Here is a 55,262-nt window from a genome sequence, read left to right as displayed (position 1 = left end):
TGCGCGCGGTGCAGTCCGAGCCGCAACGCGAGGCCCTGGACCAGCTGCTCGTGCTCGGCACCCTGCTGGAGGGCCACGCCGATCACGTGATGGATGCCGTCGGGCCGGTCGTGGTGCCGTCGGTGGCCACCATCCGCCGCCGATTCGACGAGCGCCGCCACCGCAAACAGCCACCGCTGCAGCGGGTGCTGCGTGCGCTCCTCGGCCTCGACGCCAAGCTCAGCCAGTACACCCGCGGCAAGGCGTTCGTCGACCACGTCGTGGGCAAGGTCGGGATGCAGCGGTTCAACACCGTCTGGTCGGGCCCCGAAACGCTGCCGCTGCCCGCCGAAATCGAAGACCCCCAGCGATGGATCGACAGGGTGCTGTAGGGCAGCTGCGCACGGCTGTCGAGGCTTTCGCCAATACCTATCTCGCCACCGGAAAGCGGTGGCGCGTGGCGCTATCCGGCGGCCCCGACTCCCTGGCGCTCACCGCGGTCGCCGCCCCGCTTCGCCCCACCACCGCCGTGATCGTCGACCACGGCCTGCAGCCCGGCTCGGCCGCCGTCGCCGAGACCGCCCGCAAGCAGGCGCTCGCACTGGGATGTGTTGATGCGCAAGTGCTTTGCGTGGAGGTGGGCAAGGACGGCGGCCCGGAGGCGGCGGCCCGCGCGGCCCGCTATGCGGCGCTGAGCGCCTGCGGCGACGACCCGGTGCTGTTGGCGCACACGCTCGACGATCAGGCGGAGACGGTGCTGCTGGGGCTGGGCCGCGGCTCCGGGGGGCGCTCGATCGCCGGGATGCGGCCGCACGATCCCCCGTGGTGCCGCCCGCTGTTGGGGGTGCGGCGGTCCGCGACGCACGCCGCGTGCGCGGAACTGGGGCTGACCGCCTGGCAGGACCCGCACAACACCGACCGCCGCTTCACCCGCACCCGGCTGCGCCTCGAGGTGCTGCCCCTGCTGGAGGACGTGCTGGGCGGCGGCGTAGCCGAGGCGTTGGCGCGCACCGCGACCGCGTTGCGCGAGGACACCGACATGATCGACGCGCTCGCCGCGCAGGCGCTGCCCGGGGTGCGGACGGGCGCGGGACTCGAGCCCCGGGCACTGGCTGCGCTGCCGGACCCGGTTCGACGACGGGTGATCCGCGCCTGGTTGCTGGCCGGCGGCGCGACGGGGTTGACCGACAAGCAGATTCGCGGTGTCGACACGCTTGTCACGGCGTGGCGCGGGCAGGGTGGGGTCGCGGTGGGCTCCGCGCTGCGCGGCGAGCGGTTGATCGCCGGGCGGCGCGACGGCGCGCTGACGATGTGGCGGGAGCCTGTGTAAACGGGGGCGGTCATTGGTTATTCGGCCGCCGGCGTGGCACTCTGTGGGCGTGGCCCAGATCTCCCCGGCTGTCACCCCCGCGCAGCCCGTGGAGCTGTATCCGGGGGATATCAAGTCGGTGCTGCTCACGGCCGAGCAGATTCAGGCCCGCATCGCCGAACTCGGCGAGGAAATCGGCAACCAGTACCGCGACATTGCCGCCCAGTCCGGCGAGGACCTGTTGCTGATCACCGTGCTCAAGGGCGCGGTGATCTTCGTCACCGACCTGGCCCGCGCGATCCCGGTGCCCACCCAGTTCGAATTCATGGCCGTGAGTTCCTACGGCTCCTCGACATCCTCGTCGGGCGTGGTGCGGATCATGAAGGACCTGGACCGCGACATCCACGACCGCGACGTGCTGATCGTCGAGGACGTCGTCGACTCCGGGCTGACCCTGTCGTGGTTGCTGCGCAACCTCAAGAGCCGGCACCCGCGTTCGTTGCGGGTGTGCACGCTGCTACGCAAGCCCGACGCGATGCGCGCCAAAGTCGAGATCGCCTACGTGGGCTTCGACATTCCGAACGATTTCGTGGTGGGCTACGGCCTGGATTACGACGAGCGCTACCGCGACCTGTCGTACATCGGCACCCTGGATCCCAGGGTCTACGAGCAGTAGCTAGCGGCGCAGCCGGGGCGCGGCGGGTCGCCGCCATTGGGTTAGTCCAGTTCCCACACCGCGGTCACCGAGAAACCCACGGTCTGCTGGCCGGGTTCCAGCGGGACCGCGGCCGTGCTGCGCGGCGGCGCCGGCGGGCCGCCGGGCGCGGGCGCGCCGCCGGACACCTCCGAGATGGACAGCACCCGGCCCAGCCGCAGGCCGGACAGCTGGGCGTACTGGTCGGCGCGGGCCTTGGCGTCGTCGAATGCCCGCGCGCGGGCGTCCTTGACCAGCTGCGAGTCGTCGGCGATGGAGTAGCTGACCGAGCTGATCCGGGTGGCGTCGCCGCCGGTGGTGACGATCAGGGCCAGCATCCGTGACGCGGCGTCGGTCGGGTGGATCTTGACCCGGATCGCGTTGGTCGCGCGATAGCCGCTGATCGTCGCGGTGCCGCTGCCGTACTGCGGCTCCAGGGTGACGGTGGTGGTGCCGATGTCCTTGCGGTCCAGCCCCGCGCCGACGAGCGCGTTGATCACCGCCTGCTGCCGATCGTTGGTCTGGTTCATCGCGGCGGTGACGTCGGGTGCGGTGAATTCGATGCCGGCATCGGCGGTCAAGGTGTCTGGGACACCCTGGACCTGCCCCGAGCCGACGACGGTCACTTGGCGCGGATTCGCCCCCGGCGCCGGCGCGGCGTTGTGCTTGTCGCAGGCCGACAGCGCGGCGACGGTCAATCCGGCGGCGGCCAATGCGATCGATTTGCGGACCATGCGTGGACCATAACGCGTCCGGGCGGGTTTTTACCGTCGGCAAAGCCTAGTGCGTGTCGGGGCAATCGTTCCGAAATTCATGTCGAACTCTAATCATATTGGTTTGCAACATCTTTCATGCCATTCGCAAAAGGCGCAGCACATTGGGGCAGCTACATGAACAGTTTTCGGCCCGCCAATGAACACGGCGGATGAAGGGTTGCGATGCCCGCAGGTGGCAGGCCTAACCTCTGAGCTGCTTCGGTGACGTCGTGGTGCCGAAATCCATTGATTGCGCAAACTTTTGGGAGGACACATGTCGATCGTGATCACACAACCCGAGATCCTGGCCGGGGCCGCCGCGGAAATGCAGGCCCTGAATGCGTTGGTGGCGGCCGGAAATGCCGCCGCGGCCGCCCCGACGACCGGGGTGGTCCCCGCGGCCGCGGACCTGGTGTCGATGTTGACCGCGGCGCACTTCGCTTCGCACGCAAGGCTTTACCAAGAGGTCAGCGCCCAGGCAGCGGCTCTGCGCGATCTGCTGGCGACGACGCTCGGCGTCAGCGCCGGCTCGTATGAGGCCACCGAAGCCGCCAACACCAACGCGGTCGGTTAGGCGAGAGGGAGCCATGTTGGATTTCGCGCAGTTGCCGCCGGAGATCAACTCCGCGCTGATGTATTCCGGTCCCGGATCGGCACCCATGCTGAATGCCGCGGCCGCCTGGGAAGCGCTGGCCACCGAGCTGCAGGACACGGCGTCGTCCTACCGGTCGCTGATCGCAGGCCTGACCGACGGGCCATGGCAGGGTCCGGCCGCGGCGGCGATGGCGGCCGCGGCCGGATCCCAGGTCGGGTGGCTGAGCGCCACCGCCGGGCAAGCCGGGGAGGCCGCGACCCAGGCCGCGGCGGCGGCGGGTGCCTACGAGGCGGCGTTTGCCGCTACGGTGCCACCGCCGGTGATCGCGGCCAACCGGGCGCTATTGATGGCCCTGTTGGCGACCAATTTTCTGGGCCAGAACACCGCGGTGATCGCGGCCACCGAGGCGCAATACGGCGAAATGTGGGCGCAGGACGCGGCCGCGATGTACGGCTATGCGGGTTCGTCGGCTGCCGCCTCGGCGCTGACGCCGTTCGGCCCGGCGGCGCCGGCCACCGATCCGGCCGGCCTGGGTGCACAGGCCGCGGCGGTGGCACAGGCGGCCGGGGCGGCTACCGGTGCGCAGGGCCTCTACGGGATTCCCAATGTGCTGTTCGGTCTGGCCGGTCTGACGAATTCGCCCCCCTGGCTCGTCAACCCCGCCGCCGCGCTCGGCCTGACCGGGCACGCCTGGAACAGCAACGGCGACGGCATCATCGTGGCCGGAGCGCTCGGGGACCTGGTGGAGGGCCTGACCGGTTCGGCGACGGTCGACGCCAGCTCGGGTTTCGACGCCTTCATCCGACTGATCTCTCCCACAAGGCTTTTCACGACGGCGTTCAAGGACATCCAGGGCCTGGCGCAGGCGGTGATGCCGCAGGCCGCCAAGGCCGCCGAGGGGGCGGCCAAGGCCGTCGAGTCGGTGCCCCACGCCATCTCGGGCGCCGCCGGGACCATCGGCCGGGCGACATCGGTTGGGGGACTGTCTGTTCCGGCGTCCTGGGCGGGTGTCGTCCCGCCGGCCAGCCCCGCCGTTGTGACGCTCAATGGCCTCGGGGCCGGCGCGGCCGCCGCCGAACCCGCCACCAATGCCGTCGGCGGCGTGCCTCTGATGGGGAGTGGGGGCGGCCGCGGCGTCGCGCATTTCGCCGCTCCCCGATACGGATTCAAGCCCACGGTGGTGCCTCAGCCGTCCGTCGGGGGATGACGGCTAAGCGCGGGAGCCGACCGGAATATCAGCCGTCGAGGTGCGTCGGTGGGTCGGCGAAGCCGAAGCCCCCGGGATATTGGCCAGGACCCATCAAATCGCAGCGCCTTTCGGGCACCAGGAAGGAACTGGCGCCGCTGGGGATCAGGTGGGTGAACGTGACACAACGTTGCCAGGTGCCGTCCGGCTGGATGGGGTCGTCGCACTTGCTGAGGAAAGGCCCTCCGTACAAACAGCCGGCGCTGGCCGGCGGCGCCGACGCGATCAGCCCTGCGGCCATCAGCACTACGGTCAGCGCGGCGACGATGCAGTGTTTCATGGTTTCTCCCGTCACATCGCGGCGCGTCGAGGGGCCCGGCCAGTAAGAGTGACGCTACCGCTTAGGCGGCGTCTTGCCGGTGCCCGAGTGCGACCTAGTCGCGTGGCTGCTCCGGCGGCGGATTCGGGATCTGCAGCACTCGCTGGCGGGTGGTGACCTTGAAGGGGTCGAGGGCCGGCGGGCCGTCCAAGGCCTCGCGCACGTCATCGAGCGTGATGAGGCCGAGTTCGACCTGCAGCCACGTGGCGCTGAGCCCGAAGGCGTGAGCCGCGCGCCGGGCTTCCTCTGCATCCGGAAAGTCGTCTGCGTTTGCCCGCCCGACACCGCCGTACCACCGGCCCTTGGTGACGCCGCAGGCGTCACGCAGCTGCTCAATGGTGATATCGCGGTTCAGCGTCGCCTCGAGCAGGCGCTTCAGCCCCCAGCCGGCTGCGTTGGTTCGTGGCATGCCTCCCAGAGTAACCGGATGCCAAAACACGGTCAAAGCGTCCCGAACTGCGATCTATGCCCACACTTCAAGAATTCCTAACAAATAACTAGACAGCGATTCATAATTTATGACATAGTCTCCTCACAACGTCAGGCAGTGCCGGACTTCGGCACCGCGTTTCGCATCAGGAGGAACACCACATGTCGTTTGTCGTCACCGTGCCGGAGCTGCTGGAAGCGGCCGCCGGCCGGCTGCACGTTATCGGCGCCGCCGTCAGCGCGGCCAGCGTGACCGCCGCGTTTCCGATCACCGGAGTCATCCCGGCCGCGGCCGACGGGGTCTCGGCGGCGACGGCGGCAGCGTTCTCCGGCTACGGCCAGGTCTACCAGGCGATCAGCGCCGAGGCGGCCCTGATCCACGACGAGTTCGTCAGGGCCCTCGGGCTCGGCGCCAACTCGTATGCCGCCACCGAGGCGGCGAACGCGGCGCAGGCCGGGGGTGTCCGCGTGGCGCATGTCGCGCCGGCCCGCATGGCCCCGACCGCGCCCGCCCGCATGACGCACGTCGCGCCCCCTCGGCCCGCCCCCACGCCGCCGGTCTCCCCCGTCTATGGCGCTGCGCCCGGAGGGCGGGCGTCGTACGGCGGCGGCTATGGCGGCGCCCGGCCGGCGACGCATGGCGGGGGTTACGCCGGCGGCAACTATGGCGGCGGTCGCGTGGATCCCTACGCGCGATTCAGCTACGGCGGTCACACGGCGCCGTACGCGGGCGGCTACGGCGCCCACGCTGCGCCCGCCGCACCCGCCCACCCGGCGCCCGCCCACCCCGCGCCAGCCGCGCCGGCCCACCCGGCGCCCACCCAGCACGCTCCGGCCGCGCCCGTCACGCCCGTCGGCCCGGCGACCGCGCCGGCGATGCCCGCTCAGCCGGTGACTGTTCAGCCCGCACCCAATTACCCGGGGACCATTCAGACCGAGCACTACGTTCCCGCCTACCCGTCACCCGCCGGCCCCACGCAGGCCTTGCCGGCGCGCGCCTAGCGACAACCACTCAAAGAAGGGATCTACCAATGGACTTCGCCGCGTTGCCTCCGGAGATCAACTCCGCGCTGATGTATGCGGGCCCCGGCTCGGCGCCCATGCTTGCCGCGTCGGCGGCCTGGGACGGCTTGGCCGCCGAGTTGCGTTCGGCCGCAACCAGTTACGGGTCGGTGATCTTGGAGCTCGCCGACGCCGGTTGGCAGGGCCCGTCATCGGTAGCAATGGCAAGCGCCGCCGCGCCGTACGTCGCGTGGATGCACAGTACCGCCGCGCAGGCCGAGCAGGCCGGTCTGCAGGCGGCCGCCGCGGCCGCCGCGCACGAAGCCGCGTTTGCCGCCACGGTGCCACCGCCGCTCGTCGCCGCCAACCGCGCCCTGCTGATGACTTTGGTCGCGACCAACTTCCTGGGCATCAACACCCCGGCGATCGCGGCTACCGAGGTGCAGTACGCCGAGATGTGGGCCCAAGACGCCGCCGCGATGTACGCCTACGCCGCATCCTCGACGACGGCGTCCGCGCTGACCCCGCTGGCGACGGCACCGGTCACCACGAACCTGGTGGGCTTGGCCGGCGCCGCCATCGGAACCGCCGTCACCAATCTGGAGGGCGCGGCGCAGGGCCTGGGCACTCAGGCGGTGATGGGGCTGTCGGCGATTCCGGCGGAGATCAACGCGGCCGGGTCCTCGTTGATCAGTGGCTTCCAGTCCGGCATTGGCGAATTCGCGCAACTGATCGGCGCGCCCCTCGGGCAGGGCACGGGCGCGACGACGACGGCGAACCCGGGCGTGATCGCGCCGATGGTCGCACCCGACCCGGCCGTGCGGCCGGCGTTCATGCCCGCGACGCCCACCGTGCCGCCGATGCGCGTGACGCCGGAGATGGGCATGCCCGCCCGGCTGGCGCCGTCGGCGGCGTTCGGTCAGGCCGCGTCGGTCGGGGGTGTGTCGGTGCCCTCGGGTTGGATGCCGGCATCGGTCCCGGCCGCTGAGGCAACCGCCGTCGCACCGATATCGGGCGCCCCCGCGGCGTCGCCGATGATGGCCCGGAGCATCCCCGCGACCACGGTCGCGGGCATGGAGATGCGCGCGTCCGCCGCCGAGTTGCCGCGAGTGAGCGTGCTGCCGCGCGTGGTCGGATGACGGGGGGAGGTAGCAGCTTCCGCGATCCATCGATGACCAATCGGCAACTACCACAACTTCTTTCGAAGGAGAAACGAAATGACCGCACGATTCATGACCGACCCGCACGCGATGCGGGACATGGCGGGCCGCTTCGAGGTCCACGCCCAGACCGTCGAGGACGAGGCCCGCAAGATGTGGGCGTCCTCGCAGAGCATCGCCGGCGCGGGCTGGAGCGGCCAGGCGCAGGCGACCTCGCTGGACACGATGGGCCAGATGAATCAGGCTTTCCGCAACATCGTCACCATGCTGCACGGGGTGCGCGACGGCCTGGTCCGCGACGCCAACAACTACGAGCAGCAAGAGCAGGCCTCGCAGCAGGTCCTGAGCAGCTAGCCCACCGAGAAGAACAGGAGAGCATTCGCATGACCATCAACTACCAATTCGGCGATGTCGACGCCCACGGCGCCACCATCCGCGCGCAGGCCGCCTCGCTGGAAGCCGAACACCAGGCCATCGTTCGCGATGTGCTTGCCGCCGGGGACTTTTGGGGCGGCGCCGGCTCGACGGCCTGTCAGCAGTTCGTCGCCGAGCTGGGCCGCAACTTCCAGGTGATCTACCAACAGGCCGATGCCCACGGCCAGAAGGTTCAGACCGCCGGCAGCAACATGGCCAGCACCGACAGCACGGTCGGGTCCAGCTGGGCGTAGGTGTTAGAGGCCGCCGCCCCCACCGCCCGCGCCGCCATCGGCCTCGGCACTGCCGCCGGCATTAGCCCCGCCGCCGCCGCCCCCGCCTCCAATGCTGGCCTGGCCGCCGGTGCCCGGGTTGGCGGTGGCGGCGGCGGAGGCGCCGTCACCGGACACGCCGTCATTCCCGGCGCCGCCGATCGTCTGGCCGGTGCCGCCGGCCCCGCCCGGGCCACCGGCCGCGCTACCGAAGTTGACGACGGCGCTGCCGCCTTGGCCGCCGCCGGCGCCGGGGCTACCGGGGATGGCGGCACCGCCCCCGCCCCCACCACCGGCACTGGCGATCCCGGAGGCGGAGTTGTTGTTGACGAAGCCGCCGGTACCCCCATCCCCGGCGGTAAAGAAGTTGCCTGCGGCGATGGCTCCGTCGGAGCCGGATTGGCCGGGGGCCAGTGCGATGCCGATGCCGGCCGCGCCGCCTCCGCCGCCTCCACCGCCGGGGCCTCCCGAAATGGCTTGGGCGCCGCCGCCGCCGAAACCGCCGTTGCCGGTGGCGTGTTGCACGCCTACGACGGCCGTGCCGAAACCGCCGTTGCCGCCGTTGCCGCCCCGGCCCGCGCTGCCGCCGGCGGTGCTGAGGCCGCCGGCCCCACCGCCGCCGCCGCCCCCGCCAGCTGCGGAGGCGGCGACCGTCGCGACGACGGTGGCGTCGCCGCCATTGCCGCCGTTCCCGCCGTTGCCACCCGTGACGCCGGTGCCGCCGGTGCCGCCGTTGCCGCCGAGTCCACCGCCGAACACCGAACTGCCGCTGCCGTTGAAGTTGCTGTCGCCGCCGTCGCCGCCGAGGCCCCCTTGACCGCCGGCGCCGCCGGCGCTGTTCCCGCCGTGGCCGCCGGCGCCCCCACCGCCCGGGTCACCGAAAGGCACGGCACCCGCGCCGCCGCCCTTGCCGCCGGTGCCGCCGGTGCCGCCGGTACCCGCCGCGCCCGCGGTCGCGCCGGTGCCGCCCGCGCCGGCGTCCCCACCGTTGCCGCCCACGCCGCCGTGGCCGCCGCCGGAGCCGGTGTCGGCGTGGCCGGCGCCGCCCTGGCCGCCCTGGCCGCCGTCGCCGCCCTGGCCGCCGTTGCCGGCGTGGCCGAAGAACGAGCCATTGCCGCCGGCACCGCCCTGGCCGCCGTGGCCGCCGGTGCCACCGCCGGTGCCGTTGGCGGAGCTGGTGGGGGTGACACCGGCGCCTCCCATCCCGCCGGCCCCGCCGTTGCCGCCGCCACCGCCGCTGCCGTAAAACAGGCCGCCGTTGCCCCCCGCTCCGCCGGCCCCGCCGGCACCGCCCGACCCGCCGTTGGTGCCGCCGCCGGACGTCGAGCCCGCGGGACCGGTAATGCCGGTCCCACCGGCCCCGCCCTGCCCGCCGTTGCCGAAGAACCAGGCGTTGCCGCCTTTCCCGCCGGGCTGCCCGGGCGCGCCTGACCCGCCGTCGCCGCCGGGGCCGAACAAGAGCCCGCCCGGACCGCCGGGCTGACCCGTCCCGGGCGCCCCATTGGTGCCCTTGCCGATCAACGGCGTCCCCAACAACAGCTCGGTGGGCAAATTGATCACCCCTCGCACGTCTTGCCAGAGGGGCCAGAGCGCCTGCAACGGCGAGGCGTTGGCGGCCTCGGTGGCCGCATAGGCGCCCCCGGCGGCGTGCAATGCCTGCACGAACTGGTCTTGAAACGCCGCCGCCCGAGCGCCGAAGTTCTGAAAGGCCTGCCCGTGCCCGGAGAACAGCGACGCGATCGCCGCCGAAATCTCATCCTCGGCGGCGGCCGCCACCGCGGTTGTCGGGCCGGCGGCCATCGCATGCGCGGCGCTCAACGCCGAGCCGATGCCCGCCAGATCCGACGCAGCGAAAGCCATAACCTCGGGGACCGCCACCACATATGACATCGCTTGCCCTTTCGATTGCTGACCCGAAGGTTGCAAAGCATATGCGAGCCGGACCCCGCCCGGGTGAATTCGGCGAACTTTTGAGCGCCCGCAGTCCCGTGCGCCGAAGGACGCTTTGTGGACGCGTACAAGGACTCTCGCGACGAGCGCGCGCCCCGGGAACCGCGCGCAGTTAATCGTCGAGGCCGAGTCGGCCTAAGGCGTCACGAGAATCTTGCAGTGCCGCTCGGGGTCGGCCAGGTCGTCGAAGGCCTGGCCGACTCCGTCCAGCCCGACCTCCCCGGTGATCACCGGGGAGACGTCGATGTCGCCCTCGGCCAGCGCGCGCAGCGAGTCGCCGAACTCCTCCGGGGTGTAGGCGAGGACGAACTGCACGCTGATCTCCTTGGCGATCGCGAAGAAGGGATGCACGGTGTCGGTCTGCATGCACACCCCCGCGACGATCAGGCGGGTGCCCGGCCGGGCGCGGCGCAGCACATCGTCGATGATGCCCGGCACCCCGATCGCCTCGAACACGACCGCGGGTTTGACGGAGTCGAAGGGTGATCCCTGGGCCGCGTCGAGCGTCTGGTGGGCGCCCATCGCGGTGGCCAGCTCGCGTCGCTTCGGCGAGAAATCCGCTGCCGCAATCGTTTCGACGCCGCGCGCCCGAAGGGCCGCGATGATGGCGATGCCGATCGGACCGCAACCGAGCACCAGGGCGGTGTCGCCCGGCGCGATGTTGGATTTGTTGACGGCGTGCAACCCCACCGCCATGGGTTCGGTCAACGCGGCATGCTTGAAGTCGAGGCCGTTGGGGATGGTCAACAGCAGTGGGGCCGAAAGCAGCATCCGTTCGGCGTAGCCGCCGATCGTGCTGTTGCTGTAGACGATCGGCTCGACCCCCTTGTTGGACAACAGGACCGGGAGCGAGGTGACCATGGTCCCCGGCGGATGGGTGTCCGTGTCGGGCCCGGCCTCGAGCACCTCGGCGCTGAATTCGTGACCCATGTAGACGTCGCTGTTCAGGTCGACGCCCATGCCCCCGGCGCCGGCGGCCACCTGCGCCGTCATCTCCATGACCTGGTCCCCGTGGGCGGCGAAATGCAAGTCGGAGCCGCAGATTCCGCACGCGCGCACGCCGACCAGCACCTGTCCCGGCCCGGGCACCGGCTCGGGCACGTCGTCGCGGTAAACCATCCGGCCTTCTCGTAACACCGAAGCGCGCATCAGCTTTCCACACCTTTCTGCTCGTCGACATGCTCGGTGATGGCCTTGACGATGGCATCGCCGGCGCGCCCGATCAGTTCGTCGCGTTTGGCCCGGGCCCAGTCGTGAGACGACCGCGACGCTTCGAGCTGCCCCTTGAAATGGGGAATCACCTTGCGGGCCATCAGGTCATAGCAGTGGTAAGTCGCTTCCGGTGAGGCCCAATCGTGGCCGAGCATCAGCAACGTCCCGAAACCGCCCGACCGTTCGAGCAGGTCTTCGATGTGCGCGATCGCGTCGTCCGGCGTTCCGATACAGCAATTGCCCTTGGCGGCATAGTCCGCGACGAACTCGTGCGGCGTCTGAGCCTCGCCGTCGACCGCGTTGGACAGCGGCACGAATCCCGCCGCACCGAAGTAGTTCGCGAAATCCTGTAGCCCGTAGGTGCAATCGTCGATGGCCTGCTCGCGGCTGTCGGCAATGTGCATGATGCTCAAGACGCGCCAGGAAGCGCGGTCCGGCTCGCCGCGCCCGACCTTGGCGGCCTGCTCGCGCACCACCTCCCAGGTGTTCTCCAGCGCCGCGTAACCGCCCGGCACCGACATCGACAGCGACAACAGCGACGTGCCCAGCGCACCCGCCAGCCGCGGGCCGGACGGCGAAATCATTGCCGCCGTGGAGATCTCCGGGTAGGGCCACGTGTAGGGGCGGATGTGCAATTGCGCGTCGCGCAGCGTGAACCAGTCGGTGTGACGGTCGACCCGTTCGGACGGGCCCGCGCGGAACAGCGCCAGGATCGCCTCGAGGGATTCCTGCATCATGTGTCGCTGGTCGACCGGGTCGATGCCCATCATGTACGCGTCCGACGGCAGCGCGCCGGGTCCGGTGCCGAACATCACCCGGCCGCGGGTCAGGTGGTCCAGCAGCACCCAGCGGTCGGCCACCATCAGCGGATGGTGGTAGGGCAGCGACACCACCCCGGTGCCCAGCCGGATGTGCTTGGTCCGTTCCGCCGCGGCCGCGATGAACACCTCCGGACAGGCGATCAGCTCGTAGCCACCCGAGTGGTGCTCGCCGAACCAGGCTTCGTCGAACCCGAGGCGGTCCAGCGCGACGACACGCTCCATGTCGTATTCCAGTGCGACCGTGGGGGATTGGCCGACGGGATGAAAAGGCGTGATGAAGACGCCGAACCGCAGCGGGACACTCATTACCATTCCACTCCTTTGAGGAACTCGAGCAGTGCCGCATTGACCTCGTCAGGCCGTTCCTGCTGCAGCCAATGTCCGGCCCCGTCGATCATCACCTCGCGGTAGGGGCCGGAGATCACCTCCGAAACGCGGTCGCGGCTGGTGAAGGACAGCACCGGATCGCCGGTTCCGGCGATAAAGATGCACGGCACGTCGATCTTCGCGCCGTCGAGTTCGGCGGTGGTCTCCCAGTTGCGGTCGAAATTGCGGTACCAGTTCAGGCCCCCGGTGAATCCGGTACGGGAGAACTCGGCGATGTAATGGTCGAGTTCGTCCTGGCTGATCCAGTCCGGCAGCCCGTCGGGCTCGGGAAGCCGATCGATGAAGCCCTCGGGCCCGGGCGCGGCCATCCGCATGAGCGCGTCCGCTCCGCCGGAACCGTTCAGGCCGCCCATCATCCGTCGCATGGTTCGGGCGGGGTCGCCGCCGAGTTCGGCGTCGGCGACTCCGGGCTCCTGGAAATAGAGGATGTAGAAGAAGTTCTCGCCGAACAGCTTGCGCCACGCCCGCGTCGGCGCCACGTGCGAGCGGGGCAGCGCCGGCACGCTGAGCGCGGCGACCGCCGCGACCCGGTCCGGGTGCAGCAGCGGCGCGTGCCACGCGACGGGCGCACCCCAGTCGTGTCCGATCCACACGGCGCGCTCGGCGCCGACGTCGTCGAGCAACCCGACCAGGTCGGCGGTCAACTCGTGAATGTTGTACGCCTCGATCGCATCCGGACGGGATGAGCCGCCGTAGCCGCGCTGGTCGGGCGCCAGTACGTGATAGCCGGCCTCGGCGAGGACCGGGATCTGGTGTCGCCATGAATAGGCCAGCTCGGGAAAGCCGTGGGCCAGGATCACCGCGGGCGCGCCGCGCTCTCCCGCCTCGGTCACCCGCAATTGCACGCCATTTGTGTCTACTAACCGCTGGGTTGACGAAACCACCGTCTCACCAAATCACAAGGATCCCGGGCTGAGAAGGGCTTCTTTATCGCCTGCGTCGCCCCGCCCCATAATTTGGGGCATGCGATTGGACCACGTGGTTCTCTGGACGATCGACGCACGGGCGGCGATGGATTTCTACACGAGAGTGGTCGGGCTGGCGCCGGTGCGCTTCGCGGAGTTCGAGGCCGGCGAGGCGCCCTTCCCGAGCGTGCGGGTGTGCGACGACTCCATCATCGATCTGATGCCGCTTGAGATGGCTTCGGCCGCGGCGTCGTCCGCGGTGGCCGAGGGAAGCGCCGGCCGACCCGTCAACCACGTCTGCCTCGCGCTGTCGAAGGCCGAGTACGACGCGCTGGATGCGCGCCTGCATGAAGAAGGCGTGGACACCAGCGCGCGGCTGACCCACAGCTTCGGGGCCCGAGGGTGGTCACCGCAGACGTACTACTTCGCCGACCCCGACGGCAATGTGGTCGAGGCCCGCTACTACGAGTGAGGGCCCCTCGCGCCGCGATTGTGTGGTTTGCCACGTCGGGAACCAGACCGGGAACCGCCGCTCGTTATCCCGTGAGGATGCTGCGCCCTGGCTCGCCGGGGCTGGCGATCGACACTAGCGGTAGCCTGGACTTTTGCAGCTTCGTGTATCGGGGAAGGACCTGGCCGACGAGGCCGATGATTGATGAACCGGAAAAACGTGATTCGCACCCTCACGGCGATCGCCGTTGTGGTGCTGCTGGGTTGGTCGTTTTTTTACTTCAGTGACGACACCCGCGGTTACAAACCCGTCGACACCTCGGTGGCGATGTCCCAGATCAGCGGCGACAACGTCAAGAGCGCGCAGATCGACGACCGCGAGCAGCAGCTGCGGTTGACCCTGAAGAAGGGCAACAAGGACACCGACAACTCCGAAAAGGTCATCACCAAGTACCCCAGCGGATACGCGGTCGACCTGTTCAACGCGCTCAACACGAAGAACGCGAAGGTCAGCACCGTCGTGAACGAGGGCAGCATCCTGGGCGAGCTGCTCGTCTACGTGCTGCCGCTGCTGTTGCTGGTGGGCCTGTTCGTGATGTTCTCCCGCATGCAGGGCGGCGCCCGGATGGGCTTCGGGTTCGGCAAGTCCCGGGCGAAGATGCTCAACAAGGACATGCCCAAGACCACTTTCGCCGACGTCGCGGGCGTCGACGAGGCGGTCGAGGAGCTCTACGAGATCAAGGACTTCCTGCAGAACCCCAGCAGGTACCAGGCGCTGGGCGCCAAGATCCCCAAGGGCGTGCTGCTCTACGGGCCGCCCGGAACCGGCAAGACGCTGCTGGCCCGCGCCGTGGCGGGCGAGGCCGGGGTGCCGTTCTTCACGATCTCAGGCTCCGACTTCGTCGAGATGTTCGTCGGCGTCGGCGCCTCGCGGGTGCGCGACCTGTTCGAGCAGGCCAAGCAGAACAGCCCGTGCATCATCTTCGTCGACGAGATCGACGCGGTGGGCCGACAGCGCGGCGCCGGGCTGGGTGGCGGCCACGACGAACGCGAGCAGACGCTCAACCAGTTGCTGGTCGAGATGGACGGTTTCGGCGAACGCGCCGGAGTGATTCTCATCGCCGCTACCAACCGGCCAGACATCCTGGACCCGGCGCTACTGAGGCCCGGCCGATTCGACCGCCAGATCCCGGTGTCCAACCCCGACCTGGCGGGCCGCCGCGCGGTGCTGCGGGTGCATTCCAAGGGCAAGCCGATCGCGCCCGACGCCGACCTGGACGGGCTGGCCAAGCGGACCGTCGGCATGACCGGTGCCGACCTGGCCAACGTGATCAACGAGGCGGCGCTGTTGACCGCTCGCGAGAACGGCACCGTCATCACCGGCCCCGCCCTCGAGGAGGCGGTGGACCGGGTGATCGGCGGCCCCCGCCGCAAGGGCCGGATCATCAGCGAGCACGAGAAGAAGATCACCGCCTACCACGAGGGCGGGCACACCCTGGCGGCCTGGGCGATGCCCGACATCGACCCGGTCTACAAGGTGACGATCCTGGCCCGGGGACGCACCGGCGGCCATGCGGTGGCGGTCCCGGAGGAGGACAAGGGCCTGCGGACCCGCTCGGAACTGATCGCGCAGCTGGTTTTCGCGATGGGTGGGCGTGCCGCCGAGGAACTGGTGTTCCGCGAGCCCACCACGGGTGCGGTGTCCGACATCGAGCAGGCCACCAAGGTCGCCCGCTCGATGGTCACCGAGTTCGGGATGAGTTCCAAGCTGGGGGCCGTCAAGTACGGCACCGAGCACGGCGACCCGTTCCTCGGCCGCACCATGGGCAATCAGGCCGACTACTCGCACGAGGTCGCCCGCGACATCGACGACGAGGTGCGCAAGCTGATCGAGGCCGCGCACACCGAGGCGTGGGAAATCCTCACCGAATACCGCGACGTGCTCGACACCCTGGCCGGCGAACTGCTCGAAAAAGAAACCCTGCACCGGCCCGAGCTGGAGGGCATCTTCTCCGGCGTCGAAAAGCGTCCTCGGCTCACCATGTTCGACGACTTCGGTGGCCGCATCCCGTCGGACAAACCGCCGATCAAGACGCCCGGCGAGCTGGCCATGGAGCGTGGCGAGCCGTGGCCCCCACCGGTCGTCGAGCCCGCCTTCAAGGCGGCCATCGCACAGGCCACCCAGGCCGCCGAGGCCGCCCGGGCGGAGGCCGACAGAAACGCCAACGGCCCCAACGGTTCTCACGGTGGCCAACCCGGCGGCGATCGCGAGCCCGCTCCGCACGGCCCGACCCAGCCGGACTACGGCGCCCCGGCGGGCTGGCATGCGCCGGGATGGCCGCCGCCCCAACCGCAGCAACACCAGCCGAACTCCTGGTATCCGCCTGCGCAGCCCCCGCAGCAGCCCTATTGGCCGCAGCCGGTGCCGAGCTATCCGGGCCAGCCGGGGCCGCCCGCGTATCCGCCATACCCGCCGTATCCGCCCTATCCGCCGCCCGGTCAATCCCATCCGGATGTCGGAAAGTCTCCCGACAAAGAGGCTGACGACGTGAGCCGGTCCAACCCGCCGGCGCACGGCTGACGAAACGGAGGATTCGATGGCTCTCGCGGATCTGGGGCCCGATTTGGGGCCGGACACCCGCCAGGCGACCCCGCGCATCCGGGCGTTCGATCAGCAACGTGCCGAGGCCGCGATCCGCGAGCTGCTGTACGCGATCGGCGAAGACCCCGATCGAAATGGCTTGCAGGACACGCCGGCCCGCGTCGCGCGCGCCTATCGCGAGATGTTCGCCGGGCTCTACACCGATCCCGACAGCGTCCTGAACACCATGTTCGACGAGGACCACGACGAGATGGTGATCGTCAAGGAAATCCCGCTGTACTCGACCTGCGAGCATCACCTGGTCTCGTTCCACGGGGTGGCCCACGTCGGCTACATCCCCGGCAAGGACGGCAGGGTGACCGGCCTGTCCAAGATCGCCCGTCTCGTGGACCTGTACGCCAAGCGGCCCCAGGTTCAGGAGCGGCTCACCAGCCAGATCGCCGACGCTCTGGTGAACAAGCTCGACCCGCGCGGGGTGATCGTCGTCGTCGAGGCCGAGCACCTGTGCATGGCGATGCGCGGCGTCCGCAAGCCCGGCGCCGTCACCACGACGTCGGCGGTGCGTGGCATGTTCAAGACCAGTCCCGCGTCCCGGGCCGAAGCGCTCGATCTGATCCTGCGCAGGTGAGTCCGGCGCCCATGCAGGTGATGGGAGTCCTGAACGTCACCGACGATTCGTTCTCCGACGGCGGGCGCTATCTCGATGCCGACGACGCCGTCGCCCATGGCCTGGCGATGGCCGCCGAGGGCGCGGGCATCGTCGACGTCGGAGGGGAGTCGACCCGGCCCGGCGCCGTTCGCGTCGATCCCCGGGTCGAGGCGTCGCGTGTGGTTCCCGTCGTCAAAGAACTTGCCGCGCAAGGCATCACCGTCAGCATCGACACCATGCACGCCGACGTCGCGCGGGCAGCGCTGCAGAGCGGGGCGCGGATCGTCAACGACGTGTCGGGTGGTCGAGCCGACCCCGCGATGGCCCCGCTGCTCGCCGAGGCCGGTGTGCCGTGGGTGTTGATGCACTGGCGGCCCGTGTCGCCCGAGCGTCCGCATGAGGCCCCGCAGTACCGCGACGTGGTGGCCGAGGTGCGCGCCGAGCTGCTTACCAACGTCGACGACGCGGTGGCCGCGGGGGTGGATCCCGAGAAGCTGGTGATCGACCCGGGGCTGGGATTCGCCAAGACGGCACAACACAATTGGGCGTTGCTGCACGCGCTGCCGCAGCTCGTCGCCACCGGAATCCCGGTGCTACTGGGCGCCTCGCGCAAGCGGTTCCTCGGCACGTTGCTCGCCGGGCCCGACGGGTCGCCGCGACCGCCCGACGGGCGCGAGACGGCGACGGCGGTGATATCCGCGCTGGCCGCCCTGCACGGGGCCTGGGGCGTGCGGGTGCACGACGTGCGCGCCTCCGTCGATGCCCTCAAGGTCGTCGAGGCATGGGCCCAGAATGGCTGATCGAATCGAGTTGCGCGGCTTGGTCGTTCGCGGCTGTCACGGGGTCTTCGAACACGAGCGCGCGTCCGGGCAGGATTTCGTCGTCGACATCACCGTGTGGATCGACCTGGCCGACGCCGCCGCGAGCGACGACCTGGCCGACACGTACGACTACGGCGCGCTGGCGCAGCTGGCCGCCGACGTGGTCTCGGGGCCGGCGCGCAAGCTGATCGAAACGGTCGGCGCCGAGATCGCCGACCGGGTGATGCACGACGGGCGCGTGCACGCCGTCGAGGTGGTGGTGCACAAGCCGCAGGCCCCCATCCCGCAACAGTTCGCCGACGTGGCCGTCGTGGTGCGGCGGTCGCGGCGCGGCGGTCGTGGTTCGGTGATCCCGGCCGGCGGGGCGGTATGAGTCGCGTCGTGCTGTCCGTCGGCTCCAACCTGGGGGACCGGTTGGCCCGGCTGCAGTCGGTCGTCGACGCGCTCGGGGAAACGGTGGTCGCGGTGTCTCCCGTCTATGAGACGGACCCCTGGGGCCGGGTGGATCAGGCCCCGTTTCTCAACGCGGTGCTGATCGCCGACGACCCGGCGTGCGACGGGCAGGCGTGGCTGAGCCGGGCGCAGGAGCTCGAGCGGGCGGCGGGTCGGGTCCGCGGCGAGCGCTGGGGCCCGCGCTCCCTCGACGTCGACCTGGTCGCCTGTTACGGCGAAGGCGAAATGGAAGTGATCACCCGCGAGCCCAACCTGACGCTGCCGCACCCGCTGGCCCACCTGCGGGCGTTCGTGATGGTGCCGTGGCTGTCCATCGAGCCGGACGCCCGGCTGACGGTCGCCGAAGGGCGGCGTCCCGTCGCCCAGCTGCTGGCCGAACTGGACCCGGCCGACCGGGCCGGCGTTCGGCTGTCCAACCTGACGCTCACGCTCGACAAGAAATCGGAAACCTGATGGGCCCGACCCGCAAGCGTGACCTGACGGCCGCGGTGGTCGGCGCTGCGGTGTTGGGCTATCTGCTGGTGGTCTCGCTGTATCGCTGGTTTCCGCCCATCACGATGTGGACCGGCGTCTCGCTGCTGGTGGTCGCCGTCGCCGAGGCGCTGTGGGCGCGCTACGTGCGGGTCAAGATCGGCGACGGCGAGATCGGGGACGGGCCGGGCTGGCTGCATCCGCTGGCGGTGGCACGCAGCGTGATGGTGGCCAAGGCGTCGGCGTGGGTGGGCGCGCTGGTGCTGGGCTGGTGGGTGGGGGTGCTGGTCTACTTGCTGCCGCGGCGGTCCTGGCTGCGCGCGGCCGAGGAGGACACCACCGGCGCGTTGGTGGCCGCCATCAGCGCGCTCGCGTTGGTCGTCGCCGCGCTGTGGCTGCAACATTGCTGCAAGTCCCCGCAGGATCCGACCGAGCACGGCGAGGGCGCGGAAACCTAGCGCACCCGGCGACCCGGCGATCAACCCGGGTGGGAATCGCCGGAGCCGCGCGACACGCGGAGTGACCTCGCGCAGGTACTCTCAGGCCATGACCGTTCTGTCCCGCGGCGCCCGGGTTCGGCGCGGCGGCCGCAGGCCGGGGTGGGTGCTCTTGACGGCGTTGCTGGTCCTCGCGATGGGGGCCAGTTCCGCACTGGTTTTCACCAACCGGGTGGAACTCCTCAAGCTCGCTGTAATCCTGGCGCTGTGGGCCGCAGTCGCCGGCGCCTTCGTTTCGGTGCTCTACCGCCGCCAAAGCGACGCGGACCAGTCCCGCGTCCGCGACCTGAAGCTGGTCTACGACCTGCAGCTGGACCGCGAGATCTCGGCCCGCCGCGAATACGAGCTGACGGTGGAGTCGCAGCTGCGGCGCGAGCTGGCATCCGAGCTGCGCGCCCAGGCCGAGGACGATCTGGCCGCGCTGCGCGCGGAACTGAGCGCGTTGCGGACCAGCCTCGAGATCCTGTTCGACACCGACCTGCAGCAGCGCCCGGCGCTCGAGACGCACGAGACCGAGGCGCCACGTGGGCGGGCGTACAGCGAGTGGGAACGCAACGGCGAGAGCAACCCGGACTGGGTGTCCAGCGATCGCGTCGCGTCGGTCGCCCGGGACATCCCGCCCGGCCAGGCGGACAGCCGTGCCGACGAAGCCGCGATCATCGACGTGCCCGAGGAACCGCTGCTGCCGCCCCGGCAGCCGCCGCCCCCGCGCGAGCGGTTCCAGTACGACCCGCGCCAAGAGGCGCGATACGTGGTCTCCCAAGAGCCGCCGTACATGACGCCGCCGCCCGCGCCGGAGCCGCGCTACGAGCAGCGTCAGCCGCCGCCACCACCGCCACCACCTCCGCAACCGGAACCGCAGCCGCAGATGCAGGACTGGCGGCCCGCCGCCGCGGAAGGGCAGTGGTTGCCCCCGGGCGCGCCCGGCAGCAACTGGGCCGGCGGCGACGCGGCCGCCGCGCCGGGCGGAGGGTCGCCGGGCGGGCGGCGCGCCCGTCACTACGGCGCCGAGGAACCTTTGGACGGCTCGCCCTTCGAGCACCCGCAACCACCGCCATACGGCGAACCCGGCCGTCGGGCGCGGTCGCGCCACTCGGCGGAATATCGCGACTACGGCGTGCGCAACTATCCCTCGCAAGCGGGCGGTACCCCCACGCCGACGAACGAGCCCACGCCCCCGCCCGCCCCGGCCGCCGCGCCGCCGCCACCCCCGCAACCGGGCTCGCCGTCCCCCGGCGCGGCGCCGCCGCCACCGCAGATGGCTCCCCCGCCGCACGCCGAGGTCGCGCCCCGGCATCGTGGCACCGACCCCCTGCCGCGGGGCGCCGATGGTTCCGACGACAGCCCGCCGAGCGGGGGCCAGTCGGTGGCCGAACTGCTGGCTCGGCTGCAGGTCGAGCCCTCCGGCGGCGGTCGCCGCCGTCGCCGCGACGGCTGAGCTGGGAGCTTCCTCACACCTGCTTTCGTTGGGCTCGGCCCGATGGATCGATTAAAGTCTTAGGGACCGTCCGGTACCCGCGCATGGGACTGGAACGAACCAAGAAAGCTATGAGGTCGTCTGCGATGGAGCAGTTCGACGGACTGCGCCCGGCGCGGCTCAAGGTGGGCATCATCTCCGCCGGCCGGGTGGGCTCCGCGCTCGGTGTCGCGCTGGAGCGCGCTGACCACGTCGTCGTGGCCTGCAGCGCCGTCTCGCACGCGTCGCGCGAGCGGGCGCACCACCGGTTGCCCGATACGCCGGTGGCGTCGCCGCCCGACGTGGCCGCCAACGCCGAGCTGCTGTTTTTGGCCGTTCCCGACAGCGAACTCGCCGGCCTGGTGTCCGGGCTGGCCGCCACCTCCGCCGTGCGCCCCGGCACGATCGTCGCGCACACCTCCGGCGCCAATGGGGTCGGCATCCTCGCGCCGCTGAGCCACGACGGCTGCATCCCGCTGGCGATTCACCCGGCGATGACGTTCACCGGCTCCGACGAGGACATCAGCCGGCTGCCCGACACCTGCTTCGGGATCACCGCGGCCGACGAGGTCGGGTACGCCATCGCGCAGTCGCTGGTACTCGAGATGGGCGGCGAGCCGTTCTGCGTCCCCGAGGACGCCCGAGTTCTATACCACGCCGCGCTGGCGCACGCGAGCAACCACCTCGTGACGGTGCTCGCCGACGCGGTCGAGGCGTTGCGGGCCGCGCTGCGCGGCAGCGAATTGCTCGGGCAACAGACGGTCGACGACCAGCCGGGCGGCCTCGCCGAACGCATCGTCGGGCCGCTGGCCCGCGCGGCGCTGGAGAACACCCTGCGCCGCGGGCAGGCCGCCCTGACCGGGCCGGTCGCCCGCGGCGACGCCGCCGCCGTGGCCGAGCATCTGGCCGCGCTGGCCGACGTCGATTCTGACCTGGCCCAGGCGTATCGGGTCAACGCCTTGCGGACCGCCCAGCGCGCGCACGCCCCCGCCGACGTCCTCGAGGTGTTGGCGCGATGAACGCACGCAAGCCCACCTTCGACCCCGGCGAACTCAACGTCTACTCGGCGCCGCGCGACGTCACCGACGTCAGCCGCGCGCTGCGCCATACCGGCCGGCGCGTGATGCTGGTGCCCACCATGGGTGCCCTGCACGACGGGCACCTCGCCCTGGTGCGGGCCGCCAAGCGGGTCCCCGGCTCGGTGGTCGTTGTCTCGATCTTCGTCAACCCGCTGCAATTCGGGGCCGGGGAAGACCTCGACGCCTACCCCCGGACCCTCGACGAGGACCTGGCGCTGCTGCGCGGCGAGGACGTCGAGATCGCGTTCGCGCCCACCGCCTCGGCGATGTACCCCGACGGCCTGCGCACCACCGTGCACCCCGGCGCGCTGGCCGGCGAACTCGAGGGCGGCGCGCGGCCGACCCATTTCGCCGGCGTGCTGACCGTGGTGTGCAAGCTCATGCAGATCGTGCGCCCCGATCGCATTTTCTTCGGCGAGAAGGACTACCAGCAATTGGTCCTGATCCGTCAGATGGTCACCGACCTCAACATCGACGTGGCCGTCGTCGGCGTCCCCACCGTGCGCGAATTCGACGGCCTGGCGATGTCGTCGCGCAACCGCTACCTGGACCCGACGCAACGCGAACTGGCCGGCACGCTTTCGGCGGCACTGACCGCGGCGGCGCACGCCGCGCCCGCTGGCGCGCAGGCCGCACTGGACGCCGCCAACGCCGTGCTGGACGCCGTGCCCGCGATCAGCGTCGACTACCTCGAGCTGCGCGACGCGGACCTGGGCCCGCTGCGGGCCGGGGCGCCTGGCCGGCTGCTGATCGCGGCCCGGCTGGGCACCACCCGGCTGCTGGACAACATCGCCATCGAAGTAGGAACACCACCGCCGGCACCCACGGGGCCGGACGCTTATCGCGACACCCTCGAATCACATTGGAGGAATTGATGTTACGGACGATGCTGAAGTCGAAGATCCACCGCGCCACCGTGACGCAGGCCGACCTGCATTACGTCGGCTCGGTGACCATTGACGCCGACCTGATGGACGCCGCGGACCTGCTCGAGGGCGAGCAGGTGACCATCGTGGACATCGACAACGGCGCCCGTTTGGTCACCTACGCCATCACCGGCGAACGCGGCAGCGGTGTGATCGGAATCAACGGCGCCGCAGCGCATTTGATTCACCCCGGCGACCTGGTGATCCTGATCGCGTACGGGACGATGGAAGACGCCGAGGCGCGCGCCTACCGGCCGCGGATCGTATTCGTCGGCGCCGACAACAAGCCGATCGACCTCGGCGACGACCCGGCGTTCGTGCCCGACGGCGTCGACGAATTGCTCGATCCCCGGATCGGCGCGAGGTAGCCGTGCTGCTGGCCATCGACGTCCGCAACACGCACACCGTCGTCGGACTGCTATCCGGATCCAAGGAGCACGCAAAGGTCGTGCAGCAGTGGCGGATTCGCACCGAATCCGAGGTCACCGCGGACGAACTCGCCCTGACCATCGACGGCCTGATCGGTGACGACTCCGAGCGCCTCACCGGCGCCGCCGCGCTGTCGACCGTCCCGTCGGTGCTGCACGAGGTGCGGGTCATGCTCGACCAGTACTGGCCGTCGGTGCCCAGCGTGCTCATCGAGCCCGGGGTGCGCACCGGGATACCGCTGCTGGTCGACAATCCGAAAGAGGTGGGCGCCGACCGGATCGTCAACTGCCTGGCGGCCTTCCACAAATACCGCAAGGCGGCCGTCGTCGTCGATTTCGGCTCCTCGATCTGCGTGGACGTGGTGTCGGCCAAGGGCGAGTTCCTCGGCGGTGCCATCGCCCCGGGTGTGCAGGTTTCCTCCGATGCCGCCGCCGCCCGCTCCGCGGCGCTGCGCCGCGTCGAGCTGACCCGGCCCCGATCCGTGGTCGGCAAGAACACCGTCGAATGCATGCAGGCCGGCGCGGTGTTCGGATTCGCCGGTCTGGTCGACGGTTTGGTGCAACGCATCCGTGAGAACGTGGACGGGTTCGCCGGCGACGACGTCGCCGTCGTAGCGACCGGCCATACCGCGCCGTTGCTGCTGCCCGAACTGCACACCGTCAACCACTACGACCAGCACCTGACGTTGCACGGCCTGCAGCTGGTTTTCGAACGCAACCGCGACGCCGAACGCGGCCGGCTGAAGACGGCCCGCTGAGACACGGGCTTTCCGCGTCGAGTCTGTGCACAGCGCGGCTCTTCGACCTTGGGCCCTTTACGCTCTGAGCGCAGGCTCGACGCCGTCATTTAAGCTGGCACGTCGTGAGCTCCGACGCCCCCGACCTTCCCGAGCAGTTCCGGATCCGCCGGGACAAGCGCGCTCGCCTGCTGGCCGAGGGAACCGACCCCTACCCCGTCGCCATCGAGCGCACCCACACCCTGGCCGAGGTTCGCGCCGCCCACGACGGCCTGCCGACCGACACCGCCACCGACGACATCGTCGGCGTCGCGGGCCGGGTCATCTTCGCGCGCAACTCCGGAAAACTGTGCTTCGCGACACTCCAGGACGGCGACGGCACCACCCTGCAGGTGATGGTCAGCCTCGACAAGGTCGGCCGGGAATCGCTCGATGCGTGGAAGGCCGACGTCGACCTCGGCGACCTCGTCTATGTGCACGGCAACGTGATCAGCTCACGGCGCGGCGAATTGTCCGTGCTGGCCGACTCCTGGCGGATGGCGGCCAAGTCACTGCGGCCGCTGCCCGTCGCGCACAAGGAGATGAGCGAGGAGTCGCGGGTCCGGCAGCGCTACGTCGACCTGATCGTTCGTCCCCAGGCCCGCACGGTGGCCCGGCAGCGAATCGCGGTGATCCGGGCGATCCGCAACGCGCTGGAGCGGCGCGGGTTTCTCGAAGTCGAAACGCCTATGTTGCAGACGCTGGCCGGGGGTGCCGCGGCCCGGCCGTTCATCACGCATTCCAATGCGCTCGACATCGATCTCTACCTGCGGATCGCGCCGGAACTGTTCCTCAAGCGCTGCATCGTCGGCGGATTCGACAAGGTCTTCGAGTTAAATCGCGTGTTCCGAAACGAAGGGGCCGATTCGACGCATTCTCCAGAATTTTCGATGCTGGAGACCTACCAGACCTACGGCACCTATGACGATTCGGCGATCGTCACGCGTGAGCTTATTCAAGAGGTGGCCGACGAGGCGATCGGAACCCGAGAACTCCCGTTCCCGGACGGCAGCGTGTACGACATAGACGGAGAATGGGCGTCAATACAAATGTACCCGTCGCTGTCGGCGGCGCTCGGTGAGGAGATCACACCCGACACGACGGTCGATCGCCTGCGGGCCATCGCCGATCGGCTCGGTGTGGAGATCCCCGACAACCGGGGCTACGGACACGGGAAACTCGTCGAGGAGCTGTGGGAGCACACGGTGGGCAATTCCCTGACCGCACCCACCTTCGTCAAGGATTTCCCAGTGGAGACAACACCTTTGACGCGGCAGCACCGCAGCATTCCCGGCGTGACCGAGAAGTGGGACCTCTACGTTCGCGGGGTCGAACTGGCCACCGGGTACTCCGAATTGAACGATCCCGTCGTGCAGCGCGAACGCTTCGCCGCGCAGGTCCGCGCCGCGGCCGCCGGCGACGACGAGGCCATGGCGCTCGACGAAGATTTTCTCGCCGCGCTCGAGTATGGGATGCCGCCGTGCACCGGAACCGGAATGGGTATCGATCGGTTGTTGATGTCTTTGACCGGCCTGTCAATTAGAGAGACAGTTTTGTTCCCGATTGTTCGGCCGCACTCCAGTTGACTTACCCGTTGCCCCTGGATTGAGTATTCTGCGTTGTTATGGCAGATTGGTGACTTGGGGAGTGAATCCAAACTGCTCAGCAACTGCTCAGGACGAAACGCGAGGGTAAGCTAATGGCGAAAAAAGTGACCGTCACCTTGGTCGATGATTTCGACGGTGCGGGCGCGGCCGACGAAACGGTTGAATTCGGGCTTGACGGGGTGACCTACGAGATTGACCTTTCGTCCAAGAATGCTGCGAAACTGCGCAACGATTTGAAGCAGTGGGTCGCGGCGGGCCGCCGCGTCGGCGGTCGGCGGCGCGGGCGTTCCGGCACCGGACGTGGCCGCGGCGCCATCGACCGCGAGCAAAGCGCCGCCATCCGGGAATGGGCCCGCCGCAACGGGCACAACGTGTCGACGCGCGGCCGCATCCCGGCGGACGTCATCGACGCATTCCACGCGGCGACCTAAGCGAAGCGCTTACCGGCGCCCGGGTCAGTACGGCCCGGGCGCCGGTCGTTTTCAATTTCGCTGGCGGCGGAACGCTCGCCGCCTCGCGCGGGAAACGCTTTCGTCTTTTTCCTCGTTTACCTCTTACGGCTGCGCGCCAACGGGGGTATGCGGCCGGGACGGCCAGCAACGGCAACGTTAGGAACCCCGGCAGGCCGACCATTACAGTGGAGAGCAGGTACGCGGTTCCGGCCCCTAGGGGCCGGCAATTGGCCATCAAGAGGTCTGTACCGATGGCGAGGGAGAGCAGGTAAGCACCGATGTTCGAAAGATTTACCGACCGTGCCCGCAGGGTCGTCGTCCTGGCGCAAGAAGAGGCCCGGATGCTCAACCACAACTACATCGGCACCGAGCACATCTTGTTGGGTTTGATTCACGAGGGCGAGGGCGTCGCGGCGAAGTCGCTGGAGTCGCTGGGCATCTCGCTCGAGGGCGTTCGCAGCCAGGTCGAGGAGATCATCGGCCAGGGCCAGCAGGCGCCGTCGGGGCACATCCCGTTCACCCCGCGCGCCAAGAAGGTTTTGGAGCTGAGCCTGCGCGAGGCGCTGCAGCTGGGCCACAACTACATCGGCACCGAGCACATCCTGCTCGGCCTCATCCGCGAGGGTGAGGGCGTGGCCGCCCAGGTGCTGGTCAAGCTGGGCGCCGAGCTGACCCGGGTGCGCCAGCAGGTGATCCAGCTGCTGAGCGGTTACCAGGGCAAGGAAGCCGCGGAGGCCGGCACCGGCGGCCGCGGCGGCGAGTCCGGCAGCCCGTCCACCTCGCTGGTGCTCGACCAGTTCGGCCGCAACCTGACGGCCGCCGCGATGGAAGGCAAGCTGGACCCGGTCATCGGCCGCGAGAAGGAAATCGAGCGGGTGATGCAGGTGCTGAGCCGGCGCACCAAGAACAACCCGGTGCTGATCGGCGAGCCCGGCGTCGGCAAGACGGCCGTCGTCGAGGGCCTGGCGCAGGCCATCGTGCACGGGCAGGTGCCAGAGACGCTGAAGGACAAGCAGCTCTACACGCTCGACCTGGGTTCGCTGGTGGCGGGCTCGAGGTACCGCGGTGACTTCGAGGAGCGGCTGAAGAAGGTGCTCAAGGAGATCAACACCCGCGGCGACATCATCCTGTTCATCGACGAGCTGCACACGCTGGTCGGTGCCGGCGCCGCCGAGGGCGCGATCGACGCGGCGAGCATCCTCAAGCCCAAGCTGGCCCGCGGCGAGCTGCAGACCATCGGCGCTACCACGCTCGACGAGTACCGCAAGTACATCGAGAAGGACGCCGCCCTGGAGCGCCGCTTCCAGCCCGTGCAGGTGGGTGAGCCGACGGTGGCCCACACCATCGAGATCCTCAAGGGATTGCGGGACCGGTACGAGGCCCACCACCGGGTGTCGATCAGCGACTCTGCGATCGTGGCCGCGGCCACCCTGGCCGACCGCTACATCAACGATCGATTCCTGCCGGACAAGGCCATCGACCTGATCGACGAGGCCGGCGCCCGGATGCGGATCCGCCGGATGACCGCGCCGCCAGACCTGCGCGAGTTCGACGAGAAAATTGCCGACGCCCGCCGCGAGAAGGAATCGGCGATCGACGCCCAGGACTTCGAGAAGGCCGCAAGCCTGCGGGACCGGGAGAAGCAACTGGTCGCCCAGCGGGCCGAGCGCGAAAAGCAGTGGCGCTCAGGCGACATGGATGTTGTCGCCGAGGTGGACGACAACGAGATCGCCGAGGTGCTGGGAAACTGGACCGGCATCCCGGTGTTCAAGCTCACCGAGGCCGAAACCACCCGGCTGCTGCGCATGGAGGACGAGCTGCACAAGCGGATCATCGGCCAGGTCGATGCCGTCAAGGCCGTCTCCAAGGCGATCCGCCGCACCCGCGCCGGGCTGAAGGACCCCAAGCGGCCCTCGGGCTCGTTCATCTTCGCCGGCCCATCCGGTGTCGGTAAGACCGAGCTGTCCAAGGCGCTGGCCAACTTCCTGTTCGGCGACGACGACGCGCTCATCCAGATCGACATGGGCGAGTTCCACGACCGCTTCACCGCGTCGCGGCTGTTCGGTGCCCCGCCGGGATACGTCGGCTACGAGGAGGGCGGCCAGCTCACCGAGAAGGTGCGCCGCAAGCCGTTCTCCGTGGTGCTGTTCGACGAGATCGAAAAGGCGCACCAGGAGATCTACAACAGCCTGTTGCAGGTCCTCGAGGACGGCCGGCTCACCGACGGCCAGGGGCGCACGGTGGACTTCAAGAACACCGTGCTGATCTTCACGTCCAACCTCGGCACCTCCGACATCTCCAAGCCGGTGGGCCTGGGCTTCACCCAGGGCGGCGGCGACAACAACTACGAGCGGATGAAGCAGAAGGTCAACGACGAGCTGAAGAAGCACTTCCGCCCTGAGTTCCTCAACCGCATCGACGACATCATCGTCTTCCACCAGCTGACGCGCGACGAGATCATCCAGATGGTCGACTTGATGATCGAACGGGTCGGCAAGCAGCTCAAGGCCAAAGACATGTCGATGGAGCTGACCGACAAGGCCAAGGCTCTGCTGGCCAAGCGTGGCTTCGACCCGGTGCTGGGCGCCCGTCCGTTGCGGCGCACCATCCAGCGCGAGATCGAGGACCAGCTCTCCGAGAAGATCCTTTTCGAGGAGGTCGGCCCCGGGCAGCTCGTCACCGTCGACGTGGACAATTGGGACGGGGAAGGCGCCGGCGAGGAGGCGGTGTTCACGTTTACCGGAACCCGCAAGCCGCCGGTCGAGCCTGATCTGGCCAAGGCCGGAGCGCACAGCGCACCCGAAACGCAGTAGCGATCGCAGCGAACAGGCGGTTAATCTCTGACGGGATTAACCGCCTGTCTCGCATGTAAGGGGCCCGCCTGTGCTGATCGTGACGACTAATGACCTGCCGGGCTGGGAGATCCAGCGCGTGTGCGGCGAAGTGTTCGGGCTGACCGTCCGCTCGCGAAATGCGTTCTCCCAGATGGGCGCCGGCTTCAAGGCGATGTTCGGCGGCGAGCTGCAGGGGATGACCAAGAACCTGTCCGACAGCCGCAACGAGGCGATGGGACGGCTGATCGCCGAGGCGCGAAACCGCGGCGGCAACGCGATCGTCGCAATGCGCTTCGACACCACCGAGATCGGCGACGTGTGGACCGAGATCTGCGCCTACGGCACGGCGGTCCAGGCGGTCCCGGTCACCGAGGGCGCCAAGTACACCGCCGGCCAGCTCGGCTACGGCGCCGCGGCGCCCCAACATTGACGCGCGGTCTAGACTGACAGCTGTCCTGACGGACCACGGAATCTGGTGAAATTCCAGAACGGTCGCGCCACTGTCGAAAGTCAGACCCGTAGCCCGTCATCCGCAGCGGGGACGCGTAATCCCCGGAAGGAGTACCCGTGGCAAATCTCGAGAAGGCCGGCGCCCGTACCCGGTCGGTCGATCTGTCGGCGGCCAGCGCCGCGCTCTGGTTGGCGGCGACCGCGTTCCTGGCGCTGTTGGCCCTGTACTTCGTCGGGGTCGATCAGGGCGCGCTGTCGCTGTTCGGCAGCGACTCCCACGTGCACGAGTTCGTCCACGACGCACGCCATCTGCTCGGCTTCCCCTGCCACTGACCCCGCAGCGTGGAGAAGCGGCTGATCGCACGCGGTCTCCTGGCGGGGGCCGTCGGCGCGGTGCTCGCGTTCCTGTTCGCCCGCGTGTGCGCGGAGCCGGTTATCGCGCGCGCGATCGCTTTTGAGGACGGGCGAAGCGACGCCCTCAACGCTCATGGCGTGCATGAGCACGGCGCCGAGTTGTTCAGTCGCGGCGTGCAGTCCAACGCCGGATTGGGTTTCGGCGTGCTGATTTTCGGCGTCGCGATGGGAGCGCTGTTTTCCGTACTGTTCTGCGTTGTCTCGGCGCGGGCGAGAACCATTGGGGTGCGTCCACTTTCGGCGCTCCTAGCGGCGGGAGCGTTCGTCGCGGTTTACCTGGTGCCGTTCCTCAAGTACCCGCCGAATCCGCCCGCGGTGGGCCAGGCGGACACGATCGGGGCGCGCACCGGCTGGTACCTGGTGATGGTGCTGGGCTCGGTGGCGCTGGCGATCGCCGCCGTGTGGCTTTCCCGACGGCTCGCGGCCCGGCTCGGGGCGTGGAGCGCCGGTGTGTCCGCGGCGGCGGCCTACGTGCTCGCGATCGCCGTGGTGGCCGTGCCGCTACCTGTCGTCGATGAGACTCCGCCGCCGTTGCGCGACGCCTCGGGCGCGATCATCTATCCCGGCTTTCCGGCCGACGTGCTCTACGAATTCAGACTGCTCTCACTTGGCGCGCAGCTGGTGTTGTGGGCGGCGATCGGTGTGGTCTTCGCGATACTGGCGGGCCGGTTACTGGAGGAGCGAGTACCCGCGTGACCGATGTCGTTCGCCTGACCCTGGTGTCGCACGCGATGACCGATGCCATGGCGGATGGACGCTTCCCCGCGGACGAGCCGCTCAATGGCATCGGCCTTCGGCAGGCGAAAAAGGCTGGGCGCCTTGAGGTAGATGGGACCACGCGCCAGCTCACGGGACCCGAGCGGCGCGCCCGCCAAACCGCGCAGCTGCTCGGCCTGCACGCCACGGTCGAGCCGCGGCTGGCCGATCTCGATTGCGACGGGTGGTGCGGGCAGACCCTGCGGGCCGTCGGCCCCGCGGACCTCGAGACGTGGCTCACCGATCCGGCGCGGGCACCGCACGGCGGCGAGTCGATCGTCGACCTGATGGGGCGTGTCGCAGGCTGGCTAGACGGGCTGACCGGCGAAGCGACGCCGGCGGTGGCGGTGACGCATCCGGCGGTGATCCGGGCGGCCATCCTGGAGGCCCTCGACATGCCGCCGAAGTCGTTCTGGCGCATCGACATCGCACCGGTCGGTCGCGTCGTCATGCACTTTCGCGCCGGCCGCTGGACGCTGCGTTTGTGAGTCCCTAGCGGCTCTCCGGATCGGGGCCTGGCGCCGGCCTGATCTCCGCGCCCGGCGGCTCGCGCAGCCACGCCGTGGAGACCGTGGACCACTCCCCGACGCCGGCGTAGGAGCTAAACCGAGTCGTCGAGATCTTGGGATGCGCCAGCAGCAATCCCGCCGGCGACAGGTGCACCGCATCCCAGCGCTGCGCGATCGCCGGCCAGTCCGGGTACCTACAGCCGTCCGCCGTGGCGGCGTTCGCGTCGATCAGGTCGGCCCAGTCGCGGGCCGAATCGATCTGCGCGACGCGAACCCGGGCGACATTGAAATGCACTTCCCAGCGCGGCATTTCGCGTCGCAGGTTCTCGCCGCACAGGGTCCACGAGTCCTCGTCCTCCGTGATCGGCGTCGAGGTCCAGAACGCGCCGGTGGGCAACGCGCTGAACGGGTTTCGATTGTGGACGCTCGGCGCGTGCAGCTCGCCCAAATCCCCCTGGTGGATCTGCGGCGACCCGAACGAGGGTAGCGCCGACAGCGCTGCGCGGCCCCAGCTGTCGTACTTGCGCAGCTCCGGATCATCCACATCGAAGTCCGCCACGTCGTGCCAACGATCCGAGTAGAGATAGCCGGAGATGGCCCAGGCCGCGGCCCCGATCAGCCTCTCGGGTACGGCGAGGCCGCCGAAGCGCCGCATGTCCTCGACGAACAGGCGCCCCGGAAAGGTATCCAGCAGCGATTCGCGGGCGGTCACCCGGCTACTTGGGGCCGATCAGCGCGAAGGCCTGCCGGGCGACCTGCAGCATCCAACCGGTCACCCTGGGGCCGTGATCGCGGGGCCAGTTGAGCTGAAAGCTGACCACCCACGGCTGCTGGTTCTTGTCGACGGCGTACCAGCTGAACGTCAAATCACCCGGCAGCCCACCGGCTTTCGCGCCGATGTACGGCCAGATGTTGCGGTCCAGCTGGATGCCGGCCACCGCCGAAAGAATCTGCCTGACCGGCGCGGCCGGACCTACCGCGTCGGCCTGCAGCGCCGCGTGCACCCGGCAGATATCCTCGGCGCTGCCGTACCACTCCGCGCCGTAGGCCGAGGCGGGGGTGTGGGCGTGGGCCGGATCCGGTTGGTAGGGAGTCGAATCCGCCTGCGCCAGCAACTGGGCGCGGACCTGCCGGGACCCTTGCTTCCACTGATCGCGCAGGTCCGGTTTGCCCCAGCCGACGGAGAACAGCTCATACATGGTCGGGAACGGCGTCATGCTGGCCGGATCGTGATGGCCCGCCGTCGCGAGGGCCTCCTCGATGGCGTGCGTACCCAACCTTCCGATCAGCAGGTCGGTAGCCATGTTGTCGCTGGTGGCGATCATCTTCTCGGCGGCCGTACGAACCGAAACGTGCGCTCCCACAGGCAGTTCCAGGCCCGACGAGCCGACCGCCCGGCCCTTGTCGGTGACGGTGAGCTGATCATCCCAGGACACCGTGCCGTCCCGGACGGCGCCGGCGACCGCGTGCAGCACGTACAGCTTGAAAATCGATGCCAGCGGAAGTGATTCGCCGGTGTTGGTGCCCGCTACCGGGTCGCAATGACCGTCGTCGACCTTGGCGGCCTGGTAGGAGTAGCGGGCGCCGGTCTTGCTCAGCACCGCGTCGACGTCGCGCCAGGAGCTGATCTTCGGCGGCTGCGTGTCGACGTCGAACCGGTCGACCCGGCCCTCGTCGTCGGTGTGCAGCCGGATGTCTTGTCGCGCGCCATACGAGGTGACCAGGTGCAGCGTGGCCACGCTGGCGCTGAGGTCGACGCGGTCGAGGGTGAAGGGGCGATCCCACCAGAGCCCCTCCATGGTGGTTTCGACGGATTCGACCTTGTCGGGCGCGGCCAGGGTGCCGACCCCGACCGGGCCGATCGGCCAGTCCGAGTTCAGCATGTCCAAGGTCTGCTGCGCGCGGACGCCCGGCGGCGTCCGGGTGTCGATCTGCCGGCCCGGGTTCGCCGCGTTCGCCTGCGGGGAGGGAGCGGGGGCGCAACCCGGCGCAAGGGTCACCACCAGCGCCGCCGCGGCGCCCAACGCCGCGACGCGGCGCCGAGCCGAGCGCTCGCTAACTACCCTGCTTGCTGCCGGCAACGTCCATCACGACCTCGAATTCCAACAACGATGCCCCGGTCGCCACCGGGTTGGCCCGCTCGCCCGCATGGGCTTCGATGGCGGGTCCCTTCGCCCAGGCCTGAAAGGCGTCTTCGGACTCCCAATGCGTCACCACGAAGTAGCGGTTTTCGCCCTTGATCGGGCGCAGCAACTGGAAGCCGAGGAAACCGGGCTGGTTATCCACCGCGTGTGCGCGGTGGGCGAACCGCTTCTCCAGCTCGGGACCGGCGTCTGCGGGGACCTCGATTGCATTGATCTTCACCACTTGCGGCATCCCGCTAGGCTACCGCGCCGCCCGGCTTGCCCGGCTCCCGGGCAGGCCACGCAAGATGGTGATATGTCCACCGACCTGTTGACCTGCCGCGGCGGCCAGGGCGAGCCATTGGTGCTGGTGCACGGCCTGATGGGCCGGGGCACCACCTGGTCGCGCCAGCTGCCGTGGCTGGCCCGGTTGGGCACCGTCTACACCTACGACGCCCCGTGGCATCGGGGCCGTGACATCGACGACCCACACCCGATCAGCACCGAACGCTTCGTCGCAGATTTGGCCGACGCGGTCGGCGTCCTGGGGACTGCGGCCCGGCTGGTGGGGCACTCGATGGGGGGCCTGCACGCATGGTGCCTCGCCGCCGAGCGCCCGGATCTGGTTTCGGCGCTGGTGATCGAGGACATGGCGCCGGACTTCCGGGGCCGCACCACCGGGCCGTGGGAGCCCTGGCTGCATGCCCTTCCGGTCGAATTCGACTCTGCCGAGCAAGTGTTCGATGAGTTCGGGCCAGTCGCCGGACAGTATTTCCTGGACGCGTTCGACCGCACCGAACGCGGCTGGCGGCTGCACGGGCACACCCCGCGCTGGATCGAGATCGCGGCCGAATGGGGCACCCGGGACTACTGGGCGCAGTGGGCGGCCGTGCGGGCGCCGGCGCTGCTGATCGAGGCCGGCAACTCGGTGACTCCGCCGGGCCAGATGCGGACGATGGCCGAAACATCTTCCCCGACAGCGTATCTACACGTCCCCCAGGCCGGTCACCTGATCCACGACGAAGCCCCGGAGGTGTTCCGCGAGGCCGTGGAGTCCTTCCTGACGGTCACCGCCGGCCGGTGATCCCGCGCGCGGTGCGCAGCGCCACCGCCATCAGCGTGTTGGTCGGGTTCTGGCAGCCCGAGGTGACGAACACGCTGCCGTCGGCGACAAAGACGTTGTCCAGCTGATGCATTCGCCCGTTCGGGTCGACGACGCTCGTCGCCGGGGACACGCCCATCTGCATCCCGCCCATCACGTGCTTGGTGTTCGGCGGGGTGCCGCCCCCGAGCTTTCGCTCCAGGCCGTCCGGGACGGCGGCGAACAGCTGCGCGCCGGCGGCCGCCATCATCGCGGTGATGGGCACCAGGTAGAACGTCTGGGCGACGGCCTCGTGCCGGCCGGGCGCCCAGGTCACGCGGGCTACCGGCTGGCCGTTGAGGTCCGTGACCGTCGGGTCGAGCGTGACGTTGTTGGTCAGGTACGGCAGGTCTGTGCCGATGAAGTTCACGCCGGCGAGCCGATCGCGCAGCAGCGAGGCGCGCATCAGGTCCTTGAACGGGCTGCCGAACAGCTGCACCCCGGGCAGGAATCCGAGGATCTCCTGGTAGAACTTGCCCTCCGTGATCGGGTCCTGGCTGCCGCCCAGCTCGCACAGGCCGCCACGGATGTAGGGCAGTCCCGCCAGCTTTGCCGCGAGCCGAGCGCCGGGGAAGTTGGGGTCGCAGAAATCCTCCATGCACTGCGTGATCGAGCGGCCGCGGTAGGCGTGCACCCGCTGGTCGAGGTAGATGCCGAACCCGTCGACGAAGTTGTGAAACATCAGCCGCGCGCCAATCCGTCCGCTGGCGTCGGGCAGGCCGGACAGCAGCGCCAGGCGCGCGGTCTCGATCGCCGAGGCGGCCAGCACCACCAGGTCGGCGCTCTCCCCGCCGGGATTGCCCACCGGGTCGAGATAGGAGACCCCGGTGGCCCGCCGGCCGGCGAAATTGACCTTGGTGACCGTGGTTTCGGGACGCAACTGCGCCCGTCCGGTCCGCAGCGCCAGGCGCAGCGGCGCAAGCGCACCCACCCGGGCCGAGATCGGGCAACCGTAGTTGCTGCAGAACCCGCAGTTGTTGCACGCCGGACGGCCGTCGTATTCGACCGAATTGATCGCGGTCGGAAACGGATACGGATGCAGACCTATTCGCTTGGCCCCCTTGGCGATCAGCGTCGACGAGCGCTGCTGCGGCCCGGGCGGCATCGGGTACTGCCGCGAGCGCGGCGCATGCTTGCGCGAGAGGGCGGGAATCGTCGCGACGTCGCCCTGCGTCCCGAGCAGCACCTCGATCATGTCGTAATACGGTGCGATCTCGCTGTATTCGAACGGCCAGTCCTGCACGTCCGCGCCGGGCTGCGGACCGAGCATCGACAGCCCCTTGAAGTCGATGTCCCAGAACCGTGGGACCTTCGCGTCCCAGTGCACGGTTCCGCCGCCGACGGTCACCGGGAGTTCGTTGACCGGGCCGACGTAACCGGCGGCCTGGGTGGCGTTGTGCCGATAAGTGCGCGGGTAGGCAAGCGGGTCGGGCTGCTCGAAGTAGCGGTACAGCGACTTGAGTTCGTCGTTGGCGAATGTCGTGCCGAGTGGTCCGGTGCCCTCGAGGTTGGTGAAGTAGTTCGATCCCTTCTCGAAGATAACGACGTCCCAGCCGTTTTCGGCAAGCTCCATCGCCACCGTCGACCCGCCGGCGCCGGAGCCGACGATGACCGCCTTAGGCACTCACGCCGCCCCTTCCGCCCAATTTGGCGATGACCTGTTCCCAGCCCCCGCGGCGGAGCCGGTTGATGATGTCGCTGAGGACCACCACGTCCCACTGGATCGCTTCCACCTCGGCGGGGGTGTATCCGCGCGGCTGGGAGTCCCCGGGGTACTTGATGTCCTTCCAGCCGACCAGGTTCGCGTTGCCGCCGTACTCGGGGACGCTGTACATCGCCTCGATGGTGTGGCCGAACAGCACGCCGGCGAAGGTCGCCGCCGGACCGTGCGCCAGGATGAGGTCCTGCTTCACCCCCGGGATCGCGGTGAAGTCGCCGCCGGCCTGCTGGTCGAGCAGAGCGATGCCACTGGTGTATTGGTTGCGCAGCTGCGTCAGGCGCTGTTGCCACGCGTACGCCTGGGCGCGGTTGAGCGGGACGAAGGTGGCCATGTAGTCCTGCGAGCCGCCGGCGCGGTTGCTCCACGGGCCGCCGGTGTGGACGTCGGCGGGCGTGACGTCGAACACCGACAGCATCCGGTCGAGGTAGTTGATCACGTTCGCCTCGTGCGCCCCCGGACCGAACTCGGTCGGGCAGTCCTGCGGCCCGGGGATCAGGCGGCGGGTCGCGGCGTCGAGCACCGCGGCCTGATGCTGCGTCAGGAACCGATAGCCCGGGTCGGCCGACGCGGCGGGCAGGGCGCCCCGCGTGGCGGCGGCCAGCGGCAGCAGGCTGAGGCCGCCGAGTACCGCGCGCCGGGACACCGGCGGCAAGCGGGATCCCTGGCCGGCCTCCTCGCTGGGCACATCGGCAGGGTATGACGCGGATATGAGTCTCACGTGGAACACGGAGCGGGCGGCGTGTCGGGTTGCGCGGCAACCGGCTTTTGCGATACCGGCGGCGGCCGCGAAGCCGAAGGCCGGACCCCGGCGCGCGGAACGCAACACTATTTGATAAATTCTTCAATTGTTCGAATGTAGGAAACGTGGAGTCTTCAGGAGACCTGCCCGTGTCGGTGCCGCTGTACAAGGTCAAGGCCGAGTTCTTCAAGACGTTGGGGCACCCGGCGCGGATCAGGGTCCTCGAGCTCCTCGTCACCGGGGACAAGTCGGTCGCCGAACTGCTGCCCGAGGTCGGGGTCGAATCGTCGAACCTGTCGCAGCAGCTGGGTGTTTTGCGGCGCGCGGGCGTGGTTGACGCGCACCGGGACGGCAACACGATGATCTATTCGATCGCCTCGCCCGACATCGCCGAACTGCTGTTGGTTGCGCGCAAGGTTCTCACCGGGGTCCTCAGCGACCGCGTGGCGGTGCTGGAAGACCTGCGCGCCGGCGGCGTGGGGTAACGCATGGGCTGGATCCGCAAAGCGTTCCGGGTCGGCCGGATCGCCGAACCCGCTACATCCGCACCGCCGCCGGCGGGGAAACCGGTTGCCGGGGTGCGTGGTTCGCTTCAGATCCGCCACGTCGACGCCGGTTCCTGCAACGGGTGCGAGGTGGAGATCGCGGGGGCGTTCGGACCGGTGTACGACGCCGAGCGCTTCGGCGCCCGGCTGGTGGCCTCCCCCCGCCACGCGGACGCGCTGCTGATGACCGGCGTCGTGACACATAACATGGCCGGCCCGTTGGCCGCGACGGTCGAAGCCACCCCGTTGCCGCGGCGGGTGATCGCCTGCGGCGACTGCGCCCTGAACGGCGGGGTTTTCGCCGACGCGTACGGCGTGCTCGGCGCGGTCCGTGAGGTGGTGCCCGTCGACGTCGAGATCCCGGGGTGCCCGCCGACGCCGAGCCAGATCATCGAGGCGCTCAGGTCGGTGACCGGCAGGTGACCACGGAACTGGTGGCGCGTGCGGCGCCCGCGCCAAACCTGTTGGTCCGCAAGGACTTCGGACCCGCGGTCACGGGCGCGCTGACGTCGCTGCTCGGTGCCGCCGGGGTATGGGCGGGCATCGTCGGGATGTTCGATCCGGTGCGCGACGTGCGCATCGGCTGGTTGCTGCCGCTGTCGGGGGTGCAGCTGGGCCTGGACCCGCTCGGCGGCTTCTTCATGGCGCTCGTGGGCGCGGTCGCCGTCGTCGTCGGGCCGTACGCCGTCGGCTACGCGCGGCGCGAGCATCTCGGCGGGGCCGCGTTGGCGGCGCTGCCGTTGTTTGTCGCGGCGATGCTGCTGGTGCCCTCGGCGGCGTCGGTCACCACCTTCCTGCTGGCGTGGGAGCTGATGGCGCTCGCGTCGTTGGTGTTGGTGCTCGCCGAACACACCCGCCCCCAGGTTCGTTCCGCGGCATTGGTGTACGCGGTGATGACCCAGTTGGGGTTCGTCGCGATCCTGGTCGGCCTGATGGTGTTGTCGGCGGCCGGCGGCGCCGACCGGTTCGCCGACCTGCACGGCATCCCGCAGGGTGCGCGCACCGCGGTGTTCTTGCTGACGGTGGCGGGGTTCGGGTCGAAGGCGGGGCTGGTGCCGTTGCACGCCTGGCTGCCGCGGGCCCACCCCGAGGCGCCCAGCCCGGTGTCGGCGCTGATGAGCGCGGCGATGGTGAACCTCGGCGTCTACGGCATCTGCCGCATCGACATGCAGCTGCTCGGCCCCGGCCCACGCTGGTGGGGCCTCACCCTGATGGTCGTCGGCGGCGTGTCGGCGCTCTACGGCGTGGTGCAGGCCTCGGTGGCCACGGATCTCAAGCGGCTGCTTGCCTATTCGACCACCGAGAACCTCGGGTTGATCGCGCTGGCGCTGGGGGCGGCGACCCTGTTCGCGGCCGCCGGGGCGCACGGGCCGGCGACGATCGCCGCGGTCGCGGCCATGCTGCACCTGATCGCGCACGCGGCCTTCAAGAGCCTCGGGTTCCTGGCCGCCGGTTCGGTGCTGGCCGCGACGGGGCTGCGCGACCTCGACCGGCTCGGCGGCCTGGCCCGGCGGATGCCGGCGACCACCACCCTGTTCGGGGTGGCGGCGTTGGGTGCGTGCGGGCTGCCGCTGGGCGCCGGCTTCGTCAGCGAGTGGTTGCTGGTGCAGTCGCTGATCCACACGGCTTCCCAACACGTCGCGGTGCTCGCGCTGACCACGCCGCTGGCGGTCGGCGCCGTCGCGCTCACCACGGGCCTGGGCGTGGCGGCGATGGTCAAGGCCTTCGGGATCGGATTTTTGGCCCGGCCGCGCTCCGCAGCGGCCGCCGACGCGCGCGAGGCGCCGGGCAGCATGCTGGCCGGCATGGCGATCGCGGCGGTCGCCTGTGTGGTGCTGGCCGTGGCGCCCTCGGTCGTCGCACCCGCGCTGCGTCGGACGGTCGCCACGTTGCCCGCGGCCCGGGTGGTGCAATTCACCGACTTCGGCGCCTTCGTGCGACTGCCGGGCGTGCAGGGGTCGATCGCGCCCGGCGTGATCGCGGCCGGCGTCGTGGTGGCCGCGCTGGCCGCCGCCGTGCTGGCGCAGTGGCGCCGGACAAGCCGTCCGGCATCAGCCACCTTGCCGCTATGGGCCTGCGGCGCCGAGGATCTCACGGCACGCATGCAGTACACCGCCACGTCGTTCGCCGAGCCACTGCAGCGCGTCTTCGACGACATCTTGCGGCCCGACACCAACATCGAGGTCGTGCCCAACGCGGGGTCGCGGTACTTGGCCGACAAGATCACCTACCGCAGCAGCATCGGCGACGCGATCGAGGAACGCTTCTATACTCCGGTGGTCCAGGCGATTTCGGTGGCGGCCGGGGCGGTGCGGCGCGCCCACACCGGCAGCGTGCACCTGTACTTGGCTTACGGCGCGATCGGCGTCCTGACTGTGCTGGTGGTCGCCCGATGAACGCCTGGTCCTACGTCGCGGGCGCCGTGCAGATCGGCGGCGTGATGTTGGGGGCGCCGCTGGTGGTCGGCCTCACCCGTCAGGTGCGCGCGCGCTGGGAGGGCCGCGTCGGTGGCGGCCTCCTGCAGCCCTGGCGCGACATCGTCAAACAGCTTGGCAAGCAACAGATCACGCCGCGCGGGACGACGGCGGTGTTCGCGGCCGCGCCCGCGATCGTCGCCGGATCGACCCTGCTGATCGCCGCGATCGCGCCGCTGGTCGCCACCGGGTCGCCGCTGGACGCCAGCGCCGACCTGTTCGCCGTCGTCGGCCTGCTCTTCGTGGGCACCGTGGCGCTGACCCTGGCCGGCATCGACACCGGGACTTCGTTCGGCGGCATGGGCGCCAGCCGCGAGATCACCATCGCCGCGCTGGTCGAACCCACCATCCTGCTGGCGGTCTTCGCTTTGTCCATGCCGACAGGATCGGCGAATCTCGGTGCGCTGGTGGAACATACGATCGCCCACCCCGGGCAGGTGGTGTCGCTGGCCGCGGTGCTGGCGTTCGCCGCGCTGGTGATCGTCATCGTCGCCGAGACCGGGCGGCTGCCGGTGGACAACCCGGCCACCCACCTGGAGCTGACGATGGTCCACGAGGCGATGGTCCTCGAGTACGCCGGCCCGCGGCTCGCGCTCGTCGAGTGGGCGGCCGGGATGCGGCTCACCGTGCTGTTGGCGCTGCTGGCAAACCTGTTCGGGCCCTGGGGTATCGCCGGCGCCCAGCCAAGCGCGCTTGGCGTACTCGCCGGTCTGGTGGCGATCGCCGCCAAGGTCGCGGTGCTGGCTGGACTGCTGGCCACCGTCGAGGTCTTCGTCGCGAAGCTGCGGCTGTTCCGGGTCCCCGAGCTGCTTTCCGGATCCTTCCTGCTGGCGTTGCTCGCGGTGGTCGCCGCCAACTTTTTCGCGGTGCCGGCATGACGTACCACACCTTTACGGTTCTCGTCGATCTCGCCGCCGGCGGGCTGCTGCTGGGCGCGGTGCTGATCGTGTGGCGCCGCGACCTGGTCGCCATCGTCCGGCTGCTGGCGATCCAGGGCGTCGCGTTGGCCGCCATTCCCGTGCTGCGCGGGATGTACGACGGCGACCGCGCGCTCATCGGGGTCGGCGTCGCCGTGCTGGTGCTGCGGGCCGTTGTCCTGCCGCGGCTGCTGGCGCGCGCGGTGGGGTCCGGACCGCAGGCGCACCGCGAAGCCACCCCGCTGGTCAACACCGCCACGTCACTGCTGATAACCGCCGCGCTGACGCTGGCCGCGTTCGCCGCCACCCGGCCACTGGTGAACTTGCAGCCGGCGGCCACCACCACCGCCGTCCCGGCCGCCACCGCCGTCGTCCTCATCGCGCTGCTGGTCATGGTCACCCGGCGCCACGCGGTGTCGCAGGCGGCCGGATTCCTCATGCTGGACAACGGAATCGCCGCGACCGCGTTCCTGCTAACGGCCGGGGTGCCGATGATCGTCGAGCTCGGCGCCTCGCTGGACGTGCTGTTCGCGGTCATCGTGATCGGCGTCCTGACCGGTCGGCTGTCTCGCACCTTCGGCGGCGCCGACCTGGACCGGCTGCAGGAGCTGCACGACTGATGACCGCCCTGCTGCTCACCGCGATCCTCGCCCCGGTCGTCGCGTCGCTCGCCACACTTTTCGCCGGATGGCGCCGGTCGACGGCAACGCTGATCGTCTTGTCGGCGGTGGCGGTGCTCGGGTGTGGCGCGGCGCTCGGGTTTCGGGTCGGATCGGGGACGCGGCTCGCGCTGGGCGGCCTGCTGCGCGTCGACGCGCTCACCGTCACCATGCTGATCGTCATCGGAGTCGTTGCGGCACTGGCCACCTGGGCCAGCGTCGGTTACATCGACACCGAGCTCGCGCACGGCCATACCGACCCGCGCGGCGCCCGAATCTACGGCGCGCTAACGGCGGCCTTCCTGGCCGCGATGGTTGTCGCGGTGTGCGCCAACAACATCGGGGTCATCTGGATCGCCGTCGAAGCCACCACCGTGATCACCGCCTTTCTGGTCGGGCACCGCCGTACCCGCGGCGCGCTCGAGGCGACGTGGAAGTACGTGGTGATCTGCTCGGTCGGCATCGCGATCGCCTTCCTGGGCACGGTGTTGCTGTACTACGCGGCCGAGCACGCCGGCGCGCCGGCCGCCGCCGCGCTGAACCTCGACGTGCTGGCGGCACACGCCGGCGGGCTGAATCCCGACATCGCCCGGCTGGCGGGCGGGTTGCTGCTCATCGGCTACGGCGCCAAGGTCGGGCTGTTTCCGTTCCACACCTGGTTGGCCGACGCGCACAGCCAGGCACCGGCACCGGTCTCCGCGCTGATGAGCGGGGTGCTGCTGTCGGTGGCCTTCTCGGTGCTGATCCGACTCAAGCCGGTCATCGACGCGGCCACGGGTCCCACCTTCATGCGGTCCTGGCTGTTGGTGATCGGGCTGGCCACGCTGGTGGTGGCGGCCCTGATGCTGACGGTGACCCCCGACCTCAAGCGCATGCTCGCCTACTCCTCGATGGAGAACATGGGCCTGATCGCGATCGCCGCGGCCGCGGGAACCACGCTGGCCATCGCCGCGCTGCTGCTGCACGTCCTCGCCCATGGAATCGGCAAGACGGTTCTGTTCCTGGCGAGCGGTCAGCTGCAGGCCGCGCACAGCTCCACCAAGATCGCCGACATCAGCGCGGTGCTGCGGCGCTCCCGCCTCCTCGGTGTGTCGCTGGCCGTCGGTGTGATCGTGCTGCTCGGGCTGCCGCCGTTCGCGATGTTCGCCAGCGAGCTGGCCATCGTCCGCTCGCTCGCCGATGCCAGGCTCACGTGGGCCATCGGAGCGGGCCTGCTGCTGGTCGCGATCGCCTTCGGGGCGCTGGCGCGCAACTTCGGCCGAATCCTGCTGGGGGACAGCCCAGCTGACACCCCGGAGATCGCGGTGCCGAGAACCGTGGCGGCGGCCCTGCTGATCGGCGTGGCCGCATCAGTGGTGCTCGGTGTCACCGCGGGTCCGCTCACCGGCCTGTTCACCACCGCCGCCGGCGACGTCGGGGCGCCGCGATGAGACGCGACTGGGTGCGCCACAGGCTATCGCAGGACAGCCTGGCGGAAACGGCGGAATTACTGCTGGACAAGGGCTTTCGCTTGGGCCTGATGGCCGCCCACGACGACGGCGGCGCCTTCCGTGTGGTTTACCTCTTCCTGGCCGGCTGGCCCGATCGCCGCGTCGAATTGGAATGCGTTGTGTCGAGGGATAATCCGGAGATCCGGTCCTTGGCGTACCTGTCGTTTGTGGCCGGCCGCTTCGAGCGCGAAATTGCGGACCTGTACGGAATCCGGCCCGTCGGGCATCCCAAGCCGCGCCGGTTGGTGCGGCACGCCCACTGGCCCGAGGAGTGGTATCCGATGCGCAGCGGCGCGTCGGCCGCGGCCGACTTCGATGGCAGCGGCCATTTCCCGTTTGTCACCGTCGAGGGGCCGGGGGTGTACGAGATCCCGGTGGGTCCGGTGCACGCGGGGTTGATCGAACCCGGCCACTTCCGCTTCTCGGTCGCCGGCGAGACCGTGTTGCGGCTCAAGGCGCGACTGTGGTTCGTCCACCGGGGCCTGGAAAAGCTGTTCGAGGGCCGACCGACCGGCGGCGCGGTCGAGCTGGCCGAGCGCGTCAGCGGCGACACCTCCGTCGCGCACGCGCTCGCCCACTGCCTCGCCGTCGAGGACGCGCTCGGGATGGAGCTTCCCGACGAGGCGCACCGGCTGCGGGCGCTGCTGGTCGAGCTCGAACGGCTCTACAACCACGTCACCGACCTCGGCGCGCTGGCCAACGACGTCGGGTTCGGCCTCGCCCACGCGCACGCGCAACGCGTCCGCGAAGAACTGTTGCGACTCAACGCGACGGTCACCGGACATCGGCTGCTGCGCGGCGCCGTCCGCCCCGGCACGGTCGCGCTGCGGGCGCTGCCGGACGTCGCCGCGCTGCGCCGGATTGCCGCCGACGTCGCCGAGATCGCGGAGCTGACCCTGCGCAACTCCGGGGTGTACGACCGGTTCGCCGGGACGGCAGTCCTGGACAAGGAAGACGCCGAGGCCCTCGGGTGCCTGGGCTATGTGGCGCGGGCCAGCGGCATGCGCACCGACGCGCGAATCGAACACCCCAGCACCGCACTGCCCGTTATCGAGATCGGCGCCGCCACGGGTGACGTGCTGGCCCGCTACGCGGTGCGGCGCGACGAATTCGCGGCGTCCACCGAGCTGGCCTGCCATCTGATCGAGTCACACAGCGGCCCAATGAAATACGCTGAGACACCGGCCGCGTCCCGCGGGGCCCGCAGCGGCGTCGGCATCGTCGAGGGCTGGCGCGGCACCATCGTGCACCGAGTCGAAACCGACGCCGCCGATCGGATCACCCGCGCGAAAATCGTCGACCCGTCCTGGTTCAACTGGCCCGCGTTGCCCGTCGCGATGGCCGACACCATCGTTCCCGACTTCCCGCTGGTCAACAAAAGCTTCAATCAGTCCTACGCCGGCAATGACCTTTGAGACCTCTGAGGCCTACCCTTCGCCCAGCAACGCGAACCGGCCGTCGACCGTCCGCGTCACCAGGCCATCGGCGAGCAGCGAATCCAGCGCCCGGTCGCGCTGCTGCGTATCGGTCAACCAGGCCATGTCGAGTTCCGCGCGGGTGACGGGGGAATCCTTGCCGCGCAACACGTCCAGCAGACGCCCGCGTACCTGGCGATCGGTTCCCGCGTAGGTCTGGACGCGGCGGGCCGGCCCTTGGGCGGGGGGATAACCGGCCTGCCGCCACGCGCACTCGCGAAGCGGACACAGCCCGCAGCGCGGGGAGCGAGCGGTGCACACGATCGCGCCCAACTCCATCAGCGCCACCGAAAACGTCGGCGCCCGTTCGTCATCGGGCAGCAGTGCGGACACGTCGGCGTGGTCGCGCGTCGCAGACGGCGCCCCGGAGTCGGCCAGGCCGTGCACGGCACGGGCCACCACTCGCCGCACGTTGGTGTCCACCACCGGAACGGGCCGTTGGTAGGCGAAGCACGCGACGGCGCGCGCGGTGTAGCTGCCGACGCCGGGCAACGTCAGCAGGACCTCGACGTCATCGGGGACCACGTCGCCGTGTTCGCGCGCGATGACGGTGGCGCACTCGTGCAGGTGCTTGGCGCGCCTGGGATAGCCGAGCTTGCCCCACGCCCGCAGCACGTCGGCCGCGCTGGCCGCGGCGGTCGCCGACGGGGTCGGCCAGCGCCGCACCCAATCCGGCCAGATCGACAGGACCCGCGTCACGGGCGTCTGCTGCAGCATGAACTCGCTGACCAGGATCTGCCACGCGGTGACATCCGGCTCCCGCCAAGGCAAGTCACGGCGGGACCGTTCATACCAAACTATGAGTTCGCTCGGGCTGACGTTCATGTGCGTGTGCGGCATGATATGGGCCATGCCGAACACCAGCCCGATAACCGCGTGGAAAGCACTCAAAGAGGGTAACGAGCGATTCGTTGCCGGCAAGCCGCAGCATCCCAGCCAGAGCGTCGATCACCGGGCCAGCCTGGCCGGCGGTCAAAAGCCCACCGCGGTCGTGTTCGGCTGTTCGGACAGCCGGGTGGCCGCCGAGCTGATCTTTGATCAGGGTTTGGGCGACATGTTCGTGGTCCGCACCGCCGGGCAGGTCATCGACTCGGCCGTGCTGGGCTCCATCGAATTCGCGATCACGGTGCTCGACGTGCCGCTCATCGTCATCCTCGGTCACAACAGTTGCGGCGCCGTCAAGGCGGCGTTGGCGGCGATCGAGGACGGTGCAATACCCCCAGGTTTCGTGCGCGACGTCGTGGAGCGGGTCGCGCCGTCGATCTTGATGGGCCGACGCGACGGCCTGACCCGCGTCGACGAGTTCGAGGAACGCCACGTGAAAGAGACGCTCGCACAACTCGTGGCGCGTTCCTCGGCCATCGCCGAGCGGGTGGCCGCGGGCACCGTGGGCATCGCGGGCGTCACCTATCACCTGGCCGACGGCAAGGCGGCGCTGGTCGACCACGTCGGCGATATCGGCGAGTAACCGCTACATTTCGGGCCCCACTAACACGGCGGTCGGCCAGCAAACATCGCGACACGCCGGGTCGGATATAACAAATTGGCGTGACCTGGGCCTACGGTGTGATCGTGCTGGATCTGGAACCGCGTGGCCCGCTACCTACCGAGATCTATTGGCGGCGCAGGGGCCTGGCCCTGGGCATCGCGGTCGTCGTGATCGGGGTCGTGGTCGCCACGATCATCGCCTTCATGAGCCACAGCACCGGCGCCAAACCCGCCACCGCGGGCAAGCCCAGTGCCGCCGAGAGCAAGCCGGCCGCGCCTCCGGCCCAGGCGCCTCCCCCGGCCGGGCAGGAGGGCGTCACCCCGGTGGCGCCGCCCGGGCAGAACCCGGAGTCGCCGACGCCCACCGCCGCGGTGCAGCCGCCGCCGGTGCTGAAGGAGGGCGATGACTGCCCCGATTCGACACTGGCCGTCAAGGGCCTGACCAATGCGCCCCAGTACTTCATCGGCGACCAGCCGAAGTTCACCATGGTGGTCACCAACATCGGCCTGGTGTCCTGCAAGCGCGACGTCGGGGCCGCGGTGCTCGCCGCCTACGTCTACTCGCTGGACAACAAGCGGCTGTGGTCCAACCTCGACTGCGCGCCGTCCAACGAGACGCTGGTGAAGACGTTCACGCCAGGCGAGCAGGTGACGACGGCGGTGACGTGGACCGGAATGGGGTCGGCGCCGCACTGCCCGCTGCCGCGGCCGGCGATTGGGGCCGGTACCTACAACCTCGTCGTGCAGCTGGGCAATCTGCGCTCGATGCCGGTCCCGTTCATCCTGAATCAGCCGCCACCGCCGCCGGGGCCGGTGCCGGGGCAGCCGGGTCAGCCGGCGCTCGCGCCGCCGCCGGAGGCACCGCCGGGGGTCGCCCCGGGCCCGTCGCCCGCCGGCTGACCGAGCTCAGGTGAGCGGGTCGGCGATCGTCGACTCCGCCAGTTGCGACAGCCCCTCCCGCACGTGGCGGGCCCACATCGTGCCGATGCCGTCGACCGATTGCAGGTCGTTGGCGCTGGCCGCCAGCAGGCCCTGCAGCGTTCCGAAGGTCCGGACCAACAGGTCCGCGTGGGCGAACTGCAGCCGCGGGATGCCGGCCATCGCGCGGTAGCCGCGCGGGCTCAGCGCCGAGTCCTGCGCCTCGGTTGTCGTCGGGTATCCGAAAACCTTTGCCAGCGAAGTGAAGTCGAGCAGTTCGGTATCCGACAGGGCGTCCAGCTCGTCCAGGGTCGCGATCATCTGCGCCTCGGACAGCGGCTCGGGACTGGCGTGGTAGTCGCGCACGATCAGTTCGCGGGCGAGATCGTTGCCGCCCAACAGCTCCTCGAGCTGCAGCCGCAGCTGGCGACCGTCGGTGCCGAGCTCGACGCAGTCGTAGTCGATCACCAGGCCGATGCGCCGGACCAACTCGAGCCGCTGCACCACCGTCATCACGTCGCGCAGGGTGACGAAGTCCTCGATCTCCATTCGGGACAGCTGCCTGCTGACCTCGTCGAGCCGGGTCTTGTACCGCTCCAGCGTCGCGATGGCCTGGTTGGCCCGCGACAGGATGGTGGCGGAATCGGCCACCACGTGGCGCTCGCCGTCGACGTAGACGGTGACGATGTTCATCGAGTGGCTGACCGAGATCACCGGGTAGCCGGTCTGGATCGCGGCCCGCTCCGCCGAGCGGTGCCGGGTGCCCGATTCGTCGGTCGGTATCGACGGGTCCGGAACGAGCTGCACGTTGGCCCGCACGATGCGGCTGCCGTCGGTGGACAGCACGACGGCCCCGTCCATCTTGGAAAGCTCGCGCAGCCGCGTCGGCGCGTACCGGACGTCGAGGGCGAAGCCGCCGTCGCAGATGGCCTCGACGTTCTCGTCGTTGCCCAGCACGATCAACGCCCCGGTGCGGCCGCGCAGGATGCGCTCCAGGCCGTCGCGCAGCCCGGTGCCCGGCGCCAGGCGGGCGACGGTCTCACGCAGTGTCGGACGGGTCACAGCGTGTCATTCTGCGGCCCCACTGCGTTGTGCGTCCAGCCATTACCGCGCCCGGCGATGGTTTTCATGTGTCGCAGCGCCGCGTCGATGGTCGGTGCCCGCAGGGCTCGCATCCCGTCCGGCACTATCTCGCGGCGAGGATCGTCGCCGTCGGGGATGAGCGCGATGCTGAATCCCTGACGCACGGCTTCACCCAGCCGTCGCTCCATGCCGCTGACCCGCCGCAGGTCGCCGGCCAGCCCCACCTCGCCGATCATCACCGCCGTCGTCGGCAACGGCAGATCGGAGTACGCCGAGGCCAGCGCCATCGCGACGGCGAGATCCGAGGACGGGTCGGTCAACCGCATGCCGCCGACGGTGGACAGGTAGATGTCGTTCATGGCGACGGCCAGCCTGCCGTGCTTCTCCAGCACCGCGGTGATCATCGCGGCCCGGGAGTGGTCGATCCCGCTGACGGCTCGGCGCGGCGAGCCGCCCCCCGGCGTCGCCAGCAGCGCCTGGACCTCGCCGATCAGCGGTCGCTTGCCGTCCAGGGTCACCGTGATCGCGGTGCCGGCGACCGGCGCCGGCCGCTGATCCAGGAAGAGGTGCGACGGGTCGGCGACGCCCTCGATTCCGTTGTCGTGCAGCGTGAAGCACCCGACCTCGTCGGCCGCGCCGAACCGGTTCTTGACGCCGCGGACCATCCGCAGCGCGCCGCTGCGGTCGCCCTCGAAGTGCAGCACCACGTCGACGAGGTGTTCGAGGGAGCGCGGCCCGGCGATGGCCCCGTCCTTGGTGACGTGACCGACCAGGATCATCGCGACGCCGTTGGCCTTCGCGGCCGCGGTGAGCGCCGCGGTCACCGCGCGCACCTGCGTGACGCCGCCGGGGACACCGTCGGCCTCGGTGGTGGACATTGTCTGCACCGAGTCCACGATCACCAGCGCGGGCCGGACCGTGGCGATGTGTTCGAGCACCGTGTGCACGTCGGACTCGGCGGCCAGGTACACCTCGTCACCGCCGCAGCCGATCCGGTCGGCGCGCAGCCGGATCTGGCCGGCGGACTCCTCTCCGGAGATGTACAGCGCCCGACGGCCCGACTGGGCCCAGCGGTGCGCGACCTTGAGCAACAGCGTCGACTTGCCCACGCCGGGATCGCCGGCCAGCAGCGTGACCGAGCCCGGCACCACGCCGCCCCCGAGCACGCGGTCGAGTTCCCCTATGCCCGTCGAGCGGTGTTGGCTGGCGGTCGGCTCGATGGAACTGATCGGAACGGCCCGCGACGCCGCCCCCGCGGGACGCCGGGCGCGCCCGCCCACCGCGGCGAGCGCGGGCACTTCGTCGACCGTGCCCCAGGTGCCGCATTCCAGGCAGCGCCCAACCCATTTGGCGGTGACGTGTTGGCATTCCGAGCACCGGTATTGCGAGCGTGCATGTGCCACGTCATGACGGTATCGGGCCGGTACGACAAGCCCCGTAACGACAGGCCGCGCGGGTCAGGCGGGTTGCGCGCCCAGCCCGGCCGAAATCGGGACCAGCAAGGTGACCTGCCCGGCCTTCTCGAAATTGAAGGTGAAGTTGTACGTCAGGCCGTTGCTGATGGGCTTGGCCAGGGCCACCGTCGCCTTGACCGCGTTGTTGGCCTCGATCGGGCCCGGCGCCACCTTCGCGCCGTCGGGCGTGCCGATGAACAGCATGCCGCCCGCGGGCAGTCGGCTGTCGCCGCCGATCGTCACCGGGCCGACGTCGCTGGTGATGCTGATCAGCCGGTCCGCGACGTCGGGCGACTGGTTGACGGCCACCGCCACCAGGTTCACCGTCTTACCCGGCTGCAGGAAGTCGCCGGTCTGGACGGCCTGCATGCGCACGTCGCGCAGCGCCACGTTGTTGACCGTGACCTTGTTGCCGTTGACCGCCGGTTCCTGGGTGGCCATCTGGGAGATCTGACCGGCTCCGCAACCGCTGAGCAAGGCGGCGACCAGGGCGACCAGTCCGACGACGGCGAAGCGGTTCACTCAATGCCTCCTGCTCGGCTGACGATGCAACTATGCACAGTAGTAGGAAGGTCTTCGCAGCGGTAGCGCAGGGCACCGGACCAGCGCGGCAGGGCACTGAAGGGGTGGCTGCCCGGGCCCGCTCGGGACGGGCGTAGTGTGACCCCTTGCACGTCCAGCTTCCCCTGTCAACCCCTAATCCGCCCGCGTTGTGCCCCTGACCTGCACCGTTGTTCCGCACGCCTAGGGCCGCCGTGCTAGAATGAAGTAACGAAAGGGGCTCGAATCAGATGATCTTCAAGGTCGGCGACACCGTTGTCTATCCACATCACGGTGCTGCGTTAGTCGAGGCGATCGAAACCCGGACCATTAAAGGGGAGCAAAAAGAGTATCTCGTCTTGAAAGTCGCGCAGGGTGACCTGACCGTTCGAGTACCCGCCGACAACGCCGAGTACGTCGGCGTTCGCGACGTGGTTGGCCAGGAGGGCCTCGACAAGGTTTTCCAGGTTCTGCGGGCTCCCCACACCGAAGAGCCCACGAACTGGTCCCGCCGCTACAAGGCCAACCTGGAGAAGCTCGCCTCCGGCGATGTCAACAAGGTGGCCGAGGTGGTGCGCGACCTGTGGCGCCGTGACCAGGAGCGCGGCCTGTCCGCCGGCGAGAAGCGCATGCTGGCCAAGGCCCGTCAGATTCTGGTCGGTGAGCTCGCGCTAGCCGAGAGCACCGACGACGCCAAGGCGGAAACCATCCTGGACGAGGTTCTGGCCGCCGCTTCCTGAAGGCCCTGACGCTCTGGTGGCCGACAAAACCGGCGTCCCGGGCAAAGTAGTTGCGATTGTCCCGGCCGCGGGGTCGGGCGAGCGGCTGGCCGCCGGCATCCCGAAAGCGTTCTGTGAACTCGGCGGTCGCACCATGCTCGAATGCGCCGTCGCCGGGCTGCTGGATTCCGGTGCCGTCGACCACGTCGTGGTGGCCGTGCCCCCCGACCGCATCGACCAGGCCCGCCACCTCCTGGGTGACCAAGCCGCCGTCGTCGCCGGCGGCGCCGAGCGCACCGAATCGGTGCGCCTGGCGCTGGCGGCCCTGCCCGCGTCACCGGAGTTCGTGCTCGTGCACGACGCCGCCCGGGCGCTGACACCGCCGGCGCTGATCGTGCGGGTGGTCGAGGCGTTGCGGTCCGGCCACGTGGCGGTCGTGCCCGCGCTGCCGCTGTCTGACACCATCAAGGCCGTGGATGCCAACGGGGTGGTACTGGGCACGCCAGAGCGGGCCGGGCTGCGGGCCGTGCAGACGCCGCAGGGCTTCGCCACCGATCTACTGCTGCGGGCCTACGAGCGCGCGGGGACCGCCGCTTTCACCGACGACGCGTCGCTCGTCGAACACGTCGGCGGCCAGGTGCAGGTGGTCGACGGCGACCCGCTCGCCTTCAAGATCACCACCCGGCTCGATCTGTTGCTGGCCGAAACGGTCGTGCGGCGGTGAGCGAGCTGCCGCGGGTCGGCCTGGGCACTGACGTTCATCCGATCGAACCCGGGCGGCCATGCTGGCTGCTGGGGTTGCTGTTCCCGGGCGACGACGGTTGCGCCGGGCACTCCGACGGCGACGTGGGGGCGCACGCGTTGTGCGATGCGCTGTTGTCGGCGACGGGGCTCGGCGACGTCGGGGCGGTCTTCGGGGTCGACGATCCGCGGTGGCAAGGCGTCAGCGGCGCCGACATGCTCCGCCACGTCGTCGCCCTGGTATCGCGGCAGGGCTATCGGGTCGGCAACGCCGCCGTGCAGGTGATCGGGAACCGACCGAAAGTCGGCCCGCGCCGCGCCGAGGCCCAGCAGGTGCTGTCCGGGTTGGTGGGCGCGCCTGTGTCGGTGTCGGCGACGACGACCGACGGCCTGGGCCTGACCGGGCGCGGCGAGGGGTTGGCCGCCATCGCGACCGCGCTCGTGGTGCGCAACCGCGTGGGTGTCCTGTAGGCCGGTCGCGCCAATTGGGCAGGTAAGCTGGCACGTCGTGACCGATCGCGCCCACTTGCGGCTACACGACACGGCGGCCGGTGCCGTGCGTGAGTTCGTTCCGCTGCGCGAGGGGCACGTCTCCATCTACCTCTGTGGCGCCACCGTTCAGGGCCTGCCCCACATCGGGCATGTGCGCAGCGGGGTGGCCTTCGACATCCTGCGCCGCTGGCTGATCGCGCGGGGCTACGACGTCGCGTTCATCCGCAACGTGACCGACATCGAGGACAAGATCCTGGCCAAGGCCGCCGCGGCGGGCCGGCCGTGGTGGGAGTGGGCGGCCACCTACGAGCGGGCCTTTTCCGCCGCCTACGACGCCCTGGACGTCATGCCGCCCTCGGCCGAGCCGCGCGCCACCGGGCACATCACCCAGATGGTCGAATTAATGGAACGCCTGGTCGAAACCGGCCACGCGTACGCGGCGGCCGGTGACGTGTACTTCGACGTGCTCAGCTACCCGGAATACGGCGCGCTGTCCGGGCACCGGGTCGACGACGTGCACCAGGGCGAGGGCGTGGCGACCGGCAAGCGCGACCAACGCGACTTCACCCTGTGGAAGGGCGAAAAGCCCGGCGAGCCGTCGTGGCCCTCGCCGTGGGGCCGCGGCCGTCCCGGCTGGCACCTGGAATGCTCGGCGATGGCCCGCACCTACCTCGGGCCGGAATTCGACATCCACTGCGGCGGGATGGACCTCATCTTCCCGCACCACGAGAACGAGATCGCGCAGAGCCGCGCCGCCGGGGACGGCTTCGCCCGCTACTGGCTGCACAACGGCTGGGTGACCATGGGCGGCGAGAAGATGAGTAAATCGCTGGGCAACGTGCTGGCCATACCGGCGATGCTGCAGCGCGTGCGCCCGGCCGAACTGCGCTACTACCTGGGCAGCGCCCACTACCGGTCGATGCTGGAATTCTCCGAAACCGCGCTGCAGGACGCGGTGAAAGCCTACGTGGGAGTGGAGGAGTTCCTGCACCGGGTCCGCAGCCGGGTCGGTGCTGTCGAGCCAGGCGAATGGACACCGAAGTTCGCCGAGGCGCTCGATGACGACCTGGCGGTCCCGGTCGCGCTGGCCGAGATCCACCACGCCCGCGCCGAGGGGAACCGGGCGCTGGAGTCCGGTGACCACGAGGGCGCGCTGCAGCACGCCGGCGCGATCCGCGCGATGATGGGCATCCTGGGCTGCGACCCCCTCGACGAACGCTGGGAGACCCGCGACGAGACGTCGGCCGCCCTGGCCGCCGTCGACGTGCTGGTGCAGGCCGAAATCGAAAACCGGGAAAAGGCTCGCCAGCAACGCAATTGGGCGCTGGCTGACGAGATCCGGGACCGGCTCAAGAACGCCGGCATCGAGGTCACCGACACCGCCGACGGCCCGCAATGGACGTTGGGCGGTGACGTCAAGTAGATGGCCGGTAACTCGCGGCGCCGCGGGGCGGTACGCAAATCCGGCACCAAGAAGGGCCCCACCGTCGGCTCGGGCGGTCAGCGCCGCCGCGCGCTGGAGGGCCGCGGTCCCACCCCGCCCGCGCACCTGCGTCCCAACCATCCCGCCGCCCGGCGCACCCAGTCCCAGCCGCGCCGGCCCGCCAAGCGCACCGACGAGACCGAAACGGTGCTGGGCCGCAACCCGGTGCTGGAGTGCCTGCGCGCCGGCGTGCCCGCGACCGCGCTCTACGTCGCGCTGGGCACCGAGGCCGACGAACGCCTCACCGAATCCGTCTCCCGCGCAGCGGATCTGGGCATCGCGATCCTCGAGGTGCCGCGCACCGACCTGGACCGGATGACCACCAACCACCTGCACCAGGGCATCGCACTGCAGGTGCCGCCGTACAACTACGCCCATCCCGACGACCTGCTCGCGGCCGCTCGCGAGACCCCGCCCGCGTTGCTGGTCGCGCTGGACAACATCTCCGATCCGCGCAACCTCGGCGCTATCGTCCGATCGGTCGCGGCGTTCGGCGGCCACGGCGTGCTGATCCCGCAGCGGCGATCCGCCTCGGTGACGGCGGTGGCCTGGCGCACCAGCGCCGGGGCAGCGGCCCGCCTGCGGGTGGCGCGGGCCCCGAATCTCACTCGGGCGCTTACGAACTGGGCCGACGGCGGTTTGCGCGTCATCGGGCTGGACGCCGACGGCGACACCGCGCTCGACGACCTGGACGGCACCGACCCGCTGGTGGTGGTCGTCGGCTCGGAGGGCAAGGGCCTGTCGCGGTTGGTGCGGCAGACCTGCGACGAGGTGGTCTCGATCCCGATGGCGGGGCGGACCGAATCGCTGAACGCCTCGGTGGCCGCCGGCGTGGTGCTCGCCGAAATAGCGCGCCAGCGCAGGGGTTGAGTTCTCTGGCCGGGCCGGGGGCACCTCCCGCTTGCGGGGGAACGCAAAAGCCCCCGACAGGCCGACGATTTCGGGGCTTTTGGTTCTGCTCGCTGGCCGTGCTTGCGGTGCTCCTCGCGCCACCCGCCGCAGCGCAACCGCCCGACTTCGACCTGCAGGCCCACCGCGGCGGGCGCGGCGAGACGACCGAGGAATCGCTGCGGGCTTTCGCCAAGGCGCTCGAACTCGGCGTCAGCACACTGGAACTCGACATCGTCCTGTCCAAGGACAGCCAGCCGCTGGCGTGGCACGACCCGACGATCCAGGCGGACAAATGCGCGGACACCGGACCGGCGTTCGCCGGCGACCCGGCCTACCCCTACGTCGGAAAGCTGGTGCACGAGCTCACCCTGGTGCAGATCCGCACGCTCGATTGCGGCAAGCGGCTGACCGAGTTTCCCGACGCGGAGGTGGTGCGCGGCAACAAGATCGCCACCCTGCCGGAGGTCTTCGCGCTGGCCGACGCGTATCGGGCCCAAGTCCGCTACAACGTCGAAACCAAGGTGGAGGCCGGCCATCCGGGTGAATCGGCCGAGCCGGAGGAGTTCGTCGACGTGATACTGGCCGTCGTCCGGTCGGCGGGTAAGACCGATCGCGTGGAGATTCAAAGTTTCGACTGGCGCACCCTGCCCATGGTGCACCGGGCCGAGCCGTCAATTCCGTTGGTGGCCTTGTACGACGAGGAGACCTGGGCGCCGGGCTCGCCGTGGCTGAACGGAATCGATGCCGGCGCCGTCGGTGACCCGATGATCGGGGCGCTGATGGTGGGCGCCAACGCAGTCTCGCCGAGTTATGCGCTGGTCAGCGCCAAGCCCTATGTCGATCGGGCGCATTCCTTGGGACTCAAGGTGATTCCGTGGACGGTGAACGACGCCGACGCCATGCGGCAGCAGATCGCCTATGGCGTGGACGGCATCATCACCGACTTTCCGACGCGGGCGCGTGGTGTCATGGCCGGGCTCGGCATGCCGCTGCCGCCGGCCTATCACCGCGGTTAGTCGGGCATCGCCCCGGCCCAGTCGATATGTCCCTCGAAGCCACGCGATTCCACCATGTCGCGATAGCGACCGCGG

At 69.8% G+C, this 55,262-nt stretch carries 61 protein-coding genes (2 of these 61 only partly in view); 44 read left to right on the top strand and 17 right to left on the bottom strand.

What is annotated here, in order from left to right; genetic code table 11:
• The 3 genes in view from AC5Y5E_RS15795 to hpt are tightly spaced (at most 43 nt apart) and all read left to right on the top strand, a layout consistent with a single transcriptional unit that may run on beyond the window.
• A protein-coding gene (locus AC5Y5E_RS15795; RefSeq protein WP_499903886.1) for a zinc-dependent metalloprotease crosses the window boundary here: on the top strand, positions 1-371 show its final stretch. The gene continues 703 nt to the left of window position 1, outside the view; the window shows 371 of its 1,074 coding nt (coding positions 704-1,074); its start codon lies beyond the left edge, outside the window; it ends in the stop codon at positions 369-371.
• Positions 350-1,309, top strand: a complete 960-nt coding sequence (gene tilS, locus AC5Y5E_RS15790) for a tRNA lysidine(34) synthetase TilS (protein WP_499903885.1) — start codon at positions 350-352, stop codon at positions 1,307-1,309. The genes AC5Y5E_RS15795 and tilS overlap by 22 nt, the downstream gene beginning before the upstream one ends.
• A 43-nt stretch (positions 1,310-1,352) precedes the next feature.
• Positions 1,353-1,964, top strand: a complete 612-nt coding sequence (gene hpt / locus AC5Y5E_RS15785) for a hypoxanthine phosphoribosyltransferase (protein ID WP_499903884.1) — start codon at positions 1,353-1,355, stop codon at positions 1,962-1,964.
• 41 nt (positions 1,965-2,005) lie between these two features.
• On the opposite strand, the gene AC5Y5E_RS15780 is transcribed toward hpt, so the two are convergent.
• Positions 2,006-2,716, bottom strand: coding sequence for an SIMPL domain-containing protein (locus AC5Y5E_RS15780; RefSeq protein ID WP_499903883.1), 711 nt, complete (start codon positions 2,714-2,716; stop codon positions 2,006-2,008).
• Between the two features lie 295 nt (positions 2,717-3,011).
• Between AC5Y5E_RS15780 and AC5Y5E_RS15775 the strand changes: the two genes are divergently transcribed.
• Complete coding sequence (locus AC5Y5E_RS15775; RefSeq protein WP_499903882.1) at positions 3,012-3,311, top strand: PE family protein; 300 nt, start codon at positions 3,012-3,014, stop codon at positions 3,309-3,311.
• Positions 3,312-3,324: 13 nt separating this feature from the next.
• Complete coding sequence (locus AC5Y5E_RS15770; RefSeq protein WP_499903881.1) at positions 3,325-4,539, top strand: PPE family protein; 1,215 nt, start codon at positions 3,325-3,327, stop codon at positions 4,537-4,539.
• A 28-nt stretch (positions 4,540-4,567) separates the two neighbouring features.
• Here the strand turns inward: AC5Y5E_RS15770 and AC5Y5E_RS15765 are convergent, their stop codons facing one another.
• Both AC5Y5E_RS15765 and AC5Y5E_RS15760 read right to left on the bottom strand, forming a co-directional pair.
• Positions 4,568-4,858: a CDGP domain-containing protein gene (locus tag AC5Y5E_RS15765; RefSeq protein ID WP_499903880.1), complete on the bottom strand. Its 291-nt coding sequence runs from the start codon at positions 4,856-4,858 to the stop codon at positions 4,568-4,570.
• 94 nt (positions 4,859-4,952) lie between these two features.
• Entirely contained in the window at positions 4,953-5,306 is a 354-nt protein-coding gene (locus tag AC5Y5E_RS15760; protein ID WP_499881533.1) for a hypothetical protein, read from the bottom strand.
• Between the two features lie 182 nt (positions 5,307-5,488).
• Between AC5Y5E_RS15760 and AC5Y5E_RS15755 the strand changes: the two genes are divergently transcribed.
• From AC5Y5E_RS15755 to AC5Y5E_RS15740, 4 genes are all read left to right on the top strand, one after another.
• Complete coding sequence (locus AC5Y5E_RS15755; protein WP_499903879.1) at positions 5,489-6,328, top strand: PE family protein; 840 nt, start codon at positions 5,489-5,491, stop codon at positions 6,326-6,328.
• Between the two features lie 29 nt (positions 6,329-6,357).
• Positions 6,358-7,467 carry a PPE family protein gene (locus tag AC5Y5E_RS15750; protein ID WP_499903878.1) on the top strand — a complete coding sequence of 370 codons (1,110 nt, stop codon included), beginning with the start codon at positions 6,358-6,360 and terminating at the stop codon, positions 7,465-7,467.
• Between the two features lie 78 nt (positions 7,468-7,545).
• Positions 7,546-7,842 (top strand): WXG100 family type VII secretion target, encoded by a 297-nt coding sequence (locus AC5Y5E_RS15745; protein WP_499903877.1) that lies wholly within the window; start codon positions 7,546-7,548, stop codon positions 7,840-7,842.
• A gap of 29 nt (positions 7,843-7,871) precedes the next feature.
• Positions 7,872-8,156 carry a WXG100 family type VII secretion target gene (locus tag AC5Y5E_RS15740; RefSeq protein WP_499903876.1) on the top strand — a complete coding sequence of 95 codons (285 nt, stop codon included), beginning with the start codon at positions 7,872-7,874 and terminating at the stop codon, positions 8,154-8,156.
• A gap of 3 nt (positions 8,157-8,159) precedes the next feature.
• Here AC5Y5E_RS15740 and AC5Y5E_RS15735 read toward each other — a convergent pair whose 3' ends face one another.
• The 4 genes from AC5Y5E_RS15735 to AC5Y5E_RS15720 form a co-directional block, all read right to left on the bottom strand.
• Complete coding sequence (locus AC5Y5E_RS15735; protein WP_499903875.1) at positions 8,160-10,064, bottom strand: PE family protein; 1,905 nt, start codon at positions 10,062-10,064, stop codon at positions 8,160-8,162.
• A 195-nt stretch (positions 10,065-10,259) separates the two neighbouring features.
• Positions 10,260-11,273 carry a zinc-binding dehydrogenase gene (locus AC5Y5E_RS15730; protein ID WP_499903874.1) on the bottom strand — a complete coding sequence of 338 codons (1,014 nt, stop codon included), beginning with the start codon at positions 11,271-11,273 and terminating at the stop codon, positions 10,260-10,262.
• Complete coding sequence (locus AC5Y5E_RS15725) at positions 11,273-12,463, bottom strand: LLM class flavin-dependent oxidoreductase (RefSeq protein ID WP_499903873.1); 1,191 nt, start codon at positions 12,461-12,463, stop codon at positions 11,273-11,275. The genes AC5Y5E_RS15730 and AC5Y5E_RS15725 overlap by 1 nt, the downstream gene beginning before the upstream one ends.
• A complete protein-coding gene (locus AC5Y5E_RS15720) occupies positions 12,463-13,428 on the bottom strand; it encodes an alpha/beta fold hydrolase (protein WP_499903872.1) in 966 nt (321 codons plus the stop codon). Before AC5Y5E_RS15720 ends, AC5Y5E_RS15725 begins: the two co-directional genes overlap by 1 nt.
• A 79-nt stretch (positions 13,429-13,507) precedes the next feature.
• On the opposite strand from AC5Y5E_RS15720, the gene AC5Y5E_RS15715 reads away from it, so the two are divergent.
• The 19 genes from AC5Y5E_RS15715 (at position 13,508) to AC5Y5E_RS15625 (ending at position 31,058) form a co-directional block, all read left to right on the top strand.
• Entirely contained in the window at positions 13,508-13,921 is a 414-nt protein-coding gene (locus AC5Y5E_RS15715) for a VOC family protein (RefSeq protein ID WP_499903871.1), read from the top strand.
• Between the two features lie 183 nt (positions 13,922-14,104).
• On the top strand, positions 14,105-16,480 hold the full coding sequence (gene ftsH / locus AC5Y5E_RS15710) for an ATP-dependent zinc metalloprotease FtsH (RefSeq protein WP_499903870.1): 2,376 nt from the start codon (positions 14,105-14,107) through the stop codon (positions 16,478-16,480).
• A 16-nt stretch (positions 16,481-16,496) separates the two neighbouring features.
• Complete coding sequence (gene folE, locus AC5Y5E_RS15705) at positions 16,497-17,129, top strand: GTP cyclohydrolase I FolE (protein ID WP_499903869.1); 633 nt, start codon at positions 16,497-16,499, stop codon at positions 17,127-17,129.
• Positions 17,126-17,950 (top strand): dihydropteroate synthase, encoded by an 825-nt coding sequence (folP, locus tag AC5Y5E_RS15700; protein ID WP_499903868.1) that lies wholly within the window; start codon positions 17,126-17,128, stop codon positions 17,948-17,950. The genes folE and folP overlap by 4 nt, the downstream gene beginning before the upstream one ends.
• Positions 17,943-18,344 (top strand): dihydroneopterin aldolase, encoded by a 402-nt coding sequence (gene folB, locus AC5Y5E_RS15695; RefSeq protein ID WP_499903867.1) that lies wholly within the window; start codon positions 17,943-17,945, stop codon positions 18,342-18,344. The genes folP and folB overlap by 8 nt, the downstream gene beginning before the upstream one ends.
• Positions 18,341-18,877: a 2-amino-4-hydroxy-6-hydroxymethyldihydropteridine diphosphokinase gene (folK, locus tag AC5Y5E_RS15690; protein ID WP_499903866.1), complete on the top strand. Its 537-nt coding sequence runs from the start codon at positions 18,341-18,343 to the stop codon at positions 18,875-18,877. Before folB ends, folK begins: the two co-directional genes overlap by 4 nt.
• Positions 18,877-19,353: a DUF3180 domain-containing protein gene (locus AC5Y5E_RS15685; RefSeq protein WP_499903865.1), complete on the top strand. Its 477-nt coding sequence runs from the start codon at positions 18,877-18,879 to the stop codon at positions 19,351-19,353. Before folK ends, AC5Y5E_RS15685 begins: the two co-directional genes overlap by 1 nt.
• An 88-nt stretch (positions 19,354-19,441) precedes the next feature.
• Positions 19,442-20,830: a DUF6779 domain-containing protein gene (locus AC5Y5E_RS15680; RefSeq protein WP_499903864.1), complete on the top strand. Its 1,389-nt coding sequence runs from the start codon at positions 19,442-19,444 to the stop codon at positions 20,828-20,830.
• 125 nt (positions 20,831-20,955) lie between these two features.
• Positions 20,956-21,867 (top strand): Rossmann-like and DUF2520 domain-containing protein, encoded by a 912-nt coding sequence (locus tag AC5Y5E_RS15675; RefSeq protein WP_499903863.1) that lies wholly within the window; start codon positions 20,956-20,958, stop codon positions 21,865-21,867.
• Positions 21,864-22,802, top strand: a complete 939-nt coding sequence (gene panC / locus AC5Y5E_RS15670) for a pantoate--beta-alanine ligase (RefSeq protein WP_499903862.1) — start codon at positions 21,864-21,866, stop codon at positions 22,800-22,802. The genes AC5Y5E_RS15675 and panC overlap by 4 nt, the downstream gene beginning before the upstream one ends.
• Positions 22,802-23,221 carry an aspartate 1-decarboxylase gene (gene panD / locus AC5Y5E_RS15665; RefSeq protein ID WP_499903861.1) on the top strand — a complete coding sequence of 140 codons (420 nt, stop codon included), beginning with the start codon at positions 22,802-22,804 and terminating at the stop codon, positions 23,219-23,221. Before panC ends, panD begins: the two co-directional genes overlap by 1 nt.
• Positions 23,222-23,223: 2 nt before the next feature.
• A complete protein-coding gene (locus AC5Y5E_RS15660) occupies positions 23,224-24,039 on the top strand; it encodes a type III pantothenate kinase (protein ID WP_499903860.1) in 816 nt (271 codons plus the stop codon).
• Between the two features lie 104 nt (positions 24,040-24,143).
• Entirely contained in the window at positions 24,144-25,643 is a 1,500-nt protein-coding gene (gene lysS / locus AC5Y5E_RS15655) for a lysine--tRNA ligase (protein WP_499903859.1), read from the top strand.
• 113 nt (positions 25,644-25,756) lie between these two features.
• Complete coding sequence (gene lsr2 / locus AC5Y5E_RS15650; RefSeq protein ID WP_066817684.1) at positions 25,757-26,095, top strand: histone-like nucleoid-structuring protein Lsr2; 339 nt, start codon at positions 25,757-25,759, stop codon at positions 26,093-26,095.
• Between the two features lie 299 nt (positions 26,096-26,394).
• Entirely contained in the window at positions 26,395-28,929 is a 2,535-nt protein-coding gene (gene clpC1 / locus AC5Y5E_RS15645; RefSeq protein WP_499881554.1) for an ATP-dependent protease ATP-binding subunit ClpC, read from the top strand.
• A 70-nt stretch (positions 28,930-28,999) separates the two neighbouring features.
• Positions 29,000-29,380 carry a YbjQ family protein gene (locus AC5Y5E_RS15640; protein WP_068131246.1) on the top strand — a complete coding sequence of 127 codons (381 nt, stop codon included), beginning with the start codon at positions 29,000-29,002 and terminating at the stop codon, positions 29,378-29,380.
• Between the two features lie 137 nt (positions 29,381-29,517).
• Complete coding sequence (locus AC5Y5E_RS15635; RefSeq protein WP_499903858.1) at positions 29,518-29,733, top strand: CbtB domain-containing protein; 216 nt, start codon at positions 29,518-29,520, stop codon at positions 29,731-29,733.
• A gap of 9 nt (positions 29,734-29,742) precedes the next feature.
• Entirely contained in the window at positions 29,743-30,510 is a 768-nt protein-coding gene (locus AC5Y5E_RS15630) for a CbtA family protein (RefSeq protein WP_499903857.1), read from the top strand.
• Positions 30,507-31,058 carry a histidine phosphatase family protein gene (locus tag AC5Y5E_RS15625; RefSeq protein WP_499903856.1) on the top strand — a complete coding sequence of 184 codons (552 nt, stop codon included), beginning with the start codon at positions 30,507-30,509 and terminating at the stop codon, positions 31,056-31,058. Before AC5Y5E_RS15630 ends, AC5Y5E_RS15625 begins: the two co-directional genes overlap by 4 nt.
• Before the next feature lie 4 nt (positions 31,059-31,062).
• Here AC5Y5E_RS15625 and AC5Y5E_RS15620 read toward each other — a convergent pair whose 3' ends face one another.
• The 3 genes from AC5Y5E_RS15620 to mhuD are packed head-to-tail and all read right to left on the bottom strand — an operon-like array spanning position 31,063 to position 33,455.
• Entirely contained in the window at positions 31,063-31,791 is a 729-nt protein-coding gene (locus AC5Y5E_RS15620; RefSeq protein ID WP_499903855.1) for a hypothetical protein, read from the bottom strand.
• A 4-nt stretch (positions 31,792-31,795) separates the two neighbouring features.
• Positions 31,796-33,160, bottom strand: a complete 1,365-nt coding sequence (locus tag AC5Y5E_RS15615; protein WP_499903854.1) for a serine hydrolase — start codon at positions 33,158-33,160, stop codon at positions 31,796-31,798.
• Positions 33,135-33,455 (bottom strand): mycobilin-forming heme oxygenase MhuD, encoded by a 321-nt coding sequence (mhuD, locus tag AC5Y5E_RS15610; RefSeq protein WP_067011383.1) that lies wholly within the window; start codon positions 33,453-33,455, stop codon positions 33,135-33,137. Before mhuD ends, AC5Y5E_RS15615 begins: the two co-directional genes overlap by 26 nt.
• A gap of 63 nt (positions 33,456-33,518) precedes the next feature.
• Between mhuD and AC5Y5E_RS15605 the strand changes: the two genes are divergently transcribed.
• Positions 33,519-34,286, top strand: a complete 768-nt coding sequence (locus AC5Y5E_RS15605) for an alpha/beta fold hydrolase (RefSeq protein ID WP_499903853.1) — start codon at positions 33,519-33,521, stop codon at positions 34,284-34,286.
• On the opposite strand, the gene AC5Y5E_RS15600 is transcribed toward AC5Y5E_RS15605, so the two are convergent.
• Both AC5Y5E_RS15600 and AC5Y5E_RS15595 read right to left on the bottom strand, forming a co-directional pair.
• Positions 34,270-35,967 carry a GMC oxidoreductase gene (locus AC5Y5E_RS15600; protein WP_499903852.1) on the bottom strand — a complete coding sequence of 566 codons (1,698 nt, stop codon included), beginning with the start codon at positions 35,965-35,967 and terminating at the stop codon, positions 34,270-34,272. The genes AC5Y5E_RS15605 and AC5Y5E_RS15600 overlap by 17 nt on opposite strands.
• Positions 35,960-36,748 carry a gluconate 2-dehydrogenase subunit 3 family protein gene (locus AC5Y5E_RS15595; protein WP_499903851.1) on the bottom strand — a complete coding sequence of 263 codons (789 nt, stop codon included), beginning with the start codon at positions 36,746-36,748 and terminating at the stop codon, positions 35,960-35,962. The genes AC5Y5E_RS15600 and AC5Y5E_RS15595 overlap by 8 nt, the downstream gene beginning before the upstream one ends.
• A 203-nt stretch (positions 36,749-36,951) precedes the next feature.
• On the opposite strand from AC5Y5E_RS15595, the gene AC5Y5E_RS15590 reads away from it, so the two are divergent.
• Genes AC5Y5E_RS15590 through AC5Y5E_RS15560 form a run of 7 tightly spaced genes read left to right on the top strand, consistent with a single transcriptional unit; the run spans position 36,952 to position 44,302 of the window.
• On the top strand, positions 36,952-37,287 hold the full coding sequence (locus AC5Y5E_RS15590) for a lsr2/espR transcriptional regulator (RefSeq protein ID WP_499903949.1): 336 nt from the start codon (positions 36,952-36,954) through the stop codon (positions 37,285-37,287).
• Positions 37,288-37,290: 3 nt separating this feature from the next.
• Positions 37,291-37,770, top strand: a complete 480-nt coding sequence (locus AC5Y5E_RS15585) for an NADH-quinone oxidoreductase subunit B family protein (protein ID WP_499903850.1) — start codon at positions 37,291-37,293, stop codon at positions 37,768-37,770.
• A gap of 41 nt (positions 37,771-37,811) precedes the next feature.
• On the top strand, positions 37,812-39,743 hold the full coding sequence (locus AC5Y5E_RS15580; RefSeq protein ID WP_499903948.1) for a proton-conducting transporter transmembrane domain-containing protein: 1,932 nt from the start codon (positions 37,812-37,814) through the stop codon (positions 39,741-39,743).
• Positions 39,740-40,699: a respiratory chain complex I subunit 1 family protein gene (locus AC5Y5E_RS15575; RefSeq protein ID WP_499903849.1), complete on the top strand. Its 960-nt coding sequence runs from the start codon at positions 39,740-39,742 to the stop codon at positions 40,697-40,699. Before AC5Y5E_RS15580 ends, AC5Y5E_RS15575 begins: the two co-directional genes overlap by 4 nt.
• Positions 40,696-41,358 carry a hypothetical protein gene (locus tag AC5Y5E_RS15570; RefSeq protein WP_499881566.1) on the top strand — a complete coding sequence of 221 codons (663 nt, stop codon included), beginning with the start codon at positions 40,696-40,698 and terminating at the stop codon, positions 41,356-41,358. The genes AC5Y5E_RS15575 and AC5Y5E_RS15570 overlap by 4 nt, the downstream gene beginning before the upstream one ends.
• Positions 41,358-42,827 carry a proton-conducting transporter transmembrane domain-containing protein gene (locus AC5Y5E_RS15565; protein ID WP_499903848.1) on the top strand — a complete coding sequence of 490 codons (1,470 nt, stop codon included), beginning with the start codon at positions 41,358-41,360 and terminating at the stop codon, positions 42,825-42,827. The genes AC5Y5E_RS15570 and AC5Y5E_RS15565 overlap by 1 nt, the downstream gene beginning before the upstream one ends.
• On the top strand, positions 42,824-44,302 hold the full coding sequence (locus tag AC5Y5E_RS15560) for a hydrogenase large subunit (protein WP_499903847.1): 1,479 nt from the start codon (positions 42,824-42,826) through the stop codon (positions 44,300-44,302). The genes AC5Y5E_RS15565 and AC5Y5E_RS15560 overlap by 4 nt, the downstream gene beginning before the upstream one ends.
• A gap of 12 nt (positions 44,303-44,314) precedes the next feature.
• On the opposite strand, the gene AC5Y5E_RS15555 is transcribed toward AC5Y5E_RS15560, so the two are convergent.
• Positions 44,315-45,214: an iron-sulfur binding domain-containing protein gene (locus tag AC5Y5E_RS15555; RefSeq protein ID WP_499903846.1), complete on the bottom strand. Its 900-nt coding sequence runs from the start codon at positions 45,212-45,214 to the stop codon at positions 44,315-44,317.
• Here AC5Y5E_RS15555 and AC5Y5E_RS15550 point away from each other — a divergent pair.
• Both AC5Y5E_RS15550 and AC5Y5E_RS15545 read left to right on the top strand, forming a co-directional pair.
• Complete coding sequence (locus AC5Y5E_RS15550; RefSeq protein WP_499903845.1) at positions 45,213-45,830, top strand: carbonic anhydrase; 618 nt, start codon at positions 45,213-45,215, stop codon at positions 45,828-45,830. The two genes, AC5Y5E_RS15555 and AC5Y5E_RS15550, sit on opposite strands and share 2 nt — an antisense overlap.
• A 104-nt stretch (positions 45,831-45,934) precedes the next feature.
• Positions 45,935-46,750: a hypothetical protein gene (locus AC5Y5E_RS15545; protein WP_499903947.1), complete on the top strand. Its 816-nt coding sequence runs from the start codon at positions 45,935-45,937 to the stop codon at positions 46,748-46,750.
• Positions 46,751-46,756: 6 nt separating this feature from the next.
• On the opposite strand, the gene disA is transcribed toward AC5Y5E_RS15545, so the two are convergent.
• From disA to AC5Y5E_RS15530, 3 genes are read right to left on the bottom strand one after another with little or no spacing between them, the layout of a single operon-like run.
• Positions 46,757-47,830: a DNA integrity scanning diadenylate cyclase DisA gene (disA, locus tag AC5Y5E_RS15540; protein WP_499903844.1), complete on the bottom strand. Its 1,074-nt coding sequence runs from the start codon at positions 47,828-47,830 to the stop codon at positions 46,757-46,759.
• The gene (gene radA / locus AC5Y5E_RS15535) at positions 47,827-49,254 is read right to left on the bottom strand and encodes a DNA repair protein RadA (RefSeq protein ID WP_499903843.1); all 1,428 of its coding nucleotides are present in this window, start codon (positions 49,252-49,254) and stop codon (positions 47,827-47,829) included. Before radA ends, disA begins: the two co-directional genes overlap by 4 nt.
• A gap of 54 nt (positions 49,255-49,308) precedes the next feature.
• Entirely contained in the window at positions 49,309-49,827 is a 519-nt protein-coding gene (locus AC5Y5E_RS15530) for a copper chaperone PCu(A)C domain-containing protein (protein WP_499903842.1), read from the bottom strand.
• A 269-nt stretch (positions 49,828-50,096) separates the two neighbouring features.
• On the opposite strand from AC5Y5E_RS15530, the gene carD reads away from it, so the two are divergent.
• From carD to AC5Y5E_RS15500, 6 genes are all read left to right on the top strand, one after another.
• Positions 50,097-50,585 carry an RNA polymerase-binding transcription factor CarD gene (gene carD / locus AC5Y5E_RS15525; protein WP_007166539.1) on the top strand — a complete coding sequence of 163 codons (489 nt, stop codon included), beginning with the start codon at positions 50,097-50,099 and terminating at the stop codon, positions 50,583-50,585.
• 16 nt (positions 50,586-50,601) lie between these two features.
• Entirely contained in the window at positions 50,602-51,288 is a 687-nt protein-coding gene (ispD, locus tag AC5Y5E_RS15520; protein WP_499903841.1) for a 2-C-methyl-D-erythritol 4-phosphate cytidylyltransferase, read from the top strand.
• The gene (gene ispF / locus AC5Y5E_RS15515; RefSeq protein WP_499903840.1) at positions 51,285-51,776 is read left to right on the top strand and encodes a 2-C-methyl-D-erythritol 2,4-cyclodiphosphate synthase; all 492 of its coding nucleotides are present in this window, start codon (positions 51,285-51,287) and stop codon (positions 51,774-51,776) included. Before ispD ends, ispF begins: the two co-directional genes overlap by 4 nt.
• A 37-nt stretch (positions 51,777-51,813) precedes the next feature.
• A complete protein-coding gene (cysS, locus tag AC5Y5E_RS15510) occupies positions 51,814-53,220 on the top strand; it encodes a cysteine--tRNA ligase (protein WP_499903839.1) in 1,407 nt (468 codons plus the stop codon).
• Positions 53,221-54,150: a 23S rRNA (guanosine(2251)-2'-O)-methyltransferase RlmB gene (gene rlmB, locus AC5Y5E_RS15505; RefSeq protein ID WP_499903838.1), complete on the top strand. Its 930-nt coding sequence runs from the start codon at positions 53,221-53,223 to the stop codon at positions 54,148-54,150.
• Positions 54,151-54,242: 92 nt separating this feature from the next.
• Positions 54,243-55,187, top strand: coding sequence for a glycerophosphodiester phosphodiesterase (locus AC5Y5E_RS15500; RefSeq protein WP_499903946.1), 945 nt, complete (start codon positions 54,243-54,245; stop codon positions 55,185-55,187).
• Here AC5Y5E_RS15500 and AC5Y5E_RS15495 read toward each other — a convergent pair.
• A protein-coding gene (locus tag AC5Y5E_RS15495; RefSeq protein WP_499903837.1) for an ATP-binding protein crosses the window boundary here: on the bottom strand, positions 55,184-55,262 show its 3' end. 3,092 nt of this gene lie beyond the right edge of the window; the window shows 79 of its 3,171 coding nt (coding positions 3,093-3,171); its start codon lies off the right edge, out of view — the gene reads right to left on this strand; the stop codon is at positions 55,184-55,186. The two genes, AC5Y5E_RS15500 and AC5Y5E_RS15495, sit on opposite strands and share 4 nt — an antisense overlap.

The sequence above is a fragment of the Mycobacterium sp. NGS54 genome, assembly GCF_059812465.1.
The sequence above is the reverse complement of the archived record's forward strand: the minus strand, read 5'-3'. Positions and strand labels throughout refer to the sequence as shown.

Coding starts and splice junctions, on each gene's coding strand:
- tilS (WP_499903885.1), top strand. CDS start 350: ATGGATCGACAGGGTGCTGTAGGGCAGCTGCGCACGGCTGTCGAGGCT.
- AC5Y5E_RS15780 (WP_499903883.1), bottom strand. CDS start 2,716: ATGGTCCGCAAATCGATCGCATTGGCCGCCGCCGGATTGACCGTCGCC.
- AC5Y5E_RS15775 (WP_499903882.1), top strand. CDS start 3,012: ATGTCGATCGTGATCACACAACCCGAGATCCTGGCCGGGGCCGCCGCG.
- AC5Y5E_RS15770 (WP_499903881.1), top strand. CDS start 3,325: ATGTTGGATTTCGCGCAGTTGCCGCCGGAGATCAACTCCGCGCTGATG.
- AC5Y5E_RS15765 (WP_499903880.1), bottom strand. CDS start 4,858: ATGAAACACTGCATCGTCGCCGCGCTGACCGTAGTGCTGATGGCCGCA.
- AC5Y5E_RS15760 (WP_499881533.1), bottom strand. CDS start 5,306: ATGCCACGAACCAACGCAGCCGGCTGGGGGCTGAAGCGCCTGCTCGAG.
- AC5Y5E_RS15755 (WP_499903879.1), top strand. CDS start 5,489: ATGTCGTTTGTCGTCACCGTGCCGGAGCTGCTGGAAGCGGCCGCCGGC.
- AC5Y5E_RS15750 (WP_499903878.1), top strand. CDS start 6,358: ATGGACTTCGCCGCGTTGCCTCCGGAGATCAACTCCGCGCTGATGTAT.
- AC5Y5E_RS15745 (WP_499903877.1), top strand. CDS start 7,546: ATGACCGCACGATTCATGACCGACCCGCACGCGATGCGGGACATGGCG.
- AC5Y5E_RS15740 (WP_499903876.1), top strand. CDS start 7,872: ATGACCATCAACTACCAATTCGGCGATGTCGACGCCCACGGCGCCACC.
- AC5Y5E_RS15735 (WP_499903875.1), bottom strand. CDS start 10,064: ATGTCATATGTGGTGGCGGTCCCCGAGGTTATGGCTTTCGCTGCGTCG.
- AC5Y5E_RS15730 (WP_499903874.1), bottom strand. CDS start 11,273: ATGCGCGCTTCGGTGTTACGAGAAGGCCGGATGGTTTACCGCGACGAC.
- AC5Y5E_RS15725 (WP_499903873.1), bottom strand. CDS start 12,463: ATGAGTGTCCCGCTGCGGTTCGGCGTCTTCATCACGCCTTTTCATCCC.
- AC5Y5E_RS15715 (WP_499903871.1), top strand. CDS start 13,508: ATGCGATTGGACCACGTGGTTCTCTGGACGATCGACGCACGGGCGGCG.
- ftsH (WP_499903870.1), top strand. CDS start 14,105: ATGAACCGGAAAAACGTGATTCGCACCCTCACGGCGATCGCCGTTGTG.
- folE (WP_499903869.1), top strand. CDS start 16,497: ATGGCTCTCGCGGATCTGGGGCCCGATTTGGGGCCGGACACCCGCCAG.
- folB (WP_499903867.1), top strand. CDS start 17,943: ATGGCTGATCGAATCGAGTTGCGCGGCTTGGTCGTTCGCGGCTGTCAC.
- folK (WP_499903866.1), top strand. CDS start 18,341: ATGAGTCGCGTCGTGCTGTCCGTCGGCTCCAACCTGGGGGACCGGTTG.
- AC5Y5E_RS15685 (WP_499903865.1), top strand. CDS start 18,877: ATGGGCCCGACCCGCAAGCGTGACCTGACGGCCGCGGTGGTCGGCGCT.
- AC5Y5E_RS15680 (WP_499903864.1), top strand. CDS start 19,442: ATGACCGTTCTGTCCCGCGGCGCCCGGGTTCGGCGCGGCGGCCGCAGG.
- AC5Y5E_RS15675 (WP_499903863.1), top strand. CDS start 20,956: ATGGAGCAGTTCGACGGACTGCGCCCGGCGCGGCTCAAGGTGGGCATC.
- panC (WP_499903862.1), top strand. CDS start 21,864: ATGAACGCACGCAAGCCCACCTTCGACCCCGGCGAACTCAACGTCTAC.
- panD (WP_499903861.1), top strand. CDS start 22,802: ATGTTACGGACGATGCTGAAGTCGAAGATCCACCGCGCCACCGTGACG.
- lsr2 (WP_066817684.1), top strand. CDS start 25,757: ATGGCGAAAAAAGTGACCGTCACCTTGGTCGATGATTTCGACGGTGCG.
- clpC1 (WP_499881554.1), top strand. CDS start 26,395: ATGTTCGAAAGATTTACCGACCGTGCCCGCAGGGTCGTCGTCCTGGCG.
- mhuD (WP_067011383.1), bottom strand. CDS start 33,455: ATGCCGCAAGTGGTGAAGATCAATGCAATCGAGGTCCCCGCAGACGCC.
- AC5Y5E_RS15605 (WP_499903853.1), top strand. CDS start 33,519: ATGTCCACCGACCTGTTGACCTGCCGCGGCGGCCAGGGCGAGCCATTG.
- AC5Y5E_RS15585 (WP_499903850.1), top strand. CDS start 37,291: ATGGGCTGGATCCGCAAAGCGTTCCGGGTCGGCCGGATCGCCGAACCC.
- AC5Y5E_RS15575 (WP_499903849.1), top strand. CDS start 39,740: ATGAACGCCTGGTCCTACGTCGCGGGCGCCGTGCAGATCGGCGGCGTG.
- AC5Y5E_RS15570 (WP_499881566.1), top strand. CDS start 40,696: ATGACGTACCACACCTTTACGGTTCTCGTCGATCTCGCCGCCGGCGGG.
- AC5Y5E_RS15565 (WP_499903848.1), top strand. CDS start 41,358: ATGACCGCCCTGCTGCTCACCGCGATCCTCGCCCCGGTCGTCGCGTCG.
- AC5Y5E_RS15560 (WP_499903847.1), top strand. CDS start 42,824: ATGAGACGCGACTGGGTGCGCCACAGGCTATCGCAGGACAGCCTGGCG.
- AC5Y5E_RS15550 (WP_499903845.1), top strand. CDS start 45,213: ATGCCGAACACCAGCCCGATAACCGCGTGGAAAGCACTCAAAGAGGGT.
- AC5Y5E_RS15555 (WP_499903846.1), bottom strand. CDS start 45,214: ATGGCCCATATCATGCCGCACACGCACATGAACGTCAGCCCGAGCGAA.
- carD (WP_007166539.1), top strand. CDS start 50,097: ATGATCTTCAAGGTCGGCGACACCGTTGTCTATCCACATCACGGTGCT.
- rlmB (WP_499903838.1), top strand. CDS start 53,221: ATGGCCGGTAACTCGCGGCGCCGCGGGGCGGTACGCAAATCCGGCACC.